Raw genomic sequence first — 57,329 nt, forward strand, 5'->3', positions numbered from 1 at the left:
CGGCAACGCCGTGTTCTTCAGCTACGAACGCCCCCACGCCTCCACGCGCACCCTGCACGGCGGCGCGCCCGTGATCGCGGGTGAGAAGTGGATCGCCACCAAGTGGATGCGCGAACGAGAGTTCAAATAAAAACAGGCCCTAGCGCTTATCCATCAAGCGCTACCAGCTATCAAAACAGTAGTAATAATTGCAGGCATCGCATGAGCACGAACACACCAGAACAATCCCAACTTGGCAAGGCATCGGCCTACGTGGACCAGTACGACGCCTCGCTGCTGTTCCCCATCCCCCGCGCGGGCAAGCGGGCCGAGATCGGCATCGCCGGCGCTGCGCCCTTCTTCGGCGCCGACCTGTGGACGGCGTTCGAGCTGTCGTGGCTGAATGCACGCGGCAAGCCGCAGGTGGCGCTCGCGCACATCACCGTGCCCTGCGAAACCCCCAACATCGTCGAGAGCAAGTCGTTCAAGCTGTACCTCAACAGCTTCAACAACACGCGTTTTGCCGACATGGCCGAGGTGCAGGCCCGCATCCGCACCGACATCAGCGAAGCCGTGTGGCGCGGCGCCGAACACCCGGCCACCGTGGGCGTGAAGCTCATCGCGCCCGAACTGTTCGACCAGGAGCCCGTGCACGAGCTCGATGGCCTGAGCCTGGACCGGCTGGATGTGGAATGCACGCGCTACCAGCCCGCCCCCGAACTGCTCACCGCCGAATTCAATGCAGCTCCGGTGACCGAAACCCTCACCAGCAACCTGCTCAAGAGCAATTGCCTGGTGACAGGCCAGCCCGACTGGGGCAGCGTGCAGATCAGCTACAGCGGCCCCCAGATCGACCAGGAAGGCCTGCTGCAGTACCTGGTGAGCTTTCGCAACCACAACGAGTTCCACGAGCAGTGCGTGGAGCGCATCTTCATGGACCTGTGGGCCCGCTGCAAACCCATCAAGCTCACGGTGTATGCGCGCTACACGCGCCGCGGCGGCCTGGACATCAACCCCCTGCGCACCAGCCACCCGCAGGGCCTGCCGCGCAACGTGCGCACGGCGCGCCAGTAATTCCATTTCCAAATCATGCGTGTCCAGGCGCGAAGCCGCAGACAGTGCTGTAGCACGGCAAGTGCGAAGCAACAACGACACGGATGGTTTGAAGACGGAATAAGAGCCTGTTTACGATCTCGCAGGGGATCGCGTTGGGGCGCAATCGGGAGGAGTGGATGCCTCGGATGCGCCGCATGGGCTCATGCCCATGCAAGCAGCCGGGGCGGCCTTGTCGCCCGATTTCGCTCCAACCCTTCGGGCAGCGGTCTTGGCGGCCAGGACTCAGCGCCCCCGCCCCTCGACATCAATCCAGTCGCACCGCAGGGTGTGGCGCAGGTGCGCGCGCGTGCGCCAGGTCACATACAGGCTGGGCACAAAGATGCCGACCAGGCACACCGGGGCAGTCCACGGTTCGCCAAAGGCACAAATGGGATACCAGCCCACCCAGCCCAGCACCCAGAGCGTCAGCACCAGGTCCCACAGGTGGTACTCCAGCGGGTGGTCGGCCTTGTGCGCAACATGCCATTGCTTGATGCGTTGCAGCTCGTTCAGCGTCATGGGAATCTCCCGGAAAACGGGTGACTCAATGTAAGTTACGAGTAAGAATCCGTCAAGCGCACAAGCTGGCGCGCAAGCGGGGGGCCGCCTCATACCCGTTTGCGTTCAACAAACAAGAACCGTTCGGGCTGAGCCGGCCTGCGCCTCGCGCGGCGCTTCGACGGATTGAGCGTGAACGGACTGATATCCTTTTGAACGCATACCAGTATCAGAACAGCGGCGCCGTGGTGCCGGCGGCGCCATGGGCACCGCCCACCTCCCTGCGGCCACCACGCGCAGAAGGTTGGGGGCTCGGAGCCTCCCCCAGGCGCGCGAGCGTGCTGGCCCGCACCCCCAACAACCGCAGGCGTTTGTCCAGCGGCACGCGCTTGAGGCACTGCCCCGCCAGCTGGCGGATGGTGGCGCCATCGGCCGTGTAGAGGTCTGCGGTGTGATCGCGCGTGGCGATCTTGAAATCGTCGTAGCGCAGCTTGATGCCGATGGTGCGCGCCACATAACCCTTGCGCTGCAAATCCTCGGCCAGGCGCAGGCACAGGTCGGTGAAGATGGCCGAGAGTTCCGCCTTGTCGCGCACGGCGTGCAGGTCGCGGTCGAACGTGGTCTCGCGGCTCATGCTCACGGGTTCGCTTTCGGTCACCACGGGGCTGTCGTCGCGGCCCCAGGCCACGCGGTGCATCCAGGCGGCGGTGGACTTGCCGAAATGGCCGATGAGCCACTGCGGGTCCTGCGCCGCCAGCTGGCCAATGGTCTCCACCCCCAGGCGCGCCAGCTTCTCCCCCGCCTTGGGGCCGATGCCGTTGACCTTGCGCACGTTGAGCGGCCAGATCTTTTCCTGCAGGTCGTCCTCGTAGACGATGGAGATGCCGTTGGGCTTGTTGAACTCGCTCGCCATCTTGGCCAGCAGCCGGTTGGGCGCCACGCCGATGGAGCAGGTGAGCCCGGTCACGTCGAAGATGCTTTTCTGGATGAGCCGCGCCAGCACCCGCCCGCCTTCGCGCTGGCCGCCGGGCACGTCGGTGAAGTCGATGTAGACCTCGTCCACGCCCCGGTCCTGCATCACCGGCGCGATGTCGGTGATGGTGCTCTTGAAAGCGCGCGAGAAGCGGCGCACCTCGTCGAAATCCACCGGCAGCACAATGGCCTGCGGACACAGCCTGGCCGCCTTCATCATGCCCATGGCCGAGCCCACGCCGAACTGCCGCGCAGGGTAGGTGGCGGTGGTGATCACGCCCCGGCCCACGTAGTCCTTGAGCAGCGGGAAGTCCTCCACCGGGATGAAGCGCCGCTCGCGCTCTTCGGTGCCATCCGGGCCGCGCAGCAGCAGCTCATCCACCTTGCGCCGCCCGCCACCGATGACCACGGGCAGGCCCTTGAGTTGGGGGTAGCGCAGCAGTTCGACGGACGCAAAGAAGGCGTCCATGTCGAGGTGGGCGATGCGGCGCAGCTTATGCCCCGGGTGCCCGGTCTGGGCGCCAGGGGACGGCTCGTGGTCAGGGAAATCGGGCGCGGGGAGAATCACGGCCGCTATTGTGCGCGGCGGCATGACAGGCGTGCAGCCACGCCCCTCTGCGCTACCGCCAGGCCGCCGTCACTGCTTGGCCAACGCCGCTTTCCGAATGCCCTGTAGCGTCCCCGTGGGCGTGATCGCCTCCGGGTCGATCAAACAGTGCAACACACTGGGCAGGCCGCTGGCGCGCGCGCGGGCCAGCGCGGGGGCGAAGTCTTCCGTCCGCTCCACGCGCTCGCCATGGCCGCCGAAGGCCTGGGCGTAGGCCTTGAAGTCGGGGTTCTTGAGCTGCGTGGCGCTGATGCGGCCCGGGTACTCGCGCTCCTGGTGCATGCGGATGGTGCCGTACATGGCGTTGTCCAGCAGCACCACGAGGATGGGCAGACCGTATTGCACGGCGGTCGCGAACTCCTGGCCGTGCATCAGGAAGTCGCCGTCGCCCGCGAAGACCACCACCTCGCGCTGCGGCCACAGGCGCTTGCCGCCCACCCCAGCGGGCAGGCCGTAGCCCATGGAGCCGCTGGTCGGCGCCAGCTGGCTGGCGTAGGTGGTGAAGGGCCAGAAGCGGTGAACCCAGGTGGCAAAGTTGCCCGCGCCGTTGCAGAAGATGGTGTCGGCCGGCAACACCTCCTTGAGGTGCTGCATCACCTCGCCCATCTGCAGATTGCCGGGGATACGGATAGGGGCCGGATCGCTCCAGGCCAGGTATTCAGCGTGGGCAGCTTCGGTGTGGGCCTTCCAGAGCACGGGGGCTGTGGGGCGCACCGCGGTCAGCGCGGCGGTGAATGCCTGCGGCGTGGCGTGGATGGCCTGCGTGGGGCGGTAGAGCTTGCCCAGTTCATCTGCATCGGCATGCACATGCACCAAAGGCTGCGCGGGGATGGGAATGTCGAACAGCTCATAGCCCTGCGACGGCACTTCAGACAGGCGCCCACCCACCACCAGCACCAGGTCGGATGCCTTGATGCGCGCCAGCAGCTTGGGGTTGACGCCCAGGCCCAGGTCGCCGCCGTAACAGGCGTGCGTGGCCGGGAACAGCATCTGGCGGCGGAACGAGCAGTACACGGGAATCGACCAATCTGAAGCAAACGCCGCGAACTCGCGCACCGCCTGCTCAGACCAGCGGCTGCCGCCCAGAATCGCCACCGGGCTTTTGGCGGCTTGCAGGCGCTGCACCAGCTCGGCCATTTGCGCGGCGCCGGGGTGGGTCTCCGTCACCTGGTAGGGCAGCGCGTCGGCCACCGTGGCGGCTTCGGTCAGCATGTCTTCGGGCAGCGCCACCACCACCGGGCCGGGGCGGCCCGATGTGGCCACATGGAAGGCGCGCGAGATCAGCTCGGGCACGCGCGCCGGGTCGTCGATCTGCACCACCCACTTGGCCATGGTGCCGAAGACGGCGCTGTAGTCCAGCTCCTGGAACGCCTCGCGCCCCATGGCGCCGCGCGCCACCTGGCCCACGAACAGGATCATGGGGGTCGAGTCCTGGTGCGCAATGTGCACACCGGCCGATGCATTGGTGGCACCCGGCCCCCGCGTCACAAAGCAGATGCCGGGCTGGCCCGTGAGCTTGCCCTGCGCCTCGGCCATCATGGCCGCACCGCCCTCCTGGCGGCACACGGTCACGCCGATGTCGGCATCGTGCAGGGCATCCAGCACGGCCAGGTAGCTTTCGCCGGGCACACAAAAAAGCTGCTTCACACCATGGGTGATGAGCTGCTGCACCAGGATCTGGCCGCCGGTGCGGGGGGTGAGGGAGGTCGTGGTCATATCAGCGGTATCGGGTCAGGAAATCAGAACAGGGCCTGGCAGGCACGCTGAATGCGCGCGCAGGCCTCCTGCAAATCGGCCGTGGAGGCCGCATACGAGATGCGAAAGTATGGCGCCAGCCCCAGCACCCCGCCGGGCACCACGGCGACATGGTGCTCGCGCAGCAGGTAGGCGCAGAAGTCGGCATCGGTGCGCAGCAGCATGCCGCCCGGCGTGGTGCGGCCCAGCACGCCTTCGCAGCTGGCAAAGGTGTAGAACGCGCCCTCGGGCACGCGGCAGCGCAGGCCGGGCGAGGCATTGAGCGCGGCCACGACCAGATCGCGCCGATCCTGAAACGCATGGCAGCGCTCGCGTACCACGTCTTGCGGCCCCGTCAGCGCCGCTACAGCAGCCGCCTGGCTGATGGACGAAGGGCACGACGTGGCCTGACTCTGCACCACAGCCATGGCCGCAATCAGCGCCTTGGGGCCTGCGCCATAGCCCAGGCGCCAGCCCGTCATGGCATAGGCCTTGGAGACACCATTCACCGTCAGCGTGCGATCGCGCAGCGAGGGCAGCACAGCGGCGGGCGTGGCAAACGCACGGCCGTCGTACAGGATGTGTTCGTAGATATCGTCCGCCAGCAGCCACACTTGGGGGTGGCGCTCCACCACCTCCAGCACAGGCCGCAGCTGCTCGGCGCTGTAGGCCGCGCCGCTGGGGTTGGAGGGCGAGTTGATGAACACCCACCGCGTGCGCGGCGTGATGGCGGCCTCCAATTGCTCGGGCGTGATGCGAAAGCCGTTGGCCTCGGTGCAGGGCACCACCACCGGCACGCCGCCCGCAATCAGCACCATGTCGGCATACGAGGTCCAGTACGGCGCGGGCAGGATCACCTCGTCGCCCGGGTTCACCGAGGCCATCAGCGCGTTGTAGAGGATCTGCTTGGCGCCCGCTCCGGCCGTGATCTCGTTCAGCGCAAAGCTGAGCCCGTTGTCGTGCTGGAACTTGTGCTGGATGGCGGCCTTCAGCTCGGCCGTGCCGTCCAGCACCGTGTAGTGCGTCTCCCCCCGCGCCATGGCCTGCTGCGCGGCCTCCAGGATGTGGGCAGGCGTGTCGAAGTCGGGCTCGCCCAGGCCGAGCACGATCACCGGCTGGCCCTGGCGCTTGAGCTGGTTGGCCTCTTGCGTCAGGCGCACGATTTCCGAGACGCCGATGGCGCCCAGGCGGTCGGCCGCGCGGAAGGCCGTGGCGGGGATGGGAGCGTTCATTGCTGGTAGGTCTCCAGGGGCTTGTCGTTGGGGGTGGCGAACAGCTGGCGCAGCGTGGTGCCCAGCGGCAGGCTCAGGCTCGCGTTCTTGGGTGGAATGGGGTTCACAAACCACTTGGTGTAGATCTTTTCCATCTCGCCGTTTTGCATGAGTTTGGTGAGCACACCGTCCACCGCCGCCTTGAACGTCGGGTCGTCCTTGCGGAACAGCAGCGCAATCGGCTCAGCGCCCAGCGGCTCGCCCACGATGCGGTAAGCCGAGGGGTCTTTGGAGTTGGAGATCATCCCGGCCAGCAGGTTGTCATCCAGCACGAACGCATCCGCGCGGCCCGACTCCAGCAGCAGGAAACTCTCGTGGTGGTCCTTGCCCAGCACGGTCTTGATGGGCGCGCCGCCCAGCGCGCGTTCTTGCTTGCGCAGCAGCTGCACGGCCGTGGTGCCGGTGGATGCCGCAATGGTGCGGCCCGCGAGCTGGCTGATGGATTTCAGGTCCGAATCCTTGCGCACCGCCATGCGCACTTCGCTCACGTAGGTGGTCACCGCAAACGCCACCTGCTGCTGGCGCGCCGTGTTGTTGGTGGTGGGGCCGCAGCCGATGTCCAGCGTGCCGTTCTGCACCAGCGGCAATGTGTTCTGCGCCGTCACGGCCATGTATTCGAGCTTGGCGTCGGGCGCGATTTCTTTGAGCACCCGCTCGCACAACTCGACGTGGTAGCCCACGTATTTTTCATTGGCGCCCAGCGCATAGGCCATGGGCGGCGAGGTCTCGCGCACGCCCAGCACGGCCTTGCCGGATGCCTTGATCTTCTCCAGCGTGGGCTGGGTGACCGTCTGCGCCAGCGCGGGGGCCGTGGCCATGCAGGCCAGGGCCAGGCCTGCGGCGAGCGCAGTGAAGGTCTTTCGGGAAATTGCCATGTCGTTGTCTCCGTATGTTTTGTGGTTGGCAGGTTGAGAAAAGGGTGAGGGAAAACTGGCAGTAACGATGGTGCTCAGATCACGTTCTTTTCGAGCAGCGGCGCGTTGCGGGCAATGCGCTCGATGGACAGCGGCGACAGGTCCAGGCTCTGGTAGCGGCCCGTCAACATCCACTCCGCCAGGCCACGCCCCACCGCCGGGCACTGCTGCAGGCCGTGGCCCGAAAAGCCGTTGGCAAACACCAGGTTGTCGCACGCCGGGTGCAGGCCCACGATGGCGTTGTGGTCGAAGGTGTTCATCTCGTAGTACCCCGCCCAGGCGCCCTGCATGCGCAGCGCTTCAAAGCCCGGGATGCGCTCGGCCAGCGTGGGCCAGATGTGGTCCTCGAACGCCGCGTACTCGGGCTCCAGCGGGGCAAAGTCGGCGTCGTTGTCTGCGTCGGGCGCAAAGCCGCAGATAAACCCTTTGCCCTCAGGCCGCAGCCAGATGCCACTGGTGTCGATGAGCAGCGGGCAGCCCGGCAGCGCTGCTGGGCTGGCCAGGTTGAAGACCGTGCGGCGCTTGCCCACCACCGGCAAATCAATGCCCGCCCAGCCCGCGATGGCTGCAGCCCACGGGCCACCGGCGTTCACGGCATAGCGGCAAGGCAGCACGGCGCCGCTTTGCAGGCGTACTGCGTTCACATGCAGCACGCCGTCGCTACGGGCCGTATCCAGCCCCACGGCCTCATCGGCCACATAGCGTGCGCCCTGGCTCTGCGCCTTCTTGCGCAGCGCCGTCAGCAGCAGATAGCCATCAAACCAACCCTCGCCCGACAGGCCCAGCGAACCCAGCACCACGTCCTGCAGCGCCAGCCACGGAAAACGCTCGGCCAATTCACGCGGGCTGAGCAGCGCCACATCGGCGCCATGCTGCTTTTGCAACGCATGGTTCTCGCGCAGCGTGGCCTCGCCCGCCTGGGTGGCCAGATACAGGTAGCCGCCTTCGTGCAGGCCAATGTCGGGCACATCGCCGTGACAGGCCAGCAGCGCGCCCACATTGCGCAAAAAGCCAATGCCGTAAGCCGATATCTGGATATTGATGTCGGTCGAAAACTGCTGGCGAATCGAGCTGGCCGACAGCGCCGACGATGCCCGCGCATAGGTCGGGTCGCGCTCGACCACCACCACCTCGCAGCCCGGTTGCTGCAGCGTGAGGAAGTACGCAATGGCGCTGCCAATGACACCACCGCCGATGATGACGATGGGGTGTGGGTCCTTAGCGATCAACATGAACGGGACAACCAGCGCGTGGGTTACACATCAAACGTCACGCCCTGTGCCAGCGGCAGTGCGGTGGAGTAGTTGATGGTGTTCGTCGCCCGGCGCATGTAGGCCTTCCAGCTGTCCGAGCCCGCTTCGCGCCCGCCGCCCGTTTCCTTCTCACCGCCAAATGCGCCACCGATCTCCGCACCGCTGGGGCCGATGTTCACGTTGGCAATGCCGCAGTCCGAACCAGCGGCCGACATGAACTGTTCAGCCTCGCGCACATTGAGCGTGAAGATGGACGACGACAGGCCCGCGCCCACGGCGTTGTTCAGAGCAATGGCTTCGTCGATGCTGCTGTAGCGCACCACGTACAGGATGGGCGCAAAGGTTTCGTGCAGCGCGGGGCCTTCATGCTTTTGCAATTCGACCAGCGCGGGGCGCACGTAGTAGGCATCGGCACCACCCACGCCTTCCACACGGCCACCGCCATGCACCGTGGCGCCCAGCGTGCGGCTTTGCTCCAGCGCCTTTTGCATGCCGTCAAACGCGGGGCGGTCGATCAGCGGGCCCACCAACGTGCCAGCGGTGCGCGGGTCGCCCACCTGCACGTTGGCGTACACCTTGGCCAACTGGGGCACCAGTTGGTCATAAATGCTCTCGTGCACAAACAGGCGGCGCAACGTGGTGCAGCGCTGGCCCGCCGTGCCCATGGCGGCAAACGCAATGCCGCGCAGCGCCAGGTTCAGGTCAGCCGTGGGCGCCACGATGGCCGCGTTGTTGCCGCCCAGCTCCAGAATGCCCCGCGCAAAACGCGCCGCCAGGCGCGGGCCCACGGCGCGGCCCATGGCGGTGGAGCCCGTGGCCGACAGCACGGGCACGCGGGCGTCATCCACCAGCACCTCGCCAATGTCGCGCTGGCCCACGATCAGCTCCAGCAGGCCCTCGGGCGCGTCGCTGCCAAAGCGCGCAATGGCGCGCTGGGCAATCGCGTGCGTGGCCAGGGCCGTGAGCGGCGTTTTCTCAGACGGCTTCCACACCACCGAATCACCACACACCAGTGCCAGCGCGGCGTTCCACGACCACACGGCCACGGGGAAGTTGAAGGCCGAGATCACGCCGCACACGCCCAGCGGGTGCCAGGTTTCCATCATGCGGTGGCCGGGGCGCTCGGTGGCAATCGTCAGGCCATACAGCTGGCGCGACAGGCCCACGGCAAAGTCGCAGATGTCGATCATCTCCTGCACCTCGCCCAGGCCTTCGGACGGGATCTTGCCCGCCTCGATGGTCACCAGCAGGCCGAGGTCCGCCTTGGCGGCGCGCAACTCTTCGCCCAGCAGGCGCACCAGCTCACCCCGGCGCGGTGCGGGCACATTGCGCCACGCCGTGAATGCCGCATGCGCACGGCCGATGGCGGCTGTGGCGTCGGCCATGCTTTGCTGCGGCACCTGGGCCAGCACCTCGCCCGTGATGGGCGAGCGGGCCGCCAGCGTGCCACCGGAGTAGGCCGCGCGCGGCACACCCAGGCGTTGCAGCAGTTGATCGACTTCGGTCACGAGGGAAGGGGCGGCAGAGGTGGCAGACATGGCGGCTCGCAAGGGTGGATGGAGGCAGAGAAAAGGAAACAGCGTGGGAGAACACACGCAATGAATGCGCCAATATCCGCCAATCGCGCCGCGCTGGATAGCGAAAAAAAGGAACTACTTGATCACAAATCAGAATGAAGTACCTGAAAATACCAGGACTGCCACCCCATACCCAATGCGCGGAAGAGGCTCAAAAGGCTCAATTTTTGGCACCCATCATCATTCTCCCAACGCATGACCCGGCATGACCCTGCTGCGCCGCTCCTTCCTGCCCTCCACCGCCGACCTGCTGGCCTTCGAGGCCGCCGCCCGCCACCAGAGCGTGTCGCGCGCGGCGGAGGAGCTGCACCTCACGCAAAGCGCCGTGTCGCGCCAGATCCGCCAGCTGGAGGAACAACTGGGCACCGCCCTCTTCCACCGCGTGCGCCAGCGTGTGGTGCTCACCGACGCGGGCCGCATCTACGCCGCCGACGTGCAAAACGTGCTGCAGCAGCTGTCGGCCAGCACGCAAAAAACCATGGCGTTTTCCAGCACCGACGGCCTGCTCAACCTGGCCGTGCTGCCCACGCTGGGCACCCGCTGGCTCATCCCGCGCCTGGGCGGCTTCATGGCACTGCACCCCGAGGCCATGGTCAACTTCTCGGCCCGCACCGAGCCCTTTGACTTTGCGGGCACGCCGTTCGACGCTGCCATCCATTTCGGCACCCCGCACTGGGCGGGCGCCGTGTGCGAATACCTGATGCACGAAGAAACCGTGCCCGTGTGCAGCCCCACCTACCGCGACCGCCACGGCATCCACACCCCGCAGGATTTGACCCGCGCGGTGCTGCTGCAGCAAAGCACCCGCCCCACCCAATGGGCCGAATGGTTCGAGCTGGTGGGCGCCCCCACGGCGCTCGCGCTGCGCGGCCCCCAGTCCGAACACTTCGCCATGATTGCGCAGGCTGCGGTCTCGCACCTGGGGGCGGCGCTGCTGCCGCGCTTTTTGATTGAGCAGGAGCTGGCGGCCGGAAGTTTGGTGGAGCTGTCAGACCAGGTGCTGACGAGTACCGATGCGTATTACCTCGTGTACCCCGAGGCGCGGGCGCAGACGCCGCTGGTGAAGGCGTTCAGGGACTGGGTGGTGGGGGAGTGTGGGGGGCAGGGTTGAGGGCTGCGGCCTGAACAGGGCTCTGACTTACGGGTCAATTCACTAGTGATCAACACTTGACACTAGTATTGCCCAAACATCATACTGAGGATCATCATTGATTGGAGCCAGCCATGCCTCAGTTCACCGTTGACGAAGACCTCGCCGCACTAGTCGAACGCCTTGCGAATCCAAAACCATTTGAAAACTTGTCCTTCAACGCGGCATTGCGTCGAGTTTTGAACTCTCTCATCGACCAATCGCCAAAGAAAGTCGACAAACTCGACCAACTATTGGCTGAGTCCATGGCTCTAGCCGCTCAACGCCCAAAGAAAGCTCCTTCGCCCAACCCATCGGCTTGGGTGGCCTCAGTTCCAGAGCTTCGCAACAAGGTAGGGCTTGCGTCTTGGCAATCTATCTGCTCGCACCTTGGAGTTGACACCGCTGGGGACTCCGCTCGGAGGAGACTTAGCAATTGGGTTCGGCAGAACAAGCCAAAGTGGCCGCCAGTCCCCGAAATTGCGGAAGGTAGCACTTAGCGAGTCGGCCTACGCAGGAGCCCTCGGTACCTTTTGACTCCACCAGAGCATCAAGGGCCTCAGTTCTGCACGTTGATCAGGATCGCTTTGGAGAAGTATGGGAGGCCACATGGAGCCCAACCCGGCCCCTACACAATGTCGAGTTCGTTCAAGACCCCACACCCTCGCCCGGGCACCATCCCGCGCCATGCAACTTGAACCCCTCGACACCCACCTCTGGCACGCCACCCACGCCTTCAGGGCCAACGGCCTCCCCATCACCACGCGCATGACGGTGGTGCGGCTGCCGGGGCGCAAGCTCCTGATCCACTCGCCCATTCCGATGCCACCGGGCAGCGCGTTGTTGCGCCAGGTGCAAGACCTCGGCAGCGTGGCCTTCATCGTGGCGCCGAACAAGATGCACCACCTGTTTCTGGCGCCCTGTGCGGCTGCCTTCCCTGGCGCAGTGGTTTACGGCCCGCAAGGGCTGGCGCAAAAGCGGCCGGACCTGGCCGCAACGTTGCGTGCGCTGCCTTCGGGCGACCTCCCCGAGTGGCTGCCGGACCTGGAGCACTTTGCCTTCGATGGCATTCCGGCAGGCAATGAATCGGTGTGGTTTCATCGGCCGTCTGCCACGCTGATCGTGACGGACCTGCTGCAGTGGATGGCGGGCGACCTGCCCTGGCCCACACGGGCCTATGCCACGCTGACGGGGGTGCGCAGCCAGCTCGCCGTGCCGCTCACGGTGCGTGCGCTGGTGCGTGACCGGGCTGCAGCGGCCCACAGTGCGGAGCGTTTGCTGCGCTGGCCCTTTGCGCGGGTGGTGGTGGCCCACAACTGCACCATCGACACCGATGCGCGCGCGCAGGTGGCCCGGGCGCTGGCGGTGTTCTGACCACAGGCCGAGGCAGGCGTCAGGGCTGCGGCTGTGCAGCCCCGCGTGCCATCAGCCAGTAGGGGCGGCCAGAGACGGGCTCCACACACTCGACCACACGCACAAACCCCAGGCGCCGGTAGAACGGCAGGCTGAGCGGGTTGAAGGTTTCCAGATAGCAGGTGGCACGCGCCTGGTCTGCACGCGCCAGCGTTGGCTGCAGCAGCCGCTGCGCCAGCCCCTGGCCCTGCGCAGCGGGGCGCACGCCCAGGATGGAGAGGTACCACGCGCCGTGCAGGTCGGCGGGCACCTGCGCCTCCATGGCGGCACCGATGTGCTGGTAGTGGCCGAACCCGATGGGGCCGAGCAGGCGCGACAGCGCCTGGGTGCGGCGCTCGCTGTGCAAGGCGCGGTGGCTGGCCGAGGCCTCGGGGGTGAGCCACAAGGCCGCGCCGTCGTCACCGGCCAGATGCACTTCGCCCACGGCACGGGCTTCGTCCAGCGCCAGCACAAAGTAGTGGGCCAGCACGCGGTGCCGCAGGGCGGGGTCGCCCGCGTGGTCGATGGTGACGGCCTGGTAGAACGCATCATCCCTCAGCGCTTCGGCCAGGGCGCCACACACGGGCGGGAACGCTGCCTGGGGGTCCATGGCGGGTGGCATGACAGGAGCGGCGATGGGTTGTGGATGCATGGTCACGCAGATAGGCAACGGGCGGCAGGACTGGCGTGGCCAGCCCCGTCCCCTCCGTCTCAGGCAGCAGGGTGGGCGGCGCCGGATGGCACCAGCAATTGTTCGGACGGCTGCCCCGCCAGGCTTTGTGCGGGGCGGCGCAAGGTCGCATCGAAAGGGTGGATGCGCGGGCCAATGGCGGCCGCCTCGCGCTTGAGCAGTTCCACCACTGTGGGCAGGCGGTCTTCGTTGAGGCGAGCGGAGATGGTGCCCACGCTCAGCGCTGCCACGGCGCGGCCTTCGCGGTCGAGCACCGGCACGCCCACGCCAGCCATGCCTTCGAGCAGGCCGGTGTTGCGCGCCGCATAGCCGCTTTGGCGCACGCGCTCGATCTCGGTGCGCAGGTAGACCTCGTCGTACACGCCGTACTCGCGCACGCGCGAGAGGTTGAAGCGAATCACCTCTTCGCGCTCGGCCTCGGGCAGGAAGGCCAGGATGGACAAGGCCCCCTGCCCCACCCCCAGCGCCACGCGGCCGCCGATGTCGCCGGTGAACGAGCGGATCGGGAACGGCCCTTCGCTGCGGTCCAGGCAGATCGCGTCGAACCCGCTGCGCACCAACAGGAAGATGCTGTCGCCCAGGCTGGCGCTCAGGCGCAGCAGCGCGGGCCGGCAAATGCTGCGCAAGTCACCGGGGTTGCCCGCCTTGGCTGCGAGCGCAAAGAACTCGGTGGACAGGCGGTAGAGCTTGCTGCGCTCGTCCTGCTCGACCATGCCTTCCGCAACCAGCGATTGCAGCAAACGGTGCGTGGTGCCTTGCGTCAGGCCAATGGCACGCGCCAATTGGGTGACCCGGCCGCCCTCGGCCTGCACGGCCACCAGGGCGCGGATGAGGGCAAAGACCCGGGGTACGCCGCCCGTGCCTGCGGATGCTGCTTCCATGCGTCACTCCTGCGGAATAGATGGCTTGCATTCTAATCTTCACATTCCATTAAACGGAATAAATTAAAGAAAAATTCTGATTAATGGAATACCCGATTCAACCTGGTTCGCATATTGCAATAGAGTGAATCAACATCGCAAGGCGAGTCCAATTTCAGGCACACAGGCGCACCACGGCGGTGCAGCCGGCTCCACGCACTGGAACAGAACCCGCCCGGCGTTCCGATACACCGCAGTGGCCCGTGCTTTTCGCAGAAGCCGGGCGGCTGCCCCGCCAGAACAGACAGATAGACAAACAGGCAGAAAGAAAGGCCCACGCATGTCCTTCCTCCAGCTCACGGATGTGACCAAGTTCTATGGCAGCACCTGCGCGGTGCAGTCCATGAACCTCTCGGTGGAAAAAGGCGAGTTCGTCTCGCTGCTGGGCCCTTCGGGCTGCGGCAAGACCACCACCTTGCAGATGGTGGCGGGCTTCGAGGCCGTGAGCAGCGGCCGCATCGCGCTGGCCGGGCGCGACATCACACACGCCAAGGCCAACACGCGCGGGCTGGGCATCGTGTTCCAGAGTTATGCGCTCTTTCCGCACATGACGGTGGCCGACAACGTGAGCTTTGGCCTGGAGATGCGCAAGGTGCCCAAGGCCGAACGCAAGGAGCGCGTAGCCCAGGCCCTGGGCCTGGTGCACCTGGAAAAACACGCAGGCCGCTACCCGCGTGAGTTGTCGGGCGGACAGCGCCAGCGCGTGGCACTGGCGCGTGCGCTGGTGATCGAGCCGCCGGTGCTGCTGCTGGACGAACCCCTGTCCAACCTGGACGCCAAGCTGCGCGAGGAGATGCAGTTCGAGCTGCGCCAGATCCAGCGCAAAGTCGGCACCACCACGGTGATGGTGACCCACGACCAGAGCGAAGCCATGTCCATCAGCGACCGCGTGGTGGTGATGGAGGCGGGCCGCGCCACACAGATCGACCACCCGCACCGGGTGTACGAACACCCGCGCACGCGCTTCATCTCCACCTTTGTCGGCAAGGCCAACCTGGTGCCGGGCCAGGTGACCACGGCCAGCGCCACACACACCCATGTGGGCGCAGGGCCCATCGAAGTGCGGGTGGAAGGCGCGCAGTTCCGCCCCGGTGCGGCCGTGCTGCTGAGCGTGCGCCCCGAAAAACTGCAACTGGTGCCCGCAGTGCAAGGCCGCATCGACGGCGAGGTGTGCGAGCGTTTCTTCCTGGGCAGCCAGTGGCTGTACCGCGTGGGCACGGCCATGGGCGACCTGATGGTGCTGGCGCCCAACGATGGCCGCAGCGCGCTTGACGAAGGCGAGCGCACGGGCCTGGACTGGCCCGACCACTGCATGCGCCTGCTGCCTGCCGATGAAGCCGCCTTGGCCGACGCCGAGGCTACGCCATGACAAGAGCTACGACGACGACGGCTGCAACGCCGCACCCTCTGCTGGGCAGAAAGGCCCTGCCCTGGTGGCTGTCGGGCCCGGCGCTGCTGCTGTTCACCGTGCTGCTGCTGGTGCCCCTGGGCCTTACCGCCGTGCTTTCGTTCAATGCCTTTGACCCAGCCACGGGCGTGAAGGCGGGCGAGTTCACGCTGGAGCACTACGGCCATGTGTTTACCGATTCGTACTACCACGCGATCTTCTGGCGCACCTTCTGGATCGCCGGCCTGGTCACGCTGATCTGCGTGGCGATTGGCGCGCCCGAGGCCTATGTGCTCAGCCGCATGCGCAACCCGTGGCGCTCCATCCTGCTGCTGGTGGTGCTCGCCCCTCTCCTGGTATCGGTGGTGGTGCGTGCCTTTGGCTGGAGCATGCTGCTGGGCCCCGAGGGGCTGGTGAACGCGGCCTTTGGCCTGGTGGGCATCGGCCCGGTGAAGATGCTCTACACCGAAATTGCAGTGGTGATTGCGCTGGTGCATGTGATGCTGCCGTTCATGGTGATCCCCGTGTGGACATCGCTGCAGAAGCTGGACCCGGGCGTAGAGAACGCGGCGCTGTCGCTGCAGGCCTCGCCCTTCACCACGCTGCGGCGCATCGTGCTGCCGCAGGTGCTGCCCGGCATCCTGTCCGGCAGCCTCATCGTGTTCGGCCTGGCGGCCAGCTCGTTTGCCATCCCCGGCCTGCTGGGCGGACGGCGGCTGAAGATGGTGGCCACGGTGGTGTACGACGAGTACCTGCACGAGCTGAACTGGCCGCTGGGCGCCGCCATTGCGCTCACGCTGCTGGTGGCGAACCTGGTGGTCATGCTGAGCTACAACCGGCTGGTTGAAGGCCGCTACAAGAAAGCGTTGGGCTGAAGCGATGCAGAAGAATGGACCCATCGCCCTCGCGTTCAACGCGCTGGTCATCACCTTCATGCTGGCACCGCTGCTGGTGGTGTGCATCGTGGCGTTCACGCCGCACAACACGCTGACGCTGCCCACCACCGAGTTCTCGCTGCGCTGGTTCAAGGCGGTGTTCGCGCACCCCGACTTCATGCAGTCGTTCTGGAACAGCCTGTGGCTGGCCCTGGCCTCGGCCACGCTGGCCACGGTGCTGGCCGTGCCCGCGGGCATCGCCATCACGCGCTACGAATTCCCGGGGCGCGGCTTCCTCAACGGCCTGTTCCTGTCGCCACTCATCATTCCACACCTGGTGCTGGGCGTGGCCCTGCTGCGGCTGTTTGCGCTGATCGGCGGCACGGGCAGCTTTGGCTGGCTGGTGGTGGCGCATGCGCTCATCGTCACGCCCTACACGCTGCGCCTGGTGGTGGCGGCGCTGGTGGGGTTTGACCGCAGCGCCGAACATGCGGCCCTGTCGCTGGGCGCGAGCCAGGCCACGGTGTTCACGCGCATCACGCTGCCGATGATCCTGCCGGGCGTGACGGGCGGGTGGATGCTGGCCTTCATCAACAGCTTTGACGAAGTGACGATGTCGATCTTCGTCACCTCGCCCAGCACGGTGACGCTGCCGGTGCGCATGTACATGTACGCCACCGAATCCATCGACCCGCTGATGGCCGCCGTGTCGGCGCTGATGGTGGCAGTCACCGCCTTTGCAATGGTGCTGCTCGACCGCGTGTATGGCCTCGACCGTGTGCTCGTGGGCCGGAAGTAGATGAGCACTGAAATCATGAGTCCCAGCCAACCCCTGCTGCACCGCGTGGCCGAAAAGGACCGCGCGCCCGTGCGCTTCACCATCGACGGCCAGCCTGCCATGGCGCTGGAAGGCGACACGGTGCTGACCGCCATCCTCACCCAGCGCGCACAGCTGCGCCGCAATGAATTCAGCCACGAACCCCGTGCGGGCTTTTGCTGGATGGGCGCCTGCCAGGACTGCTGGGTGCTGACCGACAGCGGCGAACGCCTGCGTGCCTGCAGCACCTTCATCACGCCGGGTTTGGCGCTGCGCACCGAGCCCGTGGACGCCATGGATTTTGCCAGCGGAGGCCAGGCATGACACATGCGTCCTCCCTGCAACCCGTGATCGTGGGCGCAGGCCCTGCCGGCATCCGCGCTGCGCAGGCGCTGGCCGCCCATGGCGTGCGCCCCGTGCTGATCGACGAGGCTGCGCGCGGCGGCGGTCAGATCTACCGCCGCCCGCCCGCCCATTTCACACGCGCTCCGGCCACGCTGTATGGCACCGAGGCCGCGCGCGCCACGGCGGTGCACGCTGCGCTCGACACGCTGCAGGACCAGATCGACTACCAGCCCGACAGCCTGGTGTGGAACGCCCAAGGCGGCCTGCTGGATGTGCTGCATGGCCCCACGCAGGCCACACGCTCGGTGCCTTACGGCCAGCTCATTGTGGCCAGCGGCGCCACCGACCGCGTGCTGCCCCTGCCGGGCTGGACACTGCCGGGCGTGTACACACTGGGCGGCGCGCAGGTAGCGCTCAAGTTCCAGGGCTGCGCCATCGGCAGCCGCGTGGTGCTGATGGGCACGGGCCCGTTGCTCTACCTGGTGGCCTACCAGTATGCGAAGGCCGGTGCCTCTGTGGCCGCCGTGCTGGACACCGCGCGGTTCACCGACCAGTTGGCCGCCGTGCCCGCCATGCTCACCCAGCCCGCCGTGTTTGCCAAAGGTGTGTACTACGTAGCCTGGCTGCGCGCACATGGCATCCCTGTCCACAGCGGCGTGCGCCCCGTGCGCGTGCTGGGTGACGGCCGCGTGGCGGGTGTGGTGTGGGCCGACGGCGCGGGGCGCGAGCACACGCTCCCCTGCGACGCCGTGGGCTTGGGCTACACCCTGCGCTCCGAGACCCAGCTGGCCGATCTGCTGGGCTGCCGCTTTGCCTGGGCCCCCCTGCACCGCGCCCACCTGCCCGAGCGGGATGCCGAGGGCCGCAGCAGCGTGCCGGGCGTGTACCTGGCGGGCGATGGCGCGGGCATCATGGGTGCCGATGCGGCCGAATGGGCGGGCGAGCTGGCGGCGCTGGCGCTGCTGCAGGACCACGGCGTGACCGTCGATGCCGCCCGCATGCACACATTGCGGGGCCAGCTCCACCACCTGATGCGGTTTCGCCAGGGGCTGGAGCGTGCCTTCCCCTTCCCCACCGACTGGGCCGCACACGCACCCGATGCACTGGTGGTGTGCCGCTGCGAGAACATCACGGCCGGTGAACTGCGCGCCTGCGTGCGCGACACCGGCGCTGACGAGATGAACCGGCTGAAGGCGCTCACCCGCGTGGGCATGGGCCGCTGCCAGGGCCGCACCTGTGGCGTGGCAGCCGCCGAGATCCTGGCCCAGGCCACCGGCCAACCCGTAGAGCGGGTGGGCCGCCTGCGCGGGCAGGCCCCCATCAAACCGATACCGATCCACTTGCAGACACAGCCCTCTGCCGATGGGGGAGCCAACACATGAGCAGCACCACCCGCATTGTCAAAACCGACGTGGCCATTGTGGGCGGCGGCATCGTGGGCGCTTCGGCCGCACTGGCCCTGCGCCACAAGGGCGTGGAGGTGGTGCTGCTGGAGCGCGACCTGTGCGGCTCGCGCTCCAGCGGCGTGAACTACGGCGGCGTACGCCGCCAGGGCCGGCCTGTGAGCCAGCTGCCGCTGGCACAGCGTGCCCACCAGATATGGGCGCGCTTGCCCGAGCTGATCGGAACCGACGGCGAATACCTGCGCACCGGGCACTTCAAGATCGCGCGCAGCGAGGCGGACATGGCCTCGCTGGAAACCTATGCGGCCAGTACACGCGACTTCGACCTGGGACTGCACCTGATCTCGGGCGAGCGCCTGCGTGCGCAGTGCCCGTGGCTGGGCGGCCGTGCGGTGGGGGGCTCGCTGTGTGTGGACGATGGCCAGGCCAACCCGCGCCTGGTGTCGCCCGCCTTCGCGCTCGCCGCCCAACGCGCAGGCGCACAAATCTTTGAGCGCTCGCCCCTCACGCACATCGAACACAGTGGCCAGCAGTTCACGCTGCAATCGGGCGCCGCGCTGCAGGTGCAGGCCCCCGTGGTGCTCAACTGCGCGGGTGCCTGGGCCGGCGCCATGGCGGCGCAGTTCGGCGAGGCCGTGCCGCTGCGCTCGGGCCACCCGGCCATGATGGTCACCGAGCCCCTGCCCTACTTCATGCAATGGAGCCTGGGCGTGGAGGGCGGTGGCATCTACTGCCGCCAGGTGGCGCGCGGCAACCTGGTGCTGGGCGGTGGCTCGGGCTTCTGGCTGGACGAGGACCGCGCGCGCTCGGAGCGCAGCGCGATCGCGTCGCTCACGCTGCAGGCCATCGAGCTGCTGCCCGCGCTCAAACACGCGCATTTCATCCGCACCTGGAGTGGCACCGAGGGCTACCTGCCCGACCGCCAGCCCGTGCTGTGCAAAAGCCGCACCACGCCGGGCCTAATCCACGGCTTTGGGTTTGCGGGCGCGGGTTTCCAGATCGGCCCTGCCGTGGGCGAGGTGCTGGCCGAGCTGGCGTGCGATGGGCAGACCAGCACGCCGATCGATGCGTTTTCTCTCGCGCGCTTTGACGAACCACCCGTGCCCGCTGCCGGCACCGCCCCGACAACCCCAGTGCAGGCCCACTGAGGCCGCCAATCTCTCACTCCCCCCTGACCCACCCGAAAGGCAATCACCATGAACTTCGCTTTCCGCTCGAACGTTGTTTCCCTGCGCCGTGGCCTGCTGGCCGCAGCGGCTGCTGCCACGGCCCTGGCCGCCAGCGGCGGCGCCGTTGCGCAAACCAAGACGCTGTACATCGGCATGAATGGCGGCACGATGGAGAAGGCGTACACACAGTACGTGTTCCCGGCCTTCGAGAAACTGCACGGCGTGAAGGTGGTGGTGGTGCCCGGCACCTCGTCCGACATCCTGGCCAAAGCCCAGGCCAACAAGGACAAACCACAGATGCATGTGATGTTTCTGGACGACGGCATCATGGTGCGCGCCATGGGCATGGGCCTGTGCGAAAAGCAGCGCCCCAACCCGCACCTGAATGACATCTACCCTGCCGCACGCTTCAAGGACGACCTGGCCAGTGGCGTGAGCCTGGGCATGACCGGCATCGCCTACAACACCAAGATGTTTGCGGAAAAGGGCTGGGCCGCGCCCACGTCGTGGATGGACTTTGCCGACCCCAAGTTCAAGGGCAAGGTGGTGTTCCAGTCCATGCCCTCGTCCTCGTTCGGCCTGCACGGCTTTTTGATGTTCAACCGCATCCAGGGCGGCAACGACAAGAACGTGGAGCCGGGCTTTACCAACTGGGCCAAGACGATTGGGCCCAATGTGCTGGAGTACATCCCCAGCTCGGCCAAGATCTCCGAGATGGTGCAGACCGGCGAGGCCGCACTGTTCCCGCTCACGCCCACAGCCGTGGCGGCGCTCAAGGTCAAGGGCATCCCGGTGGAATACGCACAGCCCAAGGAGGGCTCGGTGGTGCTGATGACCGGCCAGTGCGTGATCGCCAAGAACAGCGAGCCCGAGCTGGCGCAAAAGCTCGCCGAGTTCCTGCTGAGCCCGCTGGCCCAGGCCAATGTGCTGCAGTTTGGCGCGCAGATCCCCACCAACCCCAAGGCACCGGCCGTGGGTGAAGGCGCGGCCCAGGTCGCACAGATCAGCCAGTGGATGAAAAACGCCGTGACGCTGGACTGGGACAGCGTGAACGCCAACCGCCCCGCCTGGAACACACGCTGGAACAAGACCATCGAGCGCTGAGCGCAGGGGCAGGGCCCCACACCGGCGGGCCGTTTGTGACAAATGTCACCGGCCCCGCCCCGCCCTGGGCCTGAGGGTGTGCCAAACCGCTTCTTCGACTTCAGAATCCGCCGCCTGAACACGGCAATTGGGTCGTTGGATCGAAGAAGAGGGATACCACCATGAAACGCTGGATCACATGGACCGCTGGCGGCGCAATGCTGCTGGGGGTCTTGATTGCCGCCACGGCGGCCAGCGGCCTGTACCTGGCCGAAGAGAAGCGCAACCGCTACATCGACGTCAAGCCCCGCCCCGTGGCCTACACCACCGATGCGCAGACCATCGAGCGGGGCCGCTACCTGTATGCATCGCGCGGCTGCACCGACTGCCATGGCGCACAAGGCACGGGCCGCGAGTTCGTCAATGATGGCAAGGGCACGCGGCTGGCGGGCCCCAACATCACCCCCGCCGGCGCGGTGGCCCGCTACCAGCCCGAAGACTGGAACAGCGTGATTCGCCACGGCGTCAAGCCCAACGGCCGCCCTCTGCTGGTGATGCCCAGCGAAGACTACAACCGCTTGACCAACGACGACCTCAATGCCCTGGTGTCGTACGTGCGCCAGCTCACCCCCAAAGAAGGCACCCCAGCCGTCATCGAGCTGCCCCACCCGGCCTGGGTGCTCTATGGGCTGGGGGCCATCCCCGACGCTGCGGCACGCATCGACCACCAGCTCGCGCCCTCGCGGCCGGTGCCCGCAGGGGTGACGCTGGCCAACGGCCAGTACGTGGCCACCATGTGCATTGGCTGCCATGGCGTGGATAGGTCAGGCGGCAAAATCCCCGGCGGCCCGCCCGACTGGCCTGCGGCCGCCGACATCCGCCCCGGCGCCGAGAACGCCGACAGCGCCATGGCGCGCTACCCCAACGCGGCGGGTTTTGTGGCCATGCTGCGCACCGGCAAGCGGCCCGATGGCACGCCCATCCAGGTGATGCCCTTCGAGTCGCTGGGCCAGCTCAGCGACGTGGATGCCCAGGCGCTGTACCTGTACCTGAGCGCCCCCACCGGCAGCGTGAAGCAGGACATGGGCAGCGCCCCAACGGCCCGGGGCACCCAGAGCAGTGCCAACACCCTGCCCTCGGGCCCGAGCGGGCTCAAGCTGCCGGGGTGAACGCGGGCACGATGCGGGCGCCCCCCGCCGCCGTCAGGGCAGGTCAGCTGCCGGGGTGCGGATGGGCGCCGTGAGTGGACGCAGGCACCGGCGCCAGGCTGTACGCGCCCATGGGCCCGCCCGGGGTGTTGCCGGGTACTGGCGGCGGCGCCCGGCGCACGCGCGGCACCACGCTGAGCTGCACGGTGTCGAGCACCGGGCCGGGCACCACATTCAGGGCCTTGCGCGGCAGGTCCACCAGCTGCTCGGCATGCCACACACGCACCTGGGCCGCGCCCTCGGGCACGCTGGCAAAACGGGCGATGCCGTTGTCATCGGTCTTGAGCGTCCAGGCCGAGTCGGTCACAAACACATGGCCGCGCATGGAGCCATGCAGGTGGCAGCCCAGCAGCACCACACCGGGGGTGTCGAGCTTCACATCGGCAGAATTGGCGGGCTTGCCGTCGGCCTTGCCTGCCAGGCGCAGTTCAAAATTGGTGCTGGCCACGGCCGCGCCCGGTGCGGCAACCGGGGCCCCGCCTGCAGGGTTGCCGCGCACATGGTGGTCCCAGCGGTCCTGGTTGGTGAAACGCACGGTGGTGCCGGGCATCACCACCGTGAGGGCGGGCACGAAGCGCATGCGCTCCTGCTCGATGGTGGGGCTGGCCTGCAGCAGGCTGGGCGCAGCCCCCGCCGTTGAGCCGGGGTACATCACCACCACGGCGTCGGGCACGGGCTTGCCCTCGCGGTCCAGCACCTGGATCTGCACGTTTCCGGCGTTAGCGCTTGCCCACAAAGCGCTTACAGCTATCAAAACAATAGTATTTTTCATCGTTTCCTTCATCGCTTGGTGATCACGTCACGGTGCATGGGGGCCAGCAGGGCCAGCAGGCGGTTTTGCTGGGCAAAGGGGATGCCCTCTGCATCCATGGCGCTTTGCAGCACCTCGACCAGGGCGTTGAAGTGGCCCTTGTGGATGTCCATGTCGGCATGGACCGATTTCATGTCAGCGCCTTCATATTTGCAAGGGCCGCCACTGAGCTGGCAGATCTGGTCGGTCAGGCTTTCCTTGAGGGCGGCGGGCTTCACGTCCTTGAAGTGGCCGCCAATGCGCGGATCCTTCACCACACGGTTCACGAAGCCGTCCATCAGGCGGGTGATGCCGGGCTTCTCGCCCAGCGCCTGGTACAGGCCCGCAGGGGCCATGGCCATGGCGGCGCTGCCCTGGGCAAACGCTGGTGGGGCCCACAAGCCCCCCAGAGCAATGGCAAGGGCGATGAGGGTTTGGGGGTGCGTCATGACAATCTCCTCACTCAGAATGCGACTTGGGCCGACAGGTAGTAGCCCGTCTGGCGGCGGTTGTTCGTGATGCCGGGCACGATGCGGCCCAGGTCCACATAGGCCAGCGTGAGCGACAGGTTCTTGCTGGGTGCCCAGGCGATGAAGAGGTCTTTCCAGTCGTCCTCGCGCAGCGCGGCACCCAGGCCGGCCGCGGCGCCCAGGGCCTGCAGGTTGTTGGGCTTGAAGCGGTACTCGGCCCCCACGGCCAGGTGCTTGTTGATGAGGTACGCCACCGAGAACTCGGGCTGCAGGCTGCGGCGGTTCTTGCCCGGCGCGGCCGAGCCAAAGCCCAGCAGGCCGTTCTGGTTGGCGTTGGTGTAGCGCAGCGTGCCGTTGACCAGCAGGCTCTGCGCCAGCAGCAGCTTGGTGGCGCTCACGTACACATCGGTGCCGCTGGTTTGGGTGCCCAGAAAGTCCAGCACCGGCCCGATGGAGCCCGGGTGCACCCGCTTGTGCTCCAGCCCCACCGCAATCTGCGGCATCCAGCTGTCGCTGTCGAGCACGGCGTCGCCCGCCACCTTCAGCTTGACGCCCAGCACGTCCATCTTGAGGTGCTGGCCCGGCGCCACGCCAAACGGTGCAATGCCGTTGAGCGCGAGGGCGGGCGAGGCATCGAAGTCCTGCCGTGCCAGCGACAGCTCCAGCCGCTCGTGCAGGCCCAGGGCCACGCCATAACCGTTCAGGCTGTAGTCCTGCGTGGCGGCACGGGTGGCATAGGCGCTCACGCCCACCTCGCCCTCCGTGGCGTTGCTGCCGATCACGGCCCAGGGGGTGAGCCCGCCACCGGCCGACCCGGCGATGGTGCTGACGCCACCGGTGAGCAGCAGCTTGCCGGTATCGGCCTGGGCCCAGCCGCTGACCGTGGCTAGCACGGCCGCAGCCAGCAGGGTGAGTGAGGGCCTGTGTTTCATCGCGGTCTCCTGTTCCAGTAAAAGAGGGGTTGCAAACAGCATTTGTCTTCTCCTTGCACATACGCCCCCGGCACCGGAGCAGATTCACGCATTCCGAAAATTTTTGACAACCTTCAAAAAAACACGCGGGTCATGCTGGCCTGCTCAGAGCATCCGCTGGATCAGCGCCCCCTTGAACAGCACCGGCCCGGTGGGCCCGGTTGCACTGGGCACGCCGCCCTTGGGCTCCAGGCTGATGGCCAGTGCAGGCACCTGGCGCACATCGGCCTCGCCTGCCACGAGCTTGAGCAGCCTGTCCGGCCCCAGCACGCCCAGCGAGCGCGGCCCGCCCGCAGGCGGCAGCGCCCACAGCTGCAGGGACTTGTCGGCGCCCTCCCGAAAGCCGCCCACGCGCTGCAACACGAGCTGGTTGTTTTGGGGGTCGAAGGTGACCAGCATCGACGCGGCCGCTTGGTCGTCGGCCAGCACGGCCACGTACTGGATCTGGGGCGTGGCCTGCAGTTGCTGCTGCAGGGCTGCGATCTGCGCGCCGGTGGTGGTGCGCAGGCCCCCGTTGACCTGCACCCCCACCCCCACGGCCGCCAGCGTGGCCAGGGCCCCGGCGGCTGCGGCGCCACGCCACACCAGCAGGTTGCGCCACCAGCCGCCAGGCGCCGGGGTGGGCCCGGCCTGCCGGGCAGCCTGCAAGGCCTGCTCCAGCTGGCTGGCCCGCACCAGGTTGTCGATGCGCGTCCACACGGCGGGCGACGGCGCCACCTGCGGTTGCAGCTCGGTCAGGCCCGACCAGCGGGTCTGCCACACCAGGGCGGCGGCGCGCACCGTGGCGTGCTCGCGGGCCAGGGTTTCAAAGCGGCGGCGGGCGCCGCCGCGCAGCGTGCCCAGGGCGTAGCTGGCGGCCAGGCGGTCGATCAGGTCGGGGTGTTGGGTGATGTTCATGGCAGCGACCTCAGGCATAGCGCGCCATGCAGGCACGCAGTTGCTCCAGCCCCCGGCGAATCCAGGTCTTGACGGTGCCCAGCGGCAGCCTGAGCTGCTCGGCCAGCTCGCCATGGCTCTGGTCGCGCAGGTAGGCCAGGCTCACCACCTCGCGCTGCCTGCTCTCCAGCTTGCCCAGGCAGTGGTGCAAGGCAAACGCCTGCTCGCTGGCGTCGGCGGCATCCATGGGGTTGGGCGAGTCGCCTTCCAGCGTCTGGGCCATCTCGTCGTCCAGCTCGTTCATGCGGTCGGCCCGGTCGCTGCTGCGCTTGCGCAGTGCGTCCAGCGCGCGGCTGCGCACGATGAGCCCCATCCAGGCCATGGGCGGGCTCAGCGATGCGCGGTAGCTGCCCGCGCTGCGCCAGATGGTCAAAAACGCCTCCTGCAGCACATCCTCGGCCGCATCGCGGCTGCGCACAATGCGCAGGGCCAGGCCCAACAGCGGCGACGCCGTGCGTTCGTACAGGCTTTTCAGCGCGGCATCGTCGCGCGCGGCAAGGCGGTCGAGGAGGTCCATCAGTTCGCTGTCGGGGTGGCGGGTGCTCATGCGCCCATTGTGTGGGATCGGTCTGGATTCGCGGCTTGGGGGCATCGTCTGTGGGTGTCGTCTGTGGGTGAATACGCCACAAGCCGCCCGCCGGATTCAGGGGCCGCGCCAGAAAAAGAAAAAGGCCGCAATGCGGCCTTGGGGGAGCGGGCTTTGTCAGCCCTCGGGCAGGTCTGCTTCAGACCGGGTAGGTGCCCGGCAGCAGGATGGAGCGGTCCACCGTGTTGATGTTGGTGTGGCCGCAAAACGCCATGGTGATGTCCAGCTCCTTCTGGATGATCTGCAGCGCGCGCGTGACGCCCGCCTCGCCATGGGCGCCCAGGCCGTACAGAAAGCTGCGCCCGATCAGCGTGCCCTGTGCGCCCAGCGCGCGGGCCTTGAGCACGTCCTGCCCGCTGCGGATGCCGCCGTCCATCCAGACCTCGATGCCGCCGCCCGCCTGGCGCACGGCCTCGGCAATGCCGGGCAGCGCCGCGATGGAGGATGGCGCGCCGTCGAGCTGGCGACCGCCGTGGTTGCTGACGATGAGCGCGTCGGCGCCGCTGTTGGCGGCCAGGCGCGCGTCTTCGGCGTCCATGATGCCTTTGAGGATCAGCTTGCCGCCCCAGCGCTTCTTGATCCACTCCACATCGCCCCAGTTGAGCTGGGGGTCGAACTGCTCGGCCGTCCACGACGACAGCGAGGACAGATCGCCCACGCCCTTGGCGTGGCCCACGATGTTGCCGAAGGTGCGGCGCTTCGTGCCCAGCATGCCCAGGCACCAGTGGGGCTTGGTGGCCAGGTTGATCAGGTTGGCGAGGGTGGGCTTGGGCGGGGTGGACAGGCCGTTCTTGATGTCCTTGTGGCGCTGGCCCAGGATCTGCAGATCGAGCGTGAGCTGCAGCGCCGAGCAGTTGGCGGCCTTGGCGCGGTCGATCAGGCGTTCGATGAAGTCGCGGTCGCGCATCACATAGAGCTGGAACCAGAACGGGTGGCGGCCCGTGTGCTCTGCAATGTCTTCGATGGAGCAGATGCTCATGGTCGACAGCGTGAACGGGATGCCAAACGCCTTGGCTGCCTTGGCGCCCAGAATTTCGCCATCGGCATGCTGCATGCCCGTGAGCCCCGTGGGCGCAATGGCCACGGGCATGGCCACGTCCTGGCCGATCATGGTGGTGCGGGTGCTGCGCCCTTCCATGTTCACGGCCACGCGCTGGCGCAGCTTGATGGACTGGAAGTCCTGCGTGTTGGCGCGGTAGGTGCCCTCGGTGTACGAGCCTGAATCGGCATAGTCGTAGAACATGCGCGGCACGCGGCGCTGGGCAATGGCACGCAGGTCTTCGATGCAGGTGATTTTGGACAGGTCAGGCACGCGGGCTCTCCAGGGTGGGAAATGCGCCAGATGGTAGGCGCTGACGCGCGGGCCAGCCATCAAAATTATTTCGATGGGCTGCAACAAATTTCCAGCAGGGCGCCCATGCGCGCGGCCGTGCGCACCATCAATCACACAAAAAACCGACCCTAGCGCCCTATGGATCAGCTCAAGAAGCTACAAATTCAGTAGCAAACACACCGCCCCCAGTGCCGCCGCTTACCCATCGGCCTCACCGGCGCTAACGGCCACCTCGGGCAGCACGGCCACGGGGTCTGCATCGGGCCCCCGATAGAGCATGAAGCGCATGCGGCCGCCGCGCTTGGCGGCATACATGGCGCTGTCGGCGTGGCGCGAGAGCGCGTCGAAGGTGTCGCCGTGCTGCGGGAACAGCGCAATGCCGCCGCTGAGTCCGACGCGCACCAACTGCCCGCCCAGGTCAAAGGGAGCGTCGCACGAGGCGAGGATCTTGCGCGCCACACCACATGCGGGCTCGGCGCCGTCGAGGCCCGGCAGCAGCACCACAAATTCGTCACCGCCCTGGCGGCAAACGGTGTCGGACGCGCGCACGGCGGCCTTCAGGCGCTGGGCAAACTGCACCAGCAACAGGTCGCCCACGTCATGGCCCAGGCGGTCGTTGACCTCCTTGAAGCCGTCCAGGTCCAGGTACATCACAGCCAGCGACTTGCTGTCGCGCCGCGCCTGGGCAATGGCCAGTTGCGCGCGGTCGTGCAGCAGCACACGGTTGGGCAGGTCGGTGAGCGCATCGTACTGAGCGAGGTGCGCCATGCGCTCGGCCATGGCCACGGCCTCGGTCACGTCGCGCAGCACCGCCACCGCCCCATTGACGGCGCCATGGCGGTCGGTGATGGGGCTGGCGGTTTCTTCCACCTGGAAACGCTTACCGCTGCCACGGTGCACCACCACACCGCGCATGGCCTCCATGGCAGCCCCCCGCAGGATGGCCGCGCGCAAGGGGCTGGGCAGCAGCGCATCGTTGTCGGGGCTACGCAGGCAGACCACATCGTCCACGTTGTGCCCCGCCGCGTCGAAGGCCTGCCAGCCCGTCAGGCGCTCGGCCGCGGGGTTGAGGTAGGTCACGTAGCCCCGGGCATCCGAGCAGACCACGGCATCGCCAATCGACTGCAGCGTAAGGCGCACGCGCTCCTTCTCGTCGAACAGCTCGTCCTCCATGCGCTTGCGATCAGAGATGTCCGTGGTCTGCACAAAGATGCCACGCACCGCGTCGCCCTCGGTGTCGGGCACATAGGACACGATCATGTGGTGCGAGGCGCCGTGCACATCCAGCAGGGTGCTCTCGAACAGTTGGGATTCGCCCTGCAGCGCGCGCTCCAGGAAGGGTTTGCTCACCGCAAACCGGTCGAGGCCCACCAACTCGCTGAAATGCATGCCACGCAGTCGCTCGGGCTCCATGCCAAACCACTCGAAAAGCGACTTGTTGGCAAACCGGTTAAGCAGTTGTGCATCCCAGTAGCCGATCATGGACGGCATGTTGTTGAGGATGGTGCGCACATCGTGCTCGGCCTCGCTGAGCTGGGCCGCCACCTGCTGGCGCAGGATCAGCTCACGCACGAACAGCATCGCCAGGCCCAGGCAAGCCGCCATCAGCAGCAGCGCAAACCCGCCCAGCCACAGCGCGCTGCGGTACCACTTGGCCAGGATGGTGTCGGTGGCCTGGGCCACATTGACGATCAGCGGAAATTCGCCCACCTGCCGGAAGGCATACAGGCGGGTGACCCCGTCAATCGCCGCCTTGCCCACAAACGCGCCGTTGACCTCTTTCTGGAACCGCTCGAGGTTGGGCGACCCTGCGATGGTCTTGCCCACGTCCGCATCCCCATACGGGAAGCGCGAGATCACGGTTCCATCCCTGCGGAACAGGTTCACGCCGCTGTTGGCCCCCATGTCCAGCGAGCCAAACAGCTCGTTGAAATAGCTCAGGCGGACCGCCCCCACCACCACGCCCGCAAAGCTGCCATCCGCATGGTAGTAAGCCCGGGACAGGGGCAGGATGTTGAGGCCCGTGATGCGCGAGGGCACGGGCTTGCCAATGAACAGGGCCTGGTGACCATCCACCTTGAACGCCAGAAAGTAGTCCCGGTCGGAGAGGTTGACCTTGCGCGGCGTGAGGGAGCCCGAATCGAGCACGATGTTGCCCCGCGCATCGAGCACCAGCACATCGCCCGCGCCCCGGGCGCGCAAGGAGTTGTCGAACACCACGCGGGCGCGCAGATCGGGCGACAAGGCCCAAACCTCGGGGCGGCTCACCTCGCGGGCCACGCCCTCCAGGGACTTGTCAAACGAATCCAGCACCCAGCCCAGGCCCTGCTCCAGGGTCTGCACCAGATTGCTGTTGGTCTGCACCGCATAGTTCCATTCGTCGTTGCGGATCGTCCAGATCGAGCGCGCAAACAGCGCGCCGATCCCCAGGGAGACCAACAAGGCAAGCCAGATCAGGCGGTGAGAGAAGAACTGGCGCAAAAACGGCATAGAAATAGTTTGTAACCATTTTAGGCGACCCCACCGGGACGCAATCGGCGGAAGTCACACCCTATTCGTCGGCTTAACGTCGGCTTAATCGCCCATCAAGGTGCAACAGCCCGCGCCGGGGCCGCCACGCCGGCGCCACGCACCTCGATGCGGACCTCGTCCAGCACCTGCCCGGCCGCGTCGGTGATCTGCACCACATGCCGCCCGGGCCAGGGCAGCCAGGCCACCCGGGGGCCACGGCCCAGGGGCTTGCCGTCCATGTGCCACAACAGGTTACTGCCCGTGGCAGTGAACTGCAGGCGCTGGCGCGTGGGGGGGATGTCCGGGTCCAGCGCAATGATGGTACCGGCCGCTGGTGCGGTGATGCGGGCGGGGCCAGGCAAAGCCTCTGCCGCCGGGGCGGCCAATCTCCTGGAGCCTTTGGGGGCCTTTGCGCTGGAAGGATCGGTACCACCAGCCACTGCATCCATCGCAAACAGGGGCTGCTGCGTGCCTTGCAAAAACCACTCGTCGCGTGCGGCCTCCAGCGGCGGGCGGCCCTGGAACGCGCGCGCCCCTGCGCCGCCGCCCCCGCCGCCATCCGCCCCATCCGCCGCCGACCCGGGGCCGAAGCGTACCCCCGCCTTGAGCAGGCCCGCCGGTGCCTTGGGGGCCCGGCTGGGCTCGCGGGCATGCAGAAAGCCCATCACGGCCGCCCAGATCGGCGCGGCGCCGCTGGTGCCGCTCACGTCGTGCATGGCCGCGCCGCTGGCATTGCCCACCCACACGCCCACGGTGTAGCGCTCGGACCAGCCCACGGCCCAGTTGTCGCGCATGTCCTTGCTGGTGCCGGTCTTCACCGCCGTCCAGAAGCGCGTGGCCAGCACGCTGTCGGTGCCAAAGGTGCGCACACGCGCATTGCCGTCGGACAGGATGTCGCCCACGATGAAAGCGGCCCGTGCGTCCAGGCCCTGCACGAAGGCCGGCGCCCGGCCCGCAGCCGGGGCGGCCAGGGCCACCGGGCTCAGGCGCCCGCCGTTGGCCAGCGTGCGAAACGCGTTGGTCAGGTGCACGAGCGGCACCTCGGGGCTGCCCAGCGCCAGGCTAAAGCCAAAGTAGTCACCGCTCTCACGCAACGGCAGGCCCACCGCGCGCAGCTGCCGGTGGAACGCGCCGGGCGTGACCATGACCAGCGTGCGCACCGCCGGCACGTTGAGCGACGCGGCCAGCGCGGTGCGCACCGACACCCAGCCCTTGAACTGCCGGTCGTAGTTTTGCGGGATGTACAGCCCGCCCGCCGTGGCGATGTGCGCGGGCGAGTCATCGACCAGCGACGCGGCCGTAAGGCGCCGCTCGGCAATCGCTTCGCCATAGAGAAAGGGTTTGAGCGTGGAGCCGGGCTGGCGCAGCGCCAGCACCCCGTCCACCTCGCTCGCCTGGCTGAGCTGCCCCGACGAACCCACCCAGGCCAGCACCACGCCCGTGGCGTTGTCGAGCACCAGCACCGCGCCGTCCTCCACATTGCGGCCGCGCAGCTCGCGCAGGTGCTGCTGCAGGGTCTGCACCGCAAAGCGCTGCAGGGGCGCGCGCAGCGTGCTCTGCACACGCTCGGGCACCGCCCCGTCCTTGCCGAAGCGCTGGCGCAGCAGGTGGCGCGCAAAGTGCGGGGCCACGCCTTCGCTGGCGTCAAACGCGCGGCGCTGCAGCGCGGCGGTGGTGAACAGGTCCAGCGCATCACAGTCGATGCGGGCGCCCCGCTGCATGTCGCGCAGCACCCCGCAGGCGCGCTGCGCCACCAGCGCGGGCCGGGCATTGGGCGCGCGCACCAGCGCGGCGGCCACGGCCGCCTCGCGGTCGTCCAGGCCATGGGCGGCCTTGCCAAACAGCGTGCGGGAGAGCGCATCAATGCCCACCAGCTCGCGGCGAAACGGCACAAGGTTAAGGTAGGCCTCCAGGATCTGGTCCTTGCGCCAGCGCCGGTCCAGCACCTGGGCCGCCACGGTCTGCCCCAGCTTTTGCACCACGCTGCGCCCGCCCGGCCCCTGGCGCCAGTCGCCGTCGAGCAGCCCTGCGAGCTGCATGCTGATGGTGCTGGCCCCGCGCGTGCGCTGGTTCCACAGGTTGCCCCAGGCGGCGGCCGATGCCGCGCGCCAGTCCACGCCGCTGTGTTCAAAAAACCGCTTGTCCTCGCTCAGCACCAGCGCCTGGCGCAGCGCGGGCGAGATGTCAGCCAGCGGCACCCACTGGCCGCGCCGCACCGTGGGGTCGGTGCGCAGGCGCTGCAGCACCTCGCCTTCGCGCGAGAGGACCTGGGTGTCGGAGGGCTTGAAGTCGGCACGGACTTCATCAAAAGCAGGGATGGCGCGCGCTGGCAGAGCGAAAGAAGCTATCAAAACAGAAGCAAACCACCACCGCAGGCGGGGGGCCGGTTGCTGCTGCGGCCGCCCCGGCCGCGCAGCACGGCGATGGTCAGCGGCCATGCTGGCGGCCCCTGCCGACAACGGCCCCGGCCCAGGCTGCAGCCACAGCCTGCCCCGCAGCGGCGGCCCGTGGCATCACTTTCCGGCCTCCACCTTCACCCGCGCGTTGGGTACCTCGCCAAACATCTCGGGCGCATACATGGCCTCCACGCGGCTCGGGGGCAGCGCGAAGTCGCCCACGTTGTTCAGGCGCACGGTGTATTCCATCTTCACCGTGCCCTTGGGCAGGTATTCGTAGTAGCTGCGGAAGGACTCGAAGCTGCGCTCTTCGAACGCGGGCCAGCCGGGGCCGGTGCGCGCCTTTTCGCCCTGCGTGGCGATGGCCGAGTCGCGGCCCAGGCCGCTGCCCAGGATGGTGGCGCCGCCCGGGATGGGGTCGGTGATGGCCACCCAGGTCATGTCGGCGGTGGCGTTCACCTCCAGCGTCACGCGCAGCACGTCGCCACGGGTGTATTGGCCGGGCGGCAGCGCCTTGTTGGCCTGCTCCACGGGCGTCACGGTTTTGGTGATGCTGTACCCCGCCGCGAAGGGCGCCTTGAGCTGGATGGCGGCCACCGACTGCAGCGTGAGCCACGGCTTGCCGGGGCCCTGGTGCGCGACGGCGAGTTGCTCCTTGCCACCGGCCTTGCCTACCGCGCTGGACCATGGCAGGAACATGCCGTTGTTCTTGAGGTTGCCCGGCGATGCAGGCGCGCCGAACCAGGTCGTCTGGTGCGCGGCGCCTGTCGCGTCGCTGCTCTTCACGCGCTCGACCTTGCTCCAGTCCACGCTGGCGTTGTTGCCGCCCATGGTGGCCTTGGTGGTGCCCGACACCGGCACGGCCTCGAACTTGGCGCTGAACTTCTCCAGCGCCAGCCCGCCCCACAGGTTGGCGGTGGTGGTGTGCCACGCGCCCGCTTGCTGGCGGCTGATGAAGCCGTTGGCCAGGCGGCCCATGTCGTCCTTCCAGGCCGGGTCGTCCATCACGGCCAGCATCAGGCGCGCGGTGTTCACGTCGCCGTTTTGCATCAGCCACCACCAGTAGTCGTCCTGCTCGGTGCTGAAGATGAGCTTGGTGCCCTGGAACGACAGGCGCGCGCGCAGGATCTGCATGGCCTCGGCCAGGCGCTTGTCGCGCTCGGGCACGTCGGCCACGCGCTTCAGGACATTGACCCAGTCGATCACCGCATGCGTGGGCCACTGGTTGGGCGCGATGGTGACGCTGCTCACCATGCGGCCCTGGGCCTTGCCGTAGCGCGACAGTGCCTCGATGGCGGCGAGCTTGCGCATGTCCAGGTCCTTGCGCGGGCTCCAGAAGCTGCGCTCAATGCGGCCTTCGATGAAGGCGATCAGGCCGCGCTCCATGGGTGCGCGCACGTCGTCCGGCAGGGCAAAGGCAGGGTTGACGGCGGCGGCCTCGTGCGTGGCGGCCAGCACATAGGCGGTGAGCGTGTCGCTGCCCCGGTTGCTGTCGCCATCCCGCGGCGGGAAGTAATTGGCCAGCCCGTCGCTGTCGAGGTAGGTGGGCAGCTGCGCCACCACGGTCTGCCACAGCGCGCCGTCGCGCAGGCCCACGGCCTTGCTGGTCTTTTGCTCCAGGCAGGCGAACGGGTAGCGCGCCCACCAGTCGCGCACGCCCGGCAGGCCTTCGGCCAGCTTGGGCTGCAGCGACAGCTTGAGGCCGCCCCGGCCCGGCAAGGCGTCGGCCGGTGGGTTCACGTCCAGGTTGAAGCTGCCATCCACCTGCACCAGCGTGGCCTGCTGCACCGTGAGCGGCACGGCCGGGATCAGCTTCTGGCTGGCCTTGAGCGCGTCGCGTGCGCCGCTGACCTGGTCCTTGGCCTCGATCTCCCACAGGATGGCCTGGGCGCGGGTCTGCGCGAGCTGGGCAGGCGCGGTCACGCTCCAGGCCACCTCGCGCGATTCACCGGCGGGGATGTCCACGGTTTGTGGTTTCAGGTCCAGCAGCGTGGCGCGCGGCGCCACCTCGACCTTCATGGCCGCCTTGGTGGTGTTGCGCAGCGTGAGCTGGGCGCGGAACTGGTCGTCCTCGCGCACCAGGGGCGGCAGGCCACTGATGATCTGCAGGTCCTGCGCGCTACGGATGCTGGTGCTGCCAGTGCCGAACAGGCCGGTGGACGCATCGGCCACCGCCACGATCTTGAAGGTGGTGAGCGCATCGTTGAGCAGCACCGTCACCTTGGCCTGGCCGTTGGCATCGAGTTGGATCGCGGGCTGCCACAGCAGCAGCGTGTCGAGCAGCTCGCGCGTCTGCGCCTTGCCGCCGCCGCCGCCCGCGGGCACGGCCTTCTTGCCGTAGTGGCGCCGGCCGATGATCTCCATCTGCGCGGTGGAGGTCTCCACGCCCCAGCTGCGGCGCTGGAGCATGGCTTCGAGCAGGTTCCAGCTGTTGTTGGGCATCAGCTCCAGCAGCGCCTGGTCCACGGCGGCCACGGCCACCTCGGCATTCGCGGCGGGCTTGCCGCCGGGCAGGGTGGCGGTGATGGTGACCTGCGCCTTGCCGCGCACGGCGTAGCTTTCCTTGTCGGCCGCGACCTTCACGTCGATCTGGTGGGCTTGCGTGCCCACGCGGATCTCGGCCAGGCCCAGGCGGAAGGCGGGTTTGGAGAGGTCCACCAGCGCGGTGGGCGCCTGGTATTCACGGCCTTCGTACCAGAACGACGTCCACCACTCGCGCGGCGATTTGAAGCCCCAGGTGAAGAAGCTGTACCACGGCACCTCGCGCAGCCGGCCGCGCAGGGCCAGCACGCTCACGTACACGTTGGGGCCCCACTCGGGCTGGATCTTCAGGCTGATGGTCGGGTCCTGCCCGTTGAGCTGCACCACCTGCGTGTCGATGATGCCCTCGCGCTCCACCGCCACCAGCGCCGTGGCGTAGCGGAACGGCATGCGCACCTGGAACTTGGCGGTCTCGCCCGGCTGGTAGCTCTTCTTCTCGGGCAGCAGGTCGATGCGGTCGTGGTCTTCGCCACCAAACCAGAGTTCGCCCTGGCGCGTGACCCACACCGACGACGCGGCCACGCTGGTGTTGCCGTCCTTGTCGGTGGCCGTGACCACCAGTTCCACCTCGCCGGGTTCGTCGAGCTTGGACTCGCACAGCAGCAGGCCACGCGCGTCGCTCTTGCCGCTGCACAGCGTGCCCAGGTCCTTGGTCTCGGTCTGGTTGTCGTAGCTGTAGAAGCCACCCACCATGCGCTTGCGCGTGGTGGTGGTGATGCGCGCCACGGCCTGCACCTGCAGGGACATGTCGGCGGCCGGCTTGCCGCTCAGCTGCAGCGCCAGCGCCTGGAAGCGGATCTTCTGGCGGGCCGACACCCAGCCTTCGGTCTTGATGCCGGCCACCACGCCGGCAGGCCACAGGGCCTGCGTGCTGCGGATGGTCTGCACTTCGCCGTTGGGGTCGGCGTAGGTGGCTTCCATCACCAGATCCTGCGGCTGGCGGGACTGGGGCACGTTGTCGATGGTGACCTTGCCCGCGCCGTCCTTGTTGAGCGTGAGCGGCAGCTTGTCGGCGATCACGCGCGCGTCCTGGCTGGCCGTGGCCTCCTCGTCGTCGCTGTGGGCGTTCGACTGCTCGCGCTTGCGGGGCGGGTTGAAGCTGAAGGCCTCGTAGTCGCTGTAGTTCAGCATCTTGCCACGCACCATGGCCGACACGCGCACCGGCAGGTGGGCCGCACCGCCGCCCGCCACGTAGTTGATCTGCACATCGGTGGGCACCGAGCGCACACGCACCAGGGCCTTCTTGTCGGCGGGCGCGATGCGGCCTTCGAGCACCGGCAGGCGGAACTCCTCCACGCGGAACTCGCCCGAGCTGAAGCTGCGGCCGTTGTTCGACTGGTTGCGCAGCTCGACCTGGTACAGGCCCAGCTTGGCGGCCGGTGGCACGGCAAACGTGCTCTGCGCACTGAAACCGCCGGTGGCCGTGCCGCGCCAGGCCAGCGGCTGGGTGAACTGCTGGCCGCTGCCCACGTGGGTGACGACCAGGGTGTCGGGGCCCGTGCCCGGCACACCGAAGCCCTTGCGGTTTTCGGTGCGCAGCAGGTGTTTCATCGACACCGTCTCGCCCGCGCGCAGCAGGGTGCGGTCAAAGATGGTGTGGGCCCGTTCGTCGGGCTCGGGGGCGCTGCTGGTGGGCACGTTGAAGCGCCAGGGCTCGATGCCCCGCTGCCAGTCGCTCCAGGTGAAGGCCATGTCCTCCACGCCGTCGGCGCCCTTGTGGCGCGCGCTCACGAAGTAGCCCCGGCTGCCGTCGCCCTCTCCATAACCATCGCCGCAGGTCGGCGAGTCCGTAGAAACACCCTCCAGGCGCGCCAGGCCCTGCGCATCGGTAACCCCCGTGGCCACCTCGTTGCCCCGGCAGTCGGACACGCGCACCCTGGCGCCCTCCACCGGCTGGCCCTTGTCCAGCGTGGTCACCCAGGCCATGGCGTTCTCGCGGCCCAGCTTGAAGTGCACGCCCAGGTTGGTGACCAGCGCCGAGGTGCGCACGTACATCGTGCGGCCCTCGCCATGGCGGTCGTCCAGCAGCGAGGCGCCGAGTTTCTGCGAGGCGATCTCCACCACGTGGAAACCCGGCGGCAGCGGGATGCCCACGACCTCGAAGGGGCGGGCGTCATTGCTCGCGGGCTTGGGCAGGTCCAGCGTCTTCACGCCGCCCTTGCCGGCCAGCAGCGACAGCATGCGCGTCTGCACCTGGTGGCGCTCATCGTCCAGCGCCTTGGGCAGCGGGCCGGTCACGTCCTGGCGCGCCTGCTGGCGGTCCACCGTGTAGTTGTCGTAGCGCTTGACCTTGCGGAACCAGGCAATGATCTCGGCATCGGTGCCGGGTTGGAGCGTGCTCACCTTGCCCGCCGGTGCGGCCGCGCCCGGCGCGCCGGGCTGCAGGCCCTGCACGCGCAGCGCGGCTTCCACGTTGCGCAGGGTTACCGGCAGCAAGGCGGGCGGGTTGCTTCCCGCCGGGCCTTCGGCAAAACGCTCCACCACGCCAAACGAGGCCGCCGCAAACTTGGCCAGCGGCGGCATGCCGCCCGTGGCCACCTTCAGGGGGTAGCTGTCGGCATTGCGCAGCGTGCGGCCCGAGGCGTCCTTGAAGTCCTTGGGCAGCTCGATGGTGAAGGCCGTGTTTTCAGGCAAGGGCGCAGTGAACTGCACGCTGTTGACCAACGCATCGCCTTTCTGGCCTTCGACGCCTCCGTCGGCCTGGGGCTTGAGGGTGTCCTTGGCCGACTTGAGGCGGATGGCCGTGGCCAGGTTGCGTGGCACGGGCGCATTGAAGAACAGCTGCATCGGACGGATGGGCAGGCAGGCGGCCTGGGCGTTCTCGCGCTCGCAGCTGAACTCTGCCGAAAACGGCTCGCGCACCTTGAAGTCGAAGCGCCTTTCCACCGTGTTGGGCACGCCGCTGGGCGTACTGACCCCTTTGCCGAACACCACCTGCATGCGCGAGCCCGAGGTGAAGCGCCGGTTGCAGGCCAGGGTGGCGTATTGCAGGGGGTCTTGCGCCGCGGGTTTGTCCAGCCCCAGCGCCTTGAGGATCTCGGTGCGCTGGGCGCCGTCGATCATGCGCGCGGGGATGCGCTCGCCCACCCCCTCGGCGGTGCACCACACGTTGGCCTGCACGCTGGCCACGGTGGCCGGCCCGTTGAACTGCAGCACAAAGAACTGCTCTTCGTCGATCTGTTCGTAGGGGTTGGGACGGATGGCCTGGACAAAGGGCCCGCCACTATTGAATTGATAGCTTTTAGCGCCCGTCAGATCAGCCCCAGCGGCCGATTTGAACCCGGGCTTGACGGTGGCCGTGCAGCGCACGCCGGGCGGCAGGTCGCGCTCGAAGTCGAACACCCACTCGCGCTCGCCGGTCCAGCGGCCCGTGCCCTTGGTGGCGCCGGCATCGCTGCAGGACAGGCTGATGGGCGCCTGGGCCTTGGGGTCGCCAAAATTGACCGCCGCCGCGTCGAACTTGGCCACCACCTGGCGCACCCGCGCCACCTCGCCCTGGGGCGAAAAACTGCTGATCTGCAGGGCCTGCGCGCCCCAGGCCGCCAGCGACAGGCCAGCGGCCAGCATCCATTGTTTTTTGTTCATGTCTTCCCCTCCGAAGGAACCAGGGCGGGCCTCCCCGGTGGCCCCGCGCGGGGAAGGGGAATTGCACGACCTGCGAGCGTAACAAAACGGCACCCGCGCCAGCACAGCGTTGCAAGCGCTTACGTATGCAGGCAACGAGGCCGCCACCGGGCTTTTTCCCCCATGGACAGGCTCGCCCAAAGTGCGCACACTGGCACAAACCTGTTCCACGCTGCTGCGTTGCACGGCCCTCCCCCAGCCCAGCGCGCGGCCCATGCCAACCACACTGCAAGGAGACGCCATGACCCGTGTGCACTACGACAGCCACCAGCTGGATGAGCTGGTGCTGCAGATGATGGAAACCGAACAGATGGGCGAGCTGGTGTACCGCGCCGCCATCGCCTGCGCCCACCATCCCGCCCTGAAGAAGGAATGGCAGGGCTACCTCAAGGACGCGCAGGCGCACCAGGCCGTGGTGCGCCGCATGTGCGACGCACTGGGCCTGCACCCGGACGCCCCCAGCGCCGCGCGGGCCGTGGCTCGGCAGCTGGGCGATGCATGGGTGCAGGCCATCGAGACGGCCCAGCGCACTTGCGACCCGGACACCGCCCAGCGCGCGGCCTGCGAGTGCGTGCTGCATGCCGAAACCAGGAACCACGCCCACTGGGAGCTGCTGGGCCGGGTGGCCCGGGTGGCCATCGGTGACGTGGGCCAGACGCTCAAGGCCGCCTACAAGGCCGTAGAGAAAAACGAGGACCACCACCTGCACCACATCCAGGGCTGGCACCGTGAGCTGGCCATCCAGGCGCTGGGCCTGCCCGCCGTGCTGCCGCCGCCCGAGGCGGGCAAGAGGATGGGTCAGGGCCTCGGCAGCGCGCCCCGGGCCGAGCTGCAGGTGGCCCTGCACTGAGAGGCTGAGAGGCGCAAAGGCCCAGGGGCCCAGAGGCCCTTCCCGCCCGCGGGTCAGCCCTGCAGCGCCGCAGCGCCCCCCGGGGCATCGGCCAGCGTGGCCACCCCCTTGCCGCCGCGCTTGCTCGCATAGAGCGCGTGATCGGCGCGGTCCATCAACGCGGGCAGGGACTCCACGGCCGGCCCCTGGAACAGCGCCACCCCGATGCTGGCGCCCACCAGCACATGCTGGCCGTTGTCGAGCCCGATGGGCGCCACCAGCGCCGCCAGCACCTTGTGCGCCAGTTCCATGGCGGCCTCGGGCGAGGCCACGGCGTTCAGCACCAGTGCAAATTCATCGCCCCCCAGCCGGGCGGCGGTGTCGTTGGCGCGCGCCAGGCCCGCCAGGCGCTGGGCCACACGCACCAGCACCTGGTCGCCACTGCCATGCCCCAGGCTGTCGTTGACGGCCTTGAAGCCATCCAGGTCCACCAGCAGCAGCGCGCCCGCTCGGTGGTCGCGGTAGGCCGCCAGCACTGCCTGCGACAGGCGGTCCTCAAACAGGCGGCGGTTGGGCAGCCCCGAGAGGCGGTCGTGGCTGGCCAGGGCCAGCACCTGCTGGTGGGCCCGCACCAGCCGCGCGCTCAGCAGGCCCAGCACCAGCGCAAAGGCATAGGCCAGCATGACCACCAGCGTGGGTGCGCGGCCTGCCGCCGCCCAGCCGCCGATGGGCACAGCGCCCAGAGTCCAGCTACCGCCGCCGGGCAAGGGCACATCGAGCGTGGCGGGGGCCTCGTCAAACAGCTGGGGGCGGCCGATGAACACCGCGCCCTGCGCGCCCATGGCGTCCAGGCCCCGCGCCGCCACCTGAAAACCCATCTGCTCGGAGTTGAGCCCCACGTCGGCAAACAGGGTGTCGGCATTGACCGTGAGCGAAACAATGCCCCAATACGGCGGCCCGCCCACGGGCGGCCGCTCCGGCGGGTGGGCCAGAAACACCGGGGTGCGGCTGATGATGCCCAGCCCGCCCTGCACCAGGGTGATGGGGCCCGCCACCACGGTGCGGCGGGTCTGGATGGCCCGCTCCACGGCGTCGCGCTGTTGCGGGTTGTCCAGGTAGCGCAGGCCGATGGCGCGCTCGTTGCCCACCCGGGGGTAGACATCGGCAATCACGTTGTCGGGCGCCAGCGCCAGGTTGCGGATGTTGCGCTGGTGTTCCAGCAGGCGGCCCACCACGGTGGCAAAGATGTCGGGCGACATGCTGCCCTGCGCCGCGATGAAGGCCGCCACCGTTTCGGGCACGGACAGCGTGCTTTGCAGCTGCCGGTCCAAGCGGTCGCGGATCTGCAGCAAATGGCTTTGCGCCTGCCCGGCGATCTCGGCGCGCGCCTTGGTGTGCGAAATGTCAATGACCACCCAGGCCAGCAACGCCGCCAGCGCACCGCTGCACACCCCCACCACCAGGGGCAGGTACCGATGCTGGATCAAGTGGGAAGGGAGGCGGCTGGTGGACATGGGGCAAAAGAGAGAGGGCCGTAAGAAATGGCCCCTGCACACCGGAACTGAGCCCGGTGCACCAGGGCCGGCCACAGCATAAGCGAACCCCCTTCGCTCCATGCAAAGCGAGCGGCAGGCAACGCGCCTGCGCGCCTGCTTACTGCGCCACGAAGCCGCTGGTCTTGATGATGCGCGTCCAGGCTTCGGTGTAGGCCTGCTGGCGCGCCGCCAGCTGCTGGGGCGTCATGTGGCCCACCGTGAGGCCCATGGCCGTGAGGTGCTCGCGCACATCGGGCTGGGCCACGACCTTGGCCAGCGCGTTCGAGAAGTCGGTGATGAACTTCTGCGGCGTGCCGGCAGGCGCATAGATGCCGTAGTACGGCAGGTCTTCAAAGCCCTTGAGGCCCATCTCGTCGAAGGTGGGCACATCGGGCATGGCGGCCTGGCGCTTGGTGCCCAGCACGCCCACCACGCGCACCTTGCCGGCCTTGTGGTTCTCCATGAAGTCCTGCACCGAGCCCACGCCCGCACCGATCTGGTTGCCCAGCATGTCGGCCATCATGGGCGCGGCGCCCCGGTACGGGGCCGAGACCAGGTCCAGCTGGTACTTCTGGCCGATCAGCTTGACCAGAAACTCGGGCGTGGAGGCCGGCGCCGGGATGCCCACGGCCCCCTTGCCCTGGCCCGTGGCCTTGACCCAGTGCACGTACTCGGTGAACGACTTGGCGGGCGTGCCGCCCGAAACGGCAAACGCATTCACGAAGGTGGCAAAGCCCCCCACGGGCACGAAGTCGCGCACCGGGTCGAAGCCGGGGTTCTTCACCACCTGGGGCAGGATGGAGATGGTGTGGTCGTGTGTGATGAACAGCGTGGTGCCATCGGGCGCCGCCGCCTTGAGCGTCTGCGCGGCGATCTGGCCGCCCGCGCCGGGGCGGTTGTCCACCACCACGGGCACGCCCAGCTCATCCTTGAGCTTTTCGGACAGCGTGCGCGCAATCGCATCCGAGCCCCCACCGGGCGGGAAGCCCACCAGCAGGCGGATCGGCTTGGCCGGCTGGGCCGAAGCCAGCCCCACGGCCAGCGCGGCCCCAACAAAGGCACCGGTGCGCACGAGGCGGAACAGCAGGTTGCGGCGGGAAGTCGTCATGGCAAAACTCCAATTGTGAGATTCGTTAATAAACGGCGCGTCTTTGAACTGGACACGGTCCATGCCAGTGGCCGCCGCGCAAGGGCCGCCCCGCCGCGCTGGCGGCGTCCCCCTTCCCGAATTGCGCAGCAATACGAGAGAAGGGGGAAGGCGCGCAGCGCCACAGGGGGATGTCGCGCCGCCTTTCAGCCCAGGCGTGCGCGGTGGCGCGCCAACTGGGCGCGCACCTGCGCGGGGGCCGTGCCGCCCAGCGTGTTGCGGGCGTTGAGCGAGCCGCGCAGGCTCAGGCACTCGTACACGTCCTTTTCGATCTGCGGGTGAAAGCCCTGCAGCACGGCCAGGGGCAGCTCCGACAGGTCGCAGGCATGCGTGGTGGCCGCCTTCACGGCATGGGCCACGGTTTCGTGCGCGTCACGGAAGGGCAGGCCCTTCTTCACCAGGTAGTCGGCCAGGTCGGTGGCGGTGGCATAGCCCTTGAGTGCGGCCTGCTCCATGGCGGGCGCATTCACCGTGATGCCGCCTTCCTTCTGGCCCGTGGCGGGGTTGAACTGGCCGCCGACCATCTCGGCAAAGATGCGCAGCGTGTCCTTGAGCGTGTCCACGGTGTCGAACAGCGGCTCCTTGTCTTCCTGGTTGTCCTTGTTGTAGGCCAGGGGCTGGCCCTTCATCAGGGTGATCAGGCCCATGAGGTGGCCCACCACGCGGCCGGTCTTGCCGCGCGCGAGCTCGGGCACGTCGGGGTTCTTCTTCTGCGGCATGATCGAGCTGCCCGTGGTGAAGCGATCGGCGATCTTGATGAAGCCGAAGTTCTGGCTCATCCAGATGATCAGCTCTTCAGACAGGCGGCTCACGTGCACCATGCACAGGCTGGCCGCAGCGGTGAACTCGATGGCGAAGTCGCGGTCGCTCACGGCGTCCAGGCTGTTCTGGCACACCACGGGGGACCCGTTCACATCCACCATGCCCAGCGTCTTGGCCACGCGCTCGCGGTCCAGCGGGTAGGTGGTGCCGGCCAGGGCCGCGCTGCCCAGCGGCAGCACGTTGGTGCGGCGGCGCACGTCGGCCATGCGCTCGGCATCGCGCTTGAACATTTCCACATAGGCGAGCATGTGGTGGCCGAAGCTCACGGGCTGGGCCACCTGCAGGTGGGTGAAGCCGGGCAGGATCACCTCCACGTTCTGTTCGGCCACATCGACCAGCGACACCTGCAGCTCTTTGAGCAGGTCGCCGATCAGGTCGATCTCACCGCGCAGCCACAGGCGCACGTCGGTAGCCACCTGGTCGTTGCGGCTGCGACCGGTGTGCAGGCGCTTGCCGGCGTCGCCCACCAGCTGGGTCAGGCGGGCTTCGATGTTCAGGTGCACGTCTTCCAGGTCCAGCTTCCATTCAAACGCGCCGGACTCGATCTCGGACGTGATCTGCGCCATGCCGCGCTGGATGGAGGCATGGTCTTCGGCGCCAATGATGCCCTGGGCCGCCAGCATTTCGGCGTGCGCCAGGCTGCCCGCGATGTCGGCCTGCCACAGGCGCTTGTCGAAGAACACGCTGGAGGTGTAGCGCTTGACCAGGTCGCTCATGGGCTCGGAAAACAGCGCCGACCAGGCCTGGGCCTTGGTGTCGAGCTGGTTGTGGGACGGCGCAGAGTCAGTGCTGGTGGCTTGGGCTTTGGACATAAGGAGGGCAATAATCCGGAGGTTCAGACACCCGGACAACCCGGGCGCCGCAATGCAAAACACGCAAATTTTATCGACCCCGCCCGCGCCGCAGGATTCGCCCCTTTCCAGGGGTGCGCGGCGCAGCCCCCAGCCACCCCGTGGGCGGGCGCTGGTGTTCGATGCCTGCCAGGTCGGCGTGGTGCTGCGGGCCGTGCTGTTTGTGGAGGTGGTGGTGGGCGTGGGGGCCATGTACGGTGCCGGCAGCCCCCTGCAGTGGCTGGCCAGTCTGGCGCTGCTGACGGGCGGTGCCCTGCCCGCCACGCTGGTGTGGCTGGTCACGGCCTGCAGCCTCAAGACGGTGCTGCAGCGCCTGTCCACCGCGCAGCAATACGCGGCGGGCGTGCTGCTGGGCGCGCTGGCCGGTGCCTATGCCTGCGGCATGCTGGCCCTGGTGGGCATGGCCGCGCCGCCGCCCTGGCTGGCCAGTGCCGCCACCGGCGCCCTGCTGGCCGCCATGCTGGTGGCGGCCCTGGTGCTGCGCGCGCGGGGCCGCACGCCAGCCGCCACCACGGCACGCCTGACCGAATTGCAGTCGCGCATCCGCCCGCACTTTCTGTTCAACACCCTCAACAGCGCCATCGCGCTGGTGCGCGAAGAACCCGCCAAGGCCGAATCACTGCTGGAAGACCTGTCCGACCTGTTCCGCGTGGCCCTGGTGGAACAAGGGGAATCGGTCACGCTGGCCGAGGAGATCACGCTGGCGCGCCGCTACCTCGCCATCGAGGAGGTGCGTTTTGGCAAGCGCCTGCAGGTGCAGTGGAACCTGGACCCACGCACCGACAGCGCCCGCCTGCCCCCGCTGCTGCTGCAGCCCCTGGTAGAAAACGCCGTCAAACACGGCGTGGAACCCAGCCCGCGCGGCGGCAAGCTGCGGGTGCTGACCGAGTTGCGCGGCAGCCGCGTGGTGGTGCGCATCACCAACACCCTGCCCCCCAAGGAAAAAGGCCGCAGCGGCAAGGGCGATGACCCGGCCCCCAAAGGCCACGGCATTGCGCTGGCCAATGTGCGCGCACGCCTGGCGCTGCTGCACGATGTGCAGGGTGAATTCACTGCCGGCGTGCTGGACGGTCTGTACCAGGTGCGCATCACCCTGCCCGCCGCCGACCTGAAAAAGCCGCGCTCGCGCATGCCCTCCCGCCACCGCGACGGCCCCCGGGGCAGCGTCCGCCGCGGCGCCGTTCCCTCTGCAGACCCCACTCCCACCGACGACCATGAATATCCTCATCGTTGATGACGAAACCCTGGCGCGCAGCCGCCTGCGCACCCTGCTGTCCGACTGCGCCGACACGGTGCGCTGCACGGTGGCCGAGGCCTCCAATGCCGCAGAAACCCTGGCGCTGCTGAGCCCCACGGGTGGCCGTGCCTTTGACCTGGTGCTGCTGGACATCCACATGCCGGGGCAGGACGGCCTGGCCCTGGCCCATGCGCTGCAGGCCCTGCCCCAGCCCCCGGCCGTGGTGTTCGTCACCGCCCATGCCGACCACGCCGTGAGCGCGTTCGAGTTGGACGCGGTGGACTACCTCACCAAGCCCGTGCGCCGCGAGCGCCTGCAGCAGGCCCTGGCCAAGGTGCAGCGCGGCACCCGCAGCCCCCTGCCCGCCACGGCCCCCAGCGTGCCCGAGGGCGAAACCCTGCTGATCCAGGACCGGGGCCGCACCGAGCGCCTGCCCCTGGCCGAGGTGCTGTACTTCAAGGCCGAGCAGAAGTACGTGACGGTGCGCACCACCACGCGCAGCTACATCATGGACGGCTCGCTGAGCGACATCGAGACCAAATTTGCCCCGCGCTTCATGCGCATCCACCGCAACGCCCTGGTGGCCCGCCGCGCCATGCGCGCGCTGGAGAAACACTACGACCCGGAGGAAGGCGAAGGCTGGGCCGTGCGGCTGCAGGGCTCCACCGAGCTGCTGGCCGTGTCGCGCAGGCAGGTGGCAGCGGTGCGGGAAGAGCTGGCGCGCTGAACGCACCACCAGCCCCTCACCCGCCCTTCACTCCTTGATGTTCGCCGCCTTCACGATGGCGGCATAACGTGCGCTTTCAGCCTGCACGAAGCGCGTGAAGTCCGCCGCGGAGCCCTTGCCGGGCGCGGCACCCCCGTCGACCAGCTTGGCGCGCACCTCGTCCATGCGCAGCACCTCGGCCAGCTCACGGTTGAGCCGCTCCACCACGGCAGGCGGCGTGTGGGCGGGCGCGAAAATACCCGTCCAGGAAACCATGCCAAAACCCTTGAAACCCGCCGTTTCGGCCACGGTGGGCACCTCGGGCAGCGATGGCATGCGGTGGTCGTCGGTGAGCGCAATGCCCTTGAGCTTCTTGCTCTGGATATGGGGCGCCGCCGTGACGCTGATGAGCACCGCCAGGTCCACCTGGTTGCCGATCACGTCGGTCACGATCTGGGCCCCGCCCCGGTAGGGCACGTGCACCATGAAGGTCTTGCTCTGCTCCTTGACGCGCTCCATGGCCAGGTGCAGCACCGTGCCCACGCCCGAGGTGGCGTAGCTGAGCTGGCCCGGCTTCTCGCGCGCCAGGCGCACCACGTCGGCCAGCGTGTTGGCGGGCAGCCCGGGGCGCGCCACGATCACCATGGGCGCGGTGCTCACCAGGCCCACGGGCGCCAGGTCCTTGAGGGTGTCGTAGCGCACGGCCGCGGGGTTCACCAGGCGTGCGATGGCCGCGGGGCTGTCCGCGCCCAGCACCAGGGTGTAGCCGTCCGGCGCGGCCTTGGCGGCCTTCTCCATGCCGATGACACCCCCGGCCCCCGCCACGTTGTCGATGACCACGCTCTGCTTGAGGCGCTCGCCCAGCTTCTGCGCGATGAGGCGTCCCGTCACGTCCACGCTGCCCCCGGCGCTGAAGGGCACGATGAGCGTGATGGGTTTGGCCGCCGGCCAGGCGGCCTGGGCCTGGGCCTGCGCGGACACGCCCGCGCCGCAGGCCACCAGGCCGGCCAGGGCCCACAACGCCCGGCGGCGATTGCGCGAAGAGAAAGGGGGCAACAGGGGGGACATGGGAACTTCCTTCAGGATGGCACGGCGCAGAAAGGGTCTGCCGCCGCCAGTTGTGTGTCGAACGCGGCCAGCCACTGCGCGCGCCAGGCACGGCGCGTGCTGTCGTCGATCCACGCGGCGTCCAGGCCATTGGCCATGAAGCCGCGCAGGTCGGCCGCGTCAAAGCCGAAGTCGCGCACCATCATGGCCCAGGCCTGCGTGGGGTCCACGTGGTGCAGGGTCGGGTCGTCGGTGTTGGGATGGATGCGCAGGCCGGCTGCCGGCATGTGGCGGATGGGGTGGTCCAGCGCCCAGCGCTCGGGGGCCAGGGTGCGCAGGTAGTAGGAATTGGTGGGCACCACGGTGAACACGATGCCCCGGTCGGCGCATTCGCGCGCCAAGGCCGGGTTGTCCAGCACGGTGTAGCCGTGGTCGATGCGGTCCACCTGCAGCAGCTCCACCGCCGTGCGCACGTTGTGCCAGGGCATGCCGAACTCGCCTGCGTGGGCCGTGGTCTTCAGCCCGCCCCGGCGCGCCAGGGCATAGGCGGGTGCAAACCACTCGGGCGGGTGGTCCACCTCGCGGTAGTCGATGCCGATGCCGATCACCTCGTCGCGCCGGTGGGCCAGCACCCATTCGACCATCTCGGTGGCGGCTTCGGGCGGCGCCTCGCGGTCGATGGCAGCAATCAGCCGGCCCGTGATGCCGAAGTCGGCCTGTGCATCGGCAATCGCGCGCACGATACCCGCCAGCGCCTGCGGGTAGGCCAGCCCCGACTGCCGGGCCGTGCCCGTGGGGTTCCAGAAAAACTCGGCATAACGCACCTGGTGCGCGGCGGCGTCCTGCAGGTACTCGTAGGTCAGCCGGTGCAAGTCGTCGGGGCTGCGGATCAGCTCGGCATCCAGCGCCCGCAGCACCCGCAGCACGCCCACGGGCTTTTCGCCGCGGGTGTAGAAGGCCTCGATCTCGGCCTCGCTGATGGCCGCACCCGCACGGCGCACCAGGTGGGTGAACGTGGCGCGCCGCACAGTGCCCAGCAGGTGGCAGTGCAGCTCGACCTTGGGCAGGGCGTGGAGAAACGGGTACAGCGGGTCGGCGGGCGCCAGAAAGGTGGGCATGGCCGCATGCTATGCAGCGCCAGGTGATAACGGAAGTGATTTAATTTGATGGCGTGATAAAGGCGATTTATGAGCAAGCACCCCATCCACAGCCCCGCCGCCGCCAGCCTGCCCCCGCACCACGCGCCCACGCTGCGCCAGTTGCGCAGCTTTCAGGCCGTGGCGCGGGCCCTGAGTTTTCGGCAAGCGGCCGAGGCCTTGTCGCTCACCCAGCCCGCGCTGTCGGCGTCCATCCGCGAGCTGGAGGCCGTGCTGGGCGCCCCGGTGCTGGACCGCGGCACCCACCATGTGCGCCTCACGCCCCAGGGGGCCTTGCTGTTGCCCCAGGTGGAGCGCCTCGTCAACGGCTATGAACAGGGGGTGGACGCCCTCTTCCGCACACTGGGCGACGGCAAGCGCACTCTGCGCGTGGCCGCCCTGCCCTCGGCCATGCACCTGCTGGCAGAGCCGCTGCGGCAGTGGCTGGCGCAGCACCCCGACGTGGACCTGCGCCTGCGCGACCCGCTCAACGACGACCTCGTGGCCGCCTTGCAACGCGGGGAGGTGGATCTGGCCCTGGGCGTGGCGCTCGACCTGCCGCCCCAGATCGAGAGGTATCCCGTGGCGCAGGACGATCTGGTGGCGGTGCTGCCCCTGGGCCATCGCCTGGCCCGGCGCAAGCACCTCACCTGGCAGGACCTAGCGGGTGAACGCCTGGCGTTGTTCGCGCGCGGCAGCACCTACGAGCTGGCCATGGCCACCTTGCGTCAACATGGGGCCGACCTGGCGCGGGCCGACCAGCTGCTGTACAGCGAATCGCTCTACAGCCTGGTGCGCTGCGGGCTGGCCGTGGGGGTGATCTCGCGGCTGTACACGCACAGCCTGGATGCCGGCACCCTGCGGGTCTGCCCGCTGCACGCGCCGGTGATCTCGCGCCGGGTGGCGCTCCTGGTGCACGCCCCCATGGGCGCGCGGCCGCCGCTGGTGCAGGACTGCCTGGAGTTCCTTGTCCAGGCGCTGCACACAGGCTGAATCCGCAGCAATGCGGCCTGGTCAGTGGTTGTGCGCGGCACCACTCACCAGCGTCACCACCACCATGCCTGCGATCAGCCAGGCGATCTGCGCAATGGTTTCCCGCGCCGTGAGGCGCTTTTGCAACTGGGGGATCAGGTCGGCCAGGGCCACATACACAAAGCTGCTCGACGCCACGGCCAGAAAGTACGGCAGCAGGTCCTGCAACTGCCCCACCAGAAAATAGCCCACCACGCCCCCCAGCGCCGTCACAGCCCCCGCCAGGGACACCTTGACCAGCGCCATGCGGCGGTTGGGGCTGGTCTGGCGCAGCACCACCAGGTCGCCCATGTGGTGCGGCACCTCGTGCGCCAGCACGGACACGGCGGCGATCACGCCCAGGCGGATGTCGGCCATGAAGGCCGAGGCGATCAGGATGCCGTCACCAAAACAATGCACGCTGTCGCCCGTGAGCACGGCCCAGCCGCCCGCACGCGGGCCATGGTGGTGGTGCGCATGGCCGTGGTCGTGGCCGGCGTGAGAATGCGCGTGGCCGTGGGCATGCCCATGGTGATGGTCCTGCGGGGCCGGTTCGGGATGGCTGTGCTCATGCCCGTGGTGCCACAGCTCGGCCTTGTCGAGCAGAAAGAAGAACACCACCCCCACCAGCAGCGTGGCAAACAGATCGTGCGCGCCCGCCTGGCTCTCGAACGCCTCGGGCAGCAGGTGCATGAAGGCCGTGGCCAGCAGGGCACCCGCCGCCAGGCTGAGCAGGTGCTGGGGGCCCACGCTGTCGGCCCGCCCGCCCAGGCCCAGCCGCATGAGCAACGCGGCCAGCCACACGCTGCCAATGCCTGCGGCCAGGGTGGCCAGAATGATTGCTACCAAAGTCATAGCTTATTGCGCTTTATAGATAAGCCCTGGGGCCCATTTTCCTTCAAACACCATACCCCGGAAATGCGATGAAAAAAGCCGCCCCGGTGGCGGGGCGGCTGCAGTCGGCCAGCCAATGCGGGGCCGGGCTCAGTCACACGGGGGGACGGATCACGCCACGCCCTGCGCCTTGAACCAGGCCAGCGCCCGCTTCCAGCCATCCTCGGCCGCTTCCTTGCGGTAGCTGGCGCGGTAGTCGGCGTGGAAGGCATGGGGGGCGTCGGGGTACAGCACGAATTCCGATGCCCTGGCCTGCGGCGATCCGCTGGCCAGGGCAGCTTTCATCTTATCAACCGTGTCAAGGGGGATGCCGGTGTCTTTTTCGCCATACAGGCCCAGCACCGGCGCCTTGAGGATGGGCGCAATGTCCACGGGGTGCTTGGGCGTGAGCTCGCTCACCTGGCCCACCGGGCGGCCATACCAGGCCACACCGGCCTTGACGGGGCCGTGCGCCGCATACAGCCAGGTGATGCGCCCGCCCCAGCAAAAGCCGGTGATGCCCACCCGCGCGGCATCGCCCCCATTGGCCGTGGCCCACTGCACGGCGCCGTCCAGGTCGGCCATCACCTGGGCATCGGGCACCTTGGACACCACCTCGGCCATGAGCTTGGCGATCTCGGTGTACTGCGAGGGATCGCCCTGGCGGGCATACAGCTGGGGCGCAATGGCGAGGTAGCCCGCCTGGGCAAAACGGCGGCAGGTGTCGGCGATGTACCCGTGCACACCAAAGATCTCCTGGATCACCAGCACCACCGGCAGGCCCGCCTTGCCAGCCGGAGCGGCGCGGTAGGCCGGCACATTGAAACCATTGACGGTGAAACTCACCTCCCCGGCCGTCAGCCCGTCAGCAGGCGTGACGATGGCCGTCTGGGCCATGATGGGCGCGGCAGCCGCTGCATAACCGAGGCCCAGCGCAGCCTGCAGCACGGTGCGGCGGGTGGCGCCCGCATCGGTGCCGCGGCCCGGCAGCAAGGCCAGGGCATCGGCGTGGAGGTCGTCACAGAACATGGGGTTTCTCCAGAAAAAAAGGGGCGGATGGGATGGACGCAGGAAAATGCGAGCCCGCAGTTTAGGGTGTGTTGACCACATTTGCTGAGCGCCCGCGCCCTCCAGGACGGGCCGGGTCGGGCCACCGGGGGTTTACCGCAGGGCGCCATTTTCGGTTACCGGAAATGGAAGAGCACTGCTAGACTTTCTGCGAACCGCCCGGCGTCTGCCGCGCAGCCCCCAACTTCCCCTTTTTTGCACGCCAGGTAACCCAGCCCCCACGCCCTCCAGCGACTGCCTCACCGCATGCCCCGCACCACCCCCCCCACCCTGCCGCGCGGACACCAGCTGGCGTTGCTGGTGGCGGCGTTGTGTGGAGCGGGCGGGCTGGCGCTGCTGGCCTGGGCCCTGGCCAGCCGGTCCCTGGACGGGGCCACGCGCGCGGCGTTCACCACGGCCGGCAGTGGCCTGGTGGCCAGCGCGCTGCTGTCCTGGTGGCTGGTGCGGCAGGTGCAGGTGCTGCGCGCCCTGGCCAGTGAGGCCCAGGCCGCGGCACAGCGCGCCAGCACCCAGCTTTCGGCCACCCTGGACATCCTTCCGGACGGGCTCGCCATCTATGACGCCGACGACCGCCTCGTGCTGTGCAACGCCCAGTACCGCGAGGTGAACACGGGCACGGCCATGTCCCTCGAATACGGCACGCGGTTTGAAGACGTGCTGCGCCGTGCCGCCCAGTCGGGCCACATCGTCGCCGCCCGGCCCGATGTGGACAGCTGGCTGGCCCGCCGCATGGCCCGGCACCGCGCGCCCGACCTGCCCGAGGTGCAAGAAGTCGATGGCGACCGCTGGATGCAGATCACCGAACGCCTCACCGAAGGCGGTGGCGTGGTGGTGCTGCGCACCGACATCACCGACACCGTGCACAAGGAGCGCGTGCTCAAGCAGGCCCTGCACCATGCCGAGCGCGCCGAGCGCAGCCTGCGCGAGGCCATGAACGCCATGCCCGCCGGACTGGACATTTACGACGAAAACGACCGCCTGGTGCTGTGCAACGACCAGATGGCGCGCCTGCGCCCCCACCTGCCGGTGGCCGATTCGCTGGGCAAGACCTACGAAGAGCTGCTGCGCGCAGGCCTGCGCCATGGCATCCCCGAAGAAGCCAGCGGCCAGGAGGAGCTGTGGCTGGCCCATGAACTCGCCATCCGTGGCCACCGGCCCGGCCCCGAGGTGCGCCACTACCCCAACGGCGCCTGGATGCACATGCACGAAAGCCGCACGCCCTCGGGCATGACGGTGTGCGTGCGCCTGGACATCAGCGACCTGATCGAGCAGCGCCACAAGGTCGAAACCGCCCGCCAGGAAAGCCAGCGCACCCGGCAGCTGCTGGAGCGCGCGGTCGAGGCCCTGCCCGTGGGCATCGAGATCTTCGACGAGCAGGACCGGCTGGTGCTCTACAACCAGCAGCTGTCGCGCATGTACCCGTACATGAACTACGCAGAGCACCTGGGCAAGGGCTTTGCCGACATCCTGCGCCATTCGGTAGAGCGGGGCCTGATCCCCTCGGCCCAGGGCCGCGAAGAGGCCTGGATCGCCGAGCGCCTGTCCGAGCACGGCAGCCGCACCTCCACGCTGGTGCAGCGCCTGGCCGACGGGCGCTGGATCAACATCTACGAAACCCGCACCCCCGAGAACTACGTGGTGGCGGTGCGCCTGGACATCACCGACCTGATCGAGCAGCGCCAGGCCCTGGAAAGCGCCCAGGAGGCCGCCCTGCAGGCGCGCCAGCTGCTGCAGGACGCGGTGGAATCGCTGCCCGAGGGGTTCGCCCTGTTCGATGCGGACGACAGGCTGGTGGTGTGCAACGCCCAGTACCGCCGCCTGTACCCCATCTCCGCCCCCCTGATCGTGCCCGGCAACACCTTCGAGCAGATTGCGCGCTACGGCGCCGAGCGCGGCCAGTACCTGGACGCCGTGGGCAACGAAGAGGCCTGGATCACCCAGCGTGTGGCCGACCACCGCGCCGCCAACCATGCCGTGCTGCAGCGCCTGCCCGAAGGCCGCTGGCTGCAGGCCGACGAGCGGCGCACCCCCCAGGGCGGCATCGCCGGCGTGCGCACCGATGTGACCCAGCTGGTGCGCAAGGAGCAGGAGCTGGCGGCCGCCAATGCCAAGCTGGCCCTGCTGTCCACCACCGACGGCGTGACCGGCATTGGCAACCGGCGCCGCTTTGACGAACGCCTGGCCGCCGAGTGGATGCGCTGTGGCCGCCACCACCTGCCGCTGGCCCTGATCCTGGTCGATATCGACCATTTCAAGCTCTACAACGACCACAATGGCCACCTGGCCGGCGACGAATGCCTGCGCCGCGTGGCCCAGCTGCTGCAGGGCAACATCCGCCGCGCGGACGAAGTGGCCGCGCGCTATGGCGGCGAAGAGTTTGTGCTGCTGCTGCCCGACACCCCCCTGGCCGAGGCCGTGACGGTGGCGCAGCGCTGCATGGAGAACCTGCGCGGGGCAGCGCTGCCCCACCCCCATTCGCCCACGGCGCCGATCGTCACGCTCAGCCTGGGCGTTGCCAGCACCGTGCCGCGCCCGGAAGCGCGGCCCGACACCCTGGTGCAGGCCGCCGACGCAGCGCTGTACCGCGCCAAGTCCGCAGGCCGCAACCGCCTGGAAGTGTTTGAAGAGGCCGCGCCTGAATGATGCGCCGCCCGGGGCTCAGCCCACCTCCTCCTCCGGCACCGCATCGCGGTAAGCGTGGCGGGACAGCGCGGCCGCCAGCACCTGCGACGGATTGACCAGCGCCATCCCCTGCAGCCGGCCGCGCGCCGACAGGGCCAGCGGAATCTCGGTACACCCCATGATGAGCGTGGACACCCCGTGGCGCTGCTGCAGCGCCAGGGCCACCGCCTCGAACCGCTGACGCGCCAGCGCGTAGTCGCCCGCTTTCACGCCGTCGTAGATGCCCTGCATGAGCAGCTCCCGCCCGTGGGCCTCGGGCACAAAGCAATCGATGCCGCAGCGCTCCAGCTCGCCCTGGTACAGCCCCGCCTCGTAGGCGCCCTGGGTGGCCAGCAGCCCCACACCACGCACCTGCTGCCGGGCCAGCCCGGCCACCACCTCCTGCACGCCGTGCAGCACCACCATCTGCGGAAACCGCTGCTGCAGCAGCCCGTGCCAGGCGTGCGCCGTGTTGCAGGCAATGGCCACCACGCGCGCGCCCAAAGCGGCCAGACGGCCGGTGGCCTGCAGCAGCGGGTCGGCCGGCTGGTGTGCGCCCGGGCGGGTGTCGTGCAGGGCCGCCGTGCGGTCGGGGATGGGCACCTGCGCCAGCCAATGCTCCGGGTAGGCCTGGTCGTGCACCGGAATGCCCAGCGCGCCCATGCGGTCCGTGCAGGCCTGCACGAACAGGCGCACAAAGTCGGCCCCGGCGGCGGGGCCCATGCCCCCCAGGATCCCCACCACCTGCGGGGCCTGGCGGCCGCTCGCGCAGGGGGCTACGGGGGCTCTCGGGGCCATGTGCATTGCACTCACAGCGCAGGCTTGTCGCTCTGCGCCACCAGGTTCTCGCGCAGCTCGCGGCCCATGGGCAGGTTCAGGTTCTGGTTGCGCGGGGGCACGGGCGACATGAACCACTTGCTGTAGAGCTTGTCGAACTCGCCCGACTTCATCATGCCCCCGATCACGCCATTGACCAGCGCCTGGAACTGCGGGTCGTCCTTGCGCAGCATGCAGGCATAGGGTTCCACCTGCAGCGAATCGCCCACCACCTCCCAATCGCCCGGGTTGCGCTGGTTGCCCATCAGGCCGAACAGCAGGATGTCGTCCATCGCAAAGGCCTCGGCACGGCCGCTGTCCACCAGCAGCACGGCGTCGTCGTGGTCCTTGCCCAGCACGATGTCCAGGTCCAGGTTGTTGTCACGGCTGTATTTGCGGATGACCTGCGCATTGGTGGTGCCCGAGGTGCTGGCCACCTTCTTGCGGGCCAGGTCGGCGTAGTTCTTGACGCCCGAGGTCTTCTTGGTCAGCAGCCTGGTGCCGGTGTAGAAGTGGTTGATGGCGAACTGCACATCCTTGGCCCGCGCCGTGTTGTTGGTGGTGGACCCGCACTCCAGGTCGATGGTGCCGTTGGTCAGCAGCGGAATGCGGTTCTGCGAAGTCACGGCCTGCAGGTCCACCTTGATGGCGGGGTTGTTCAGGCGCTTCTTCACTGCGTCCGCCACCGCGTTGGAAATGTCCACCGAGAACCCCACGGGCACGCCCGGGCCCGCCAGGTAGCTGAAGGGCACCGACGACTCACGGTAGGCCAGCGTGATCTTGCCCGTGTCGGCAATCTTCTTGAGGGTGTCGGCCTGGGCCACGGTGGTGGCCCACAAGCCGGCCACCACGATGGCAGCGGAAGTGACGACGGAGAGCTTCATGGGAATCCCTTTGCAAAAAAGCAGGTCAGCGGGTGGATGAAAAAGCAAAACGCAGGGGCACTGTAAAAACTCGCGGCGCCGTTGAACAATTCATTTGCGGGGGTGCGTCATGATGAAAAGTTATGGCTCTTGTGCGGTGCACACCGCTGCACCAAATTGCGTCAGCACGCACCATCTGCGCCATGCCTCCATGCAAAGGGCAGGCCCGTGGCGAGGGGGCTGCCGCACATAACTTCCCGGCATGGGCGGGCATGGCATTGGCATTGTTCAAAGCGCGGGCCCCGTCCTACATTGGCCTGCAATCCGTCAACTCCCCACCCCCCAACAAGATGCAGGTATGTGTATTGGGCGCAGGCATCGTCGGCCTGGCCACGGCGTATGAACTCCAGCAGCGCGGCATGCAGGTCACCGTCATCGACCAGGCCCAGCCCGGCACCGGCGCCAGCGGCGGCAACGGCGCCCAGCTCAGCTACAGCTATGTGCAGCCCCTGGCCGATGCCAGCATCTGGCGCCAGCTGCCCCGCCTGCTGCTGTCGCCCAGCTCCCCGCTCAAGCTGCGCCCGCAATGGGACACCCACCAATGGCACTGGGGCCTCGCGTTTCTGCGCGCCTGCAACCGGCACACGTCCGAGCGCAGCACCGAACGCTTGCTGGCCCTGGCCGCGCTGAGCCGCCACCGCTTCGAAGCCATGCTGCAGTCCGAATCCATCGACTGCGACTTCTCCCGCACCGGCAAGCTGGTGCTCTACGACACACCCGCCGGCCTGGCCGCCGCACAGCGACAGATGGAGCTGCAGCGCGCCTGGGGCAGCCAGCAGCAGGCCGTTTCGGCCGCACGCTGCGTCGAGATCGAACCCGCGCTGCAGCATTACCAGCACCGCATTGCGGGCGCCATCCACACCCCCAGCGAATGTGCGGCCGACTGCCTCAAGGTCTGCCAGGGGCTGCAGGCCGCGCTCGCGGCGCGGGGCGTGCGCTTTCTGCTGGGCGCCCGGGTGCAGGGCTTTGTGCGCCATGGCCAGCGCATTGCCGCTGTGCGCACCAGCGCTGGTGCGGTCGAGGCCCAGCAGTTTGTGCTGGCCCTGGGCAGCCACAGCCACCCGGTGGCCCGCACGCTGGGGCTTCGCCTGCCGGTCTATCCGCTCAAGGGCTACAGCATCACGCTCGATACTGCCGAGGCCTCGGCGTCCACCACCGCCATCGCGCCTCGCGTCAACGTGACCGACGCCGCCCGCAAGGTGGTCTTTGCACGCATCGGCCACCGCCTGCGCGTGGCTGGCATGGCCGAGCTGGTGGGGCACGACGCACGCATCCCGCCCGCACGCATCGAAAGCCTGTGCCACGCCACGCGCGCGCTGTTTCCAGGCTGCAGCCAGTTTGAAGAACTGCGCCCCTGGACCGGCATGCGCCCCGCCACGCCCACCGGCCTGCCCGTGGTGGGCCTGCACGCCAGTGGCCCCGACAACCTGCTGCTCAACACGGGCCATGGTTCGCTGGGCTTCACGCTGGCATTTGGCACGGCCGCGCAGGTCGCCGAGCTGCTGGCGCCGGCCTGAGCCACACAGCCCCACGTCCTACTCCACGTCGGGCAAGTTCACGGAGGCCATGGTCTCGGCCACCGCCTGGCGCATGCACTGCGTCATGGCGCTGGCCAGCAGCGAGCTGGGCCGGTTCACGGTGCGCAGTGATTTGATGGGCACGGCGATGTGGGGCGCCAGCGCCAGCACCTCCACCTTGCTGCGGTCGGCCGACGCGGCCGTGCAACTGTCCACCACCGCCACCGCATGGCCGTGGTGCGCCAGGGCCAGCGCAGCGTGGTAGGTCTGCACCGTGATCGCCGTCTGCAGCCCCACGCCCGCTTCGCGGCAGGCATGGTTGACCACCGTGCCGATGGGGTCACGCACATCGAGCCGCACCACCGGCGTGTCGGCCAGGTCAGACAGGTGCACCACACCCGCATGCACCAGCGCCGCACTCAGCATGCCTTTGGGCGCCACACACACCATGCGGCCATCGGCCAGGTGCTCCTGCGTGAGTGCGGGGTGGGCAATGGCGCTGAACACAAAGCCCACGTCCGCCTCCTGCAGCACCAGGGCCGAGACGATCTGGGGTGAATGCAGCGCGTCGATGGTGACCTTCACATCCGGGTGCTTCTGCCGAAAGAACCGCAGCGCACGCGGCAGCACCTCGTAGCTCAGTGCCAGCACGCTCAGGATGTGCAGTTCGCCC

Annotated in this window: 46 protein-coding genes (2 of these 46 only partly in view); 18 read left to right on the plus strand and 28 right to left on the minus strand. The window is 68.2% G+C overall.

The genetic code is table 11. The features are described 5' to 3' along the window. Together DBV10_RS11010 and queF are read left to right on the plus strand one after the other, a co-directional pair. Positions 1-130: the end of a 2OG-Fe(II) oxygenase gene (locus DBV10_RS11010; protein ID WP_199740086.1), read on the plus strand. It extends 782 nt beyond the left edge of the window; 130 of the gene's 912 nt are visible here — the last part of the coding sequence; the start codon falls outside the window, past its left edge; it ends in the stop codon at positions 128-130. A 71-nt stretch (positions 131-201) separates the two neighbouring features. Continuing rightward, the gene (gene queF, locus DBV10_RS11015; protein WP_124513497.1) at positions 202-1,053 is read left to right on the plus strand and encodes an NADPH-dependent 7-cyano-7-deazaguanine reductase QueF; all 852 of its coding nucleotides are present in this window, start codon (positions 202-204) and stop codon (positions 1,051-1,053) included. Between the two features lie 264 nt (positions 1,054-1,317). On the opposite strand, the gene DBV10_RS11020 is transcribed toward queF, so the two are convergent. The 7 genes from DBV10_RS11020 to DBV10_RS11050 all read right to left on the minus strand — a co-directional run bounded on the left by DBV10_RS11020 (position 1,318) and on the right by DBV10_RS11050 (position 9,861). Further along, complete coding sequence (locus DBV10_RS11020; RefSeq protein WP_124513499.1) at positions 1,318-1,593, minus strand: hypothetical protein; 276 nt, start codon at positions 1,591-1,593, stop codon at positions 1,318-1,320. A 208-nt stretch (positions 1,594-1,801) separates the two neighbouring features. Then, the gene (locus DBV10_RS11025; protein ID WP_233589892.1) at positions 1,802-3,013 is read right to left on the minus strand and encodes a DNA polymerase IV; all 1,212 of its coding nucleotides are present in this window, start codon (positions 3,011-3,013) and stop codon (positions 1,802-1,804) included. Positions 3,014-3,181: 168 nt separating this feature from the next. After that, a complete protein-coding gene (locus DBV10_RS11030; RefSeq protein WP_124513501.1) occupies positions 3,182-4,867 on the minus strand; it encodes a thiamine pyrophosphate-binding protein in 1,686 nt (561 codons plus the stop codon). 23 nt (positions 4,868-4,890) lie between these two features. Beyond that, positions 4,891-6,117, minus strand: a complete 1,227-nt coding sequence (locus DBV10_RS11035) for a pyridoxal phosphate-dependent aminotransferase (RefSeq protein WP_124513504.1) — start codon at positions 6,115-6,117, stop codon at positions 4,891-4,893. Further along, complete coding sequence (locus tag DBV10_RS11040; RefSeq protein ID WP_124513506.1) at positions 6,114-7,031, minus strand: amino acid ABC transporter substrate-binding protein; 918 nt, start codon at positions 7,029-7,031, stop codon at positions 6,114-6,116. The genes DBV10_RS11035 and DBV10_RS11040 overlap by 4 nt, the downstream gene beginning before the upstream one ends. Positions 7,032-7,105: 74 nt before the next feature. After that, positions 7,106-8,302: an FAD-binding oxidoreductase gene (locus tag DBV10_RS11045; RefSeq protein WP_124513508.1), complete on the minus strand. Its 1,197-nt coding sequence runs from the start codon at positions 8,300-8,302 to the stop codon at positions 7,106-7,108. A 23-nt stretch (positions 8,303-8,325) separates the two neighbouring features. Continuing rightward, positions 8,326-9,861: an aldehyde dehydrogenase family protein gene (locus tag DBV10_RS11050; RefSeq protein ID WP_124513510.1), complete on the minus strand. Its 1,536-nt coding sequence runs from the start codon at positions 9,859-9,861 to the stop codon at positions 8,326-8,328. Positions 9,862-10,105: 244 nt separating this feature from the next. Between DBV10_RS11050 and DBV10_RS11055 the strand changes: the two genes are divergently transcribed. Both DBV10_RS11055 and DBV10_RS11060 read left to right on the plus strand, forming a co-directional pair. Then, positions 10,106-11,011 carry a LysR family transcriptional regulator gene (locus tag DBV10_RS11055; RefSeq protein ID WP_199740087.1) on the plus strand — a complete coding sequence of 302 codons (906 nt, stop codon included), beginning with the start codon at positions 10,106-10,108 and terminating at the stop codon, positions 11,009-11,011. Positions 11,012-11,716: 705 nt separating this feature from the next. After that, positions 11,717-12,403, plus strand: coding sequence for a DUF4336 domain-containing protein (locus DBV10_RS11060; protein WP_124513512.1), 687 nt, complete (start codon positions 11,717-11,719; stop codon positions 12,401-12,403). A 19-nt stretch (positions 12,404-12,422) separates the two neighbouring features. Here the strand turns inward: DBV10_RS11060 and DBV10_RS11065 are convergent, their stop codons facing one another. After that, entirely contained in the window at positions 12,423-13,073 is a 651-nt protein-coding gene (locus DBV10_RS11065; RefSeq protein WP_124513514.1) for a GNAT family N-acetyltransferase, read from the minus strand. Positions 13,074-13,132: 59 nt separating this feature from the next. Next, positions 13,133-13,993, minus strand: a complete 861-nt coding sequence (locus tag DBV10_RS11070; protein WP_124513516.1) for an IclR family transcriptional regulator — start codon at positions 13,991-13,993, stop codon at positions 13,133-13,135. Between the two features lie 319 nt (positions 13,994-14,312). Here DBV10_RS11070 and DBV10_RS11075 point away from each other — a divergent pair, with 319 nt between their 5' ends. The 8 genes from DBV10_RS11075 to DBV10_RS11110 all read left to right on the plus strand — a co-directional run bounded on the left by DBV10_RS11075 (position 14,313) and on the right by DBV10_RS11110 (position 22,280). Beyond that, entirely contained in the window at positions 14,313-15,401 is a 1,089-nt protein-coding gene (locus DBV10_RS11075) for an ABC transporter ATP-binding protein (protein WP_124513518.1), read from the plus strand. Next, positions 15,398-16,294, plus strand: a complete 897-nt coding sequence (locus DBV10_RS11080; protein ID WP_124513520.1) for an ABC transporter permease — start codon at positions 15,398-15,400, stop codon at positions 16,292-16,294. Before DBV10_RS11075 ends, DBV10_RS11080 begins: the two co-directional genes overlap by 4 nt. 4 nt (positions 16,295-16,298) lie before the next feature. Then, positions 16,299-17,093 (plus strand): ABC transporter permease, encoded by a 795-nt coding sequence (locus tag DBV10_RS11085; protein WP_124513522.1) that lies wholly within the window; start codon positions 16,299-16,301, stop codon positions 17,091-17,093. 15 nt (positions 17,094-17,108) lie between these two features. Next, positions 17,109-17,435, plus strand: coding sequence for a (2Fe-2S)-binding protein (locus tag DBV10_RS11090; RefSeq protein WP_124513524.1), 327 nt, complete (start codon positions 17,109-17,111; stop codon positions 17,433-17,435). Next, on the plus strand, positions 17,432-18,838 hold the full coding sequence (locus DBV10_RS11095; protein WP_124513526.1) for an NAD(P)/FAD-dependent oxidoreductase: 1,407 nt from the start codon (positions 17,432-17,434) through the stop codon (positions 18,836-18,838). The genes DBV10_RS11090 and DBV10_RS11095 overlap by 4 nt, the downstream gene beginning before the upstream one ends. After that, positions 18,835-20,007 carry an FAD-binding oxidoreductase gene (locus DBV10_RS11100; RefSeq protein WP_124513528.1) on the plus strand — a complete coding sequence of 391 codons (1,173 nt, stop codon included), beginning with the start codon at positions 18,835-18,837 and terminating at the stop codon, positions 20,005-20,007. Before DBV10_RS11095 ends, DBV10_RS11100 begins: the two co-directional genes overlap by 4 nt. 48 nt (positions 20,008-20,055) lie before the next feature. Beyond that, positions 20,056-21,132: an ABC transporter substrate-binding protein gene (locus DBV10_RS11105; protein WP_124513530.1), complete on the plus strand. Its 1,077-nt coding sequence runs from the start codon at positions 20,056-20,058 to the stop codon at positions 21,130-21,132. 161 nt (positions 21,133-21,293) lie between these two features. Next, positions 21,294-22,280 (plus strand): c-type cytochrome, encoded by a 987-nt coding sequence (locus tag DBV10_RS11110; protein WP_124513532.1) that lies wholly within the window; start codon positions 21,294-21,296, stop codon positions 22,278-22,280. Positions 22,281-22,323: 43 nt separating this feature from the next. Here the strand turns inward: DBV10_RS11110 and DBV10_RS11115 are convergent, their stop codons facing one another. From DBV10_RS11115 to DBV10_RS11155, 9 genes are all read right to left on the minus strand, one after another. Then, positions 22,324-23,028 (minus strand): plastocyanin, encoded by a 705-nt coding sequence (locus tag DBV10_RS11115; RefSeq protein ID WP_233589890.1) that lies wholly within the window; start codon positions 23,026-23,028, stop codon positions 22,324-22,326. A gap of 71 nt (positions 23,029-23,099) precedes the next feature. After that, on the minus strand, positions 23,100-23,558 hold the full coding sequence (locus DBV10_RS11120) for a group 1 truncated hemoglobin (RefSeq protein ID WP_124513534.1): 459 nt from the start codon (positions 23,556-23,558) through the stop codon (positions 23,100-23,102). 14 nt (positions 23,559-23,572) lie between these two features. After that, entirely contained in the window at positions 23,573-24,511 is a 939-nt protein-coding gene (locus DBV10_RS11125) for a DUF3034 family protein (protein ID WP_124513536.1), read from the minus strand. A 144-nt stretch (positions 24,512-24,655) separates the two neighbouring features. Further along, positions 24,656-25,447, minus strand: coding sequence for an anti-sigma factor domain-containing protein (locus DBV10_RS11130; RefSeq protein ID WP_124513538.1), 792 nt, complete (start codon positions 25,445-25,447; stop codon positions 24,656-24,658). 10 nt (positions 25,448-25,457) lie between these two features. Further along, on the minus strand, positions 25,458-26,033 hold the full coding sequence (locus tag DBV10_RS11135) for an RNA polymerase sigma factor (RefSeq protein WP_124513540.1): 576 nt from the start codon (positions 26,031-26,033) through the stop codon (positions 25,458-25,460). Between the two features lie 178 nt (positions 26,034-26,211). Then, positions 26,212-27,384: an alpha-hydroxy acid oxidase gene (locus DBV10_RS11140; protein WP_124513542.1), complete on the minus strand. Its 1,173-nt coding sequence runs from the start codon at positions 27,382-27,384 to the stop codon at positions 26,212-26,214. A gap of 219 nt (positions 27,385-27,603) precedes the next feature. Continuing rightward, positions 27,604-29,895 (minus strand): diguanylate cyclase domain-containing protein, encoded by a 2,292-nt coding sequence (locus tag DBV10_RS11145; protein WP_124513545.1) that lies wholly within the window; start codon positions 29,893-29,895, stop codon positions 27,604-27,606. Positions 29,896-29,990: 95 nt separating this feature from the next. After that, positions 29,991-32,354, minus strand: coding sequence for a penicillin-binding protein 1C (pbpC, locus tag DBV10_RS11150; protein ID WP_124513547.1), 2,364 nt, complete (start codon positions 32,352-32,354; stop codon positions 29,991-29,993). Between the two features lie 75 nt (positions 32,355-32,429). Continuing rightward, on the minus strand, positions 32,430-38,438 hold the full coding sequence (locus DBV10_RS11155) for an Ig-like domain-containing alpha-2-macroglobulin family protein (RefSeq protein ID WP_124513549.1): 6,009 nt from the start codon (positions 38,436-38,438) through the stop codon (positions 32,430-32,432). Between the two features lie 280 nt (positions 38,439-38,718). Here DBV10_RS11155 and DBV10_RS11160 point away from each other — a divergent pair, with 280 nt between their 5' ends. Beyond that, positions 38,719-39,327: a hypothetical protein gene (locus tag DBV10_RS11160; protein ID WP_124513551.1), complete on the plus strand. Its 609-nt coding sequence runs from the start codon at positions 38,719-38,721 to the stop codon at positions 39,325-39,327. A 53-nt stretch (positions 39,328-39,380) separates the two neighbouring features. Here the strand turns inward: DBV10_RS11160 and DBV10_RS11165 are convergent, their stop codons facing one another. From DBV10_RS11165 to argH, 3 genes are all read right to left on the minus strand, one after another. Continuing rightward, entirely contained in the window at positions 39,381-40,820 is a 1,440-nt protein-coding gene (locus DBV10_RS11165) for a diguanylate cyclase domain-containing protein (protein ID WP_124513553.1), read from the minus strand. Positions 40,821-40,959: 139 nt separating this feature from the next. Further along, complete coding sequence (locus tag DBV10_RS11170; protein ID WP_124513555.1) at positions 40,960-41,949, minus strand: Bug family tripartite tricarboxylate transporter substrate binding protein; 990 nt, start codon at positions 41,947-41,949, stop codon at positions 40,960-40,962. A 185-nt stretch (positions 41,950-42,134) separates the two neighbouring features. Then, positions 42,135-43,622: an argininosuccinate lyase gene (gene argH / locus DBV10_RS11175; protein WP_124513557.1), complete on the minus strand. Its 1,488-nt coding sequence runs from the start codon at positions 43,620-43,622 to the stop codon at positions 42,135-42,137. Between the two features lie 52 nt (positions 43,623-43,674). Here argH and DBV10_RS11180 point away from each other — a divergent pair, with 52 nt between their 5' ends. Together DBV10_RS11180 and DBV10_RS11185 are read left to right on the plus strand one after the other, a co-directional pair. After that, complete coding sequence (locus DBV10_RS11180; RefSeq protein ID WP_124513559.1) at positions 43,675-44,895, plus strand: sensor histidine kinase; 1,221 nt, start codon at positions 43,675-43,677, stop codon at positions 44,893-44,895. Beyond that, positions 44,876-45,625, plus strand: a complete 750-nt coding sequence (locus tag DBV10_RS11185) for a LytTR family DNA-binding domain-containing protein (RefSeq protein ID WP_124513561.1) — start codon at positions 44,876-44,878, stop codon at positions 45,623-45,625. Before DBV10_RS11180 ends, DBV10_RS11185 begins: the two co-directional genes overlap by 20 nt. 27 nt (positions 45,626-45,652) lie before the next feature. On the opposite strand, the gene DBV10_RS11190 is transcribed toward DBV10_RS11185, so the two are convergent. Further along, positions 45,653-46,672 carry a tripartite tricarboxylate transporter substrate binding protein gene (locus DBV10_RS11190; protein ID WP_124513562.1) on the minus strand — a complete coding sequence of 340 codons (1,020 nt, stop codon included), beginning with the start codon at positions 46,670-46,672 and terminating at the stop codon, positions 45,653-45,655. Between the two features lie 11 nt (positions 46,673-46,683). Next, on the minus strand, positions 46,684-47,769 hold the full coding sequence (gene add / locus DBV10_RS11195) for an adenosine deaminase (RefSeq protein ID WP_124513564.1): 1,086 nt from the start codon (positions 47,767-47,769) through the stop codon (positions 46,684-46,686). Between the two features lie 69 nt (positions 47,770-47,838). On the opposite strand from add, the gene DBV10_RS11200 reads away from it, so the two are divergent. Then, complete coding sequence (locus DBV10_RS11200; protein ID WP_124513566.1) at positions 47,839-48,780, plus strand: LysR family transcriptional regulator; 942 nt, start codon at positions 47,839-47,841, stop codon at positions 48,778-48,780. Positions 48,781-48,801: 21 nt separating this feature from the next. Here the strand turns inward: DBV10_RS11200 and DBV10_RS11205 are convergent, their stop codons facing one another. Together DBV10_RS11205 and DBV10_RS11210 are read right to left on the minus strand one after the other, a co-directional pair. Further along, the gene (locus DBV10_RS11205) at positions 48,802-49,653 is read right to left on the minus strand and encodes a ZIP family metal transporter (RefSeq protein ID WP_124513568.1); all 852 of its coding nucleotides are present in this window, start codon (positions 49,651-49,653) and stop codon (positions 48,802-48,804) included. A 150-nt stretch (positions 49,654-49,803) separates the two neighbouring features. Continuing rightward, positions 49,804-50,700 carry a dienelactone hydrolase family protein gene (locus DBV10_RS11210; RefSeq protein ID WP_124513569.1) on the minus strand — a complete coding sequence of 299 codons (897 nt, stop codon included), beginning with the start codon at positions 50,698-50,700 and terminating at the stop codon, positions 49,804-49,806. A gap of 285 nt (positions 50,701-50,985) precedes the next feature. Here DBV10_RS11210 and DBV10_RS11215 point away from each other — a divergent pair, with 285 nt between their 5' ends. Beyond that, entirely contained in the window at positions 50,986-53,382 is a 2,397-nt protein-coding gene (locus DBV10_RS11215; protein WP_124513571.1) for a GGDEF domain-containing protein, read from the plus strand. Positions 53,383-53,397: 15 nt separating this feature from the next. Here the strand turns inward: DBV10_RS11215 and DBV10_RS11220 are convergent, their stop codons facing one another. Then, positions 53,398-54,198: an aspartate/glutamate racemase family protein gene (locus DBV10_RS11220; RefSeq protein WP_124513573.1), complete on the minus strand. Its 801-nt coding sequence runs from the start codon at positions 54,196-54,198 to the stop codon at positions 53,398-53,400. Between the two features lie 11 nt (positions 54,199-54,209). Beyond that, on the minus strand, positions 54,210-55,100 hold the full coding sequence (locus DBV10_RS11225) for an amino acid ABC transporter substrate-binding protein (RefSeq protein ID WP_124513575.1): 891 nt from the start codon (positions 55,098-55,100) through the stop codon (positions 54,210-54,212). Positions 55,101-55,429: 329 nt separating this feature from the next. Here DBV10_RS11225 and DBV10_RS11230 point away from each other — a divergent pair, with 329 nt between their 5' ends. Beyond that, complete coding sequence (locus tag DBV10_RS11230) at positions 55,430-56,656, plus strand: D-amino acid dehydrogenase (protein ID WP_199740089.1); 1,227 nt, start codon at positions 55,430-55,432, stop codon at positions 56,654-56,656. 18 nt (positions 56,657-56,674) lie between these two features. Here DBV10_RS11230 and DBV10_RS11235 read toward each other — a convergent pair whose 3' ends face one another. Beyond that, a protein-coding gene (locus tag DBV10_RS11235) for a LysR family transcriptional regulator (protein WP_124513577.1) crosses the window boundary here: on the minus strand, positions 56,675-57,329 show its 3' portion. The gene runs 272 nt beyond the window's last position; the window shows 655 of its 927 coding nt (coding positions 273-927); the start codon falls outside the window, past its right edge; it ends in the stop codon at positions 56,675-56,677.

It is taken from the genome of Acidovorax sp. FJL06 (genome assembly GCF_003852545.1).
Taxonomy (GTDB): domain Bacteria; phylum Pseudomonadota; class Gammaproteobacteria; order Burkholderiales; family Burkholderiaceae_C; genus Acidovorax.

What these genes read in the sequence shown, in the direction of transcription:
- DBV10_RS11215 (WP_124513571.1), top strand. Translation starts at nt 50,986, where the DNA reads ATGCCCCGCACCACCCCCCCCACCCTGCCGCGCGGACACCAGCTGGCG.
- DBV10_RS11040 (WP_124513506.1), bottom strand. Translation starts at nt 7,031, where the DNA reads ATGGCAATTTCCCGAAAGACCTTCACTGCGCTCGCCGCAGGCCTGGCC.
- DBV10_RS11230 (WP_199740089.1), top strand. Translation starts at nt 55,430, where the DNA reads ATGCAGGTATGTGTATTGGGCGCAGGCATCGTCGGCCTGGCCACGGCG.
- add (WP_124513564.1), bottom strand. Translation starts at nt 47,769, where the DNA reads ATGCCCACCTTTCTGGCGCCCGCCGACCCGCTGTACCCGTTTCTCCAC.
- DBV10_RS11075 (WP_124513518.1), top strand. Translation starts at nt 14,313, where the DNA reads ATGTCCTTCCTCCAGCTCACGGATGTGACCAAGTTCTATGGCAGCACC.
- DBV10_RS11180 (WP_124513559.1), top strand. Translation starts at nt 43,675, where the DNA reads ATGCAAAACACGCAAATTTTATCGACCCCGCCCGCGCCGCAGGATTCG.
- DBV10_RS11045 (WP_124513508.1), bottom strand. Translation starts at nt 8,302, where the DNA reads ATGTTGATCGCTAAGGACCCACACCCCATCGTCATCATCGGCGGTGGT.
- DBV10_RS11070 (WP_124513516.1), bottom strand. Translation starts at nt 13,993, where the DNA reads ATGGAAGCAGCATCCGCAGGCACGGGCGGCGTACCCCGGGTCTTTGCC.
- DBV10_RS11090 (WP_124513524.1), top strand. Translation starts at nt 17,109, where the DNA reads ATGAGTCCCAGCCAACCCCTGCTGCACCGCGTGGCCGAAAAGGACCGC.
- argH (WP_124513557.1), bottom strand. Translation starts at nt 43,622, where the DNA reads ATGTCCAAAGCCCAAGCCACCAGCACTGACTCTGCGCCGTCCCACAAC.
- DBV10_RS11145 (WP_124513545.1), bottom strand. Translation starts at nt 29,895, where the DNA reads ATGCCGTTTTTGCGCCAGTTCTTCTCTCACCGCCTGATCTGGCTTGCC.
- DBV10_RS11030 (WP_124513501.1), bottom strand. Translation starts at nt 4,867, where the DNA reads ATGACCACGACCTCCCTCACCCCCCGCACCGGCGGCCAGATCCTGGTG.
- DBV10_RS11170 (WP_124513555.1), bottom strand. Translation starts at nt 41,949, where the DNA reads ATGACGACTTCCCGCCGCAACCTGCTGTTCCGCCTCGTGCGCACCGGT.
- DBV10_RS11185 (WP_124513561.1), top strand. Translation starts at nt 44,876, where the DNA reads ATGAATATCCTCATCGTTGATGACGAAACCCTGGCGCGCAGCCGCCTG.
- DBV10_RS11120 (WP_124513534.1), bottom strand. Translation starts at nt 23,558, where the DNA reads ATGACGCACCCCCAAACCCTCATCGCCCTTGCCATTGCTCTGGGGGGC.
- queF (WP_124513497.1), top strand. Translation starts at nt 202, where the DNA reads ATGAGCACGAACACACCAGAACAATCCCAACTTGGCAAGGCATCGGCC.
- DBV10_RS11095 (WP_124513526.1), top strand. Translation starts at nt 17,432, where the DNA reads ATGACACATGCGTCCTCCCTGCAACCCGTGATCGTGGGCGCAGGCCCT.
- DBV10_RS11065 (WP_124513514.1), bottom strand. Translation starts at nt 13,073, where the DNA reads ATGCATCCACAACCCATCGCCGCTCCTGTCATGCCACCCGCCATGGAC.
- DBV10_RS11130 (WP_124513538.1), bottom strand. Translation starts at nt 25,447, where the DNA reads ATGAACATCACCCAACACCCCGACCTGATCGACCGCCTGGCCGCCAGC.
- DBV10_RS11110 (WP_124513532.1), top strand. Translation starts at nt 21,294, where the DNA reads ATGAAACGCTGGATCACATGGACCGCTGGCGGCGCAATGCTGCTGGGG.
- DBV10_RS11200 (WP_124513566.1), top strand. Translation starts at nt 47,839, where the DNA reads ATGAGCAAGCACCCCATCCACAGCCCCGCCGCCGCCAGCCTGCCCCCG.
- DBV10_RS11210 (WP_124513569.1), bottom strand. Translation starts at nt 50,700, where the DNA reads ATGTTCTGTGACGACCTCCACGCCGATGCCCTGGCCTTGCTGCCGGGC.
- DBV10_RS11220 (WP_124513573.1), bottom strand. Translation starts at nt 54,198, where the DNA reads ATGGCCCCGAGAGCCCCCGTAGCCCCCTGCGCGAGCGGCCGCCAGGCC.
- DBV10_RS11035 (WP_124513504.1), bottom strand. Translation starts at nt 6,117, where the DNA reads ATGAACGCTCCCATCCCCGCCACGGCCTTCCGCGCGGCCGACCGCCTG.
- DBV10_RS11205 (WP_124513568.1), bottom strand. Translation starts at nt 49,653, where the DNA reads ATGACTTTGGTAGCAATCATTCTGGCCACCCTGGCCGCAGGCATTGGC.
- DBV10_RS11100 (WP_124513528.1), top strand. Translation starts at nt 18,835, where the DNA reads ATGAGCAGCACCACCCGCATTGTCAAAACCGACGTGGCCATTGTGGGC.
- DBV10_RS11225 (WP_124513575.1), bottom strand. Translation starts at nt 55,100, where the DNA reads ATGAAGCTCTCCGTCGTCACTTCCGCTGCCATCGTGGTGGCCGGCTTG.
- DBV10_RS11085 (WP_124513522.1), top strand. Translation starts at nt 16,299, where the DNA reads ATGCAGAAGAATGGACCCATCGCCCTCGCGTTCAACGCGCTGGTCATC.
- DBV10_RS11105 (WP_124513530.1), top strand. Translation starts at nt 20,056, where the DNA reads ATGAACTTCGCTTTCCGCTCGAACGTTGTTTCCCTGCGCCGTGGCCTG.
- DBV10_RS11055 (WP_199740087.1), top strand. Translation starts at nt 10,106, where the DNA reads ATGACCCTGCTGCGCCGCTCCTTCCTGCCCTCCACCGCCGACCTGCTG.
- DBV10_RS11020 (WP_124513499.1), bottom strand. Translation starts at nt 1,593, where the DNA reads ATGACGCTGAACGAGCTGCAACGCATCAAGCAATGGCATGTTGCGCAC.
- DBV10_RS11155 (WP_124513549.1), bottom strand. Translation starts at nt 38,438, where the DNA reads ATGAACAAAAAACAATGGATGCTGGCCGCTGGCCTGTCGCTGGCGGCC.
- DBV10_RS11165 (WP_124513553.1), bottom strand. Translation starts at nt 40,820, where the DNA reads ATGTCCACCAGCCGCCTCCCTTCCCACTTGATCCAGCATCGGTACCTG.
- DBV10_RS11080 (WP_124513520.1), top strand. Translation starts at nt 15,398, where the DNA reads ATGACAAGAGCTACGACGACGACGGCTGCAACGCCGCACCCTCTGCTG.
- DBV10_RS11025 (WP_233589892.1), bottom strand. Translation starts at nt 3,013, where the DNA reads ATGGACGCCTTCTTTGCGTCCGTCGAACTGCTGCGCTACCCCCAACTC.
- pbpC (WP_124513547.1), bottom strand. Translation starts at nt 32,354, where the DNA reads ATGGCCGCTGACCATCGCCGTGCTGCGCGGCCGGGGCGGCCGCAGCAG.
- DBV10_RS11125 (WP_124513536.1), bottom strand. Translation starts at nt 24,511, where the DNA reads ATGAAACACAGGCCCTCACTCACCCTGCTGGCTGCGGCCGTGCTAGCC.
- DBV10_RS11060 (WP_124513512.1), top strand. Translation starts at nt 11,717, where the DNA reads ATGCAACTTGAACCCCTCGACACCCACCTCTGGCACGCCACCCACGCC.
- DBV10_RS11190 (WP_124513562.1), bottom strand. Translation starts at nt 46,672, where the DNA reads ATGTCCCCCCTGTTGCCCCCTTTCTCTTCGCGCAATCGCCGCCGGGCG.
- DBV10_RS11050 (WP_124513510.1), bottom strand. Translation starts at nt 9,861, where the DNA reads ATGTCTGCCACCTCTGCCGCCCCTTCCCTCGTGACCGAAGTCGATCAA.
- DBV10_RS11135 (WP_124513540.1), bottom strand. Translation starts at nt 26,033, where the DNA reads ATGAGCACCCGCCACCCCGACAGCGAACTGATGGACCTCCTCGACCGC.
- DBV10_RS11160 (WP_124513551.1), top strand. Translation starts at nt 38,719, where the DNA reads ATGACCCGTGTGCACTACGACAGCCACCAGCTGGATGAGCTGGTGCTG.